This window comes from Streptomyces aureocirculatus (assembly GCF_000720475.1).
GTDB lineage: Bacteria > Actinomycetota > Actinomycetes > Streptomycetales > Streptomycetaceae > Streptomyces > Streptomyces aureocirculatus.
In genome coordinates this window covers 1-57,671 of record NZ_JOAP01000024.1, presented here as the reverse complement: position 1 = coordinate 57,671, position 57,671 = coordinate 1, and the positions used below count along the sequence as shown (strand labels likewise).

At 73.2% G+C, this 57,671-nt stretch carries 43 protein-coding genes (1 of these 43 running past the window's edge); 22 read left to right on the top strand and 21 right to left on the bottom strand.

All coding sequences use genetic code 11. The features are described 5' to 3' along the window. Window positions 1-5,014, top strand: partial view of a non-ribosomal peptide synthetase gene (locus IG78_RS0122740; protein WP_051852859.1) — the 3' portion only. Its footprint begins 1,619 nt before the window's first position; only the last 5,014 of its 6,633 coding nucleotides appear in the window; its start codon lies beyond the left edge, outside the window; its stop codon occupies window positions 5,012-5,014. A gap of 54 nt (window positions 5,015-5,068) precedes the next feature. Here the strand turns inward: IG78_RS0122740 and IG78_RS0122735 are convergent, their stop codons facing one another. Further along, window positions 5,069-5,662, bottom strand: coding sequence for a TetR/AcrR family transcriptional regulator (locus IG78_RS0122735; RefSeq protein WP_030566096.1), 594 nt, complete (start codon window positions 5,660-5,662; stop codon window positions 5,069-5,071). 270 nt (window positions 5,663-5,932) lie between these two features. On the opposite strand from IG78_RS0122735, the gene IG78_RS0122730 reads away from it, so the two are divergent. From IG78_RS0122730 to IG78_RS0122715, 4 genes are read left to right on the top strand one after another with little or no spacing between them, the layout of a single operon-like run. After that, window positions 5,933-6,517, top strand: coding sequence for a (2Fe-2S)-binding protein (locus tag IG78_RS0122730; protein WP_030566094.1), 585 nt, complete (start codon window positions 5,933-5,935; stop codon window positions 6,515-6,517). Beyond that, entirely contained in the window at window positions 6,514-7,542 is a 1,029-nt protein-coding gene (locus IG78_RS0122725; RefSeq protein WP_030566092.1) for an FAD binding domain-containing protein, read from the top strand. The genes IG78_RS0122730 and IG78_RS0122725 overlap by 4 nt, the downstream gene beginning before the upstream one ends. Continuing rightward, on the top strand, window positions 7,539-9,689 hold the full coding sequence (locus IG78_RS0122720) for a xanthine dehydrogenase family protein molybdopterin-binding subunit (protein WP_030566090.1): 2,151 nt from the start codon (window positions 7,539-7,541) through the stop codon (window positions 9,687-9,689). Before IG78_RS0122725 ends, IG78_RS0122720 begins: the two co-directional genes overlap by 4 nt. Beyond that, window positions 9,682-10,806 (top strand): XdhC family protein, encoded by a 1,125-nt coding sequence (locus tag IG78_RS0122715; protein WP_030566088.1) that lies wholly within the window; start codon window positions 9,682-9,684, stop codon window positions 10,804-10,806. Before IG78_RS0122720 ends, IG78_RS0122715 begins: the two co-directional genes overlap by 8 nt. 48 nt (window positions 10,807-10,854) lie before the next feature. Here IG78_RS0122715 and IG78_RS0122710 read toward each other — a convergent pair whose 3' ends face one another. Further along, entirely contained in the window at window positions 10,855-13,392 is a 2,538-nt protein-coding gene (locus IG78_RS0122710; RefSeq protein WP_030566086.1) for a polysaccharide lyase family 8 super-sandwich domain-containing protein, read from the bottom strand. A gap of 196 nt (window positions 13,393-13,588) precedes the next feature. On the opposite strand from IG78_RS0122710, the gene IG78_RS0122705 reads away from it, so the two are divergent. Together IG78_RS0122705 and IG78_RS52200 are read left to right on the top strand one after the other, a co-directional pair. Then, window positions 13,589-16,669 carry an NACHT domain-containing protein gene (locus IG78_RS0122705; RefSeq protein WP_051852858.1) on the top strand — a complete coding sequence of 1,027 codons (3,081 nt, stop codon included), beginning with the start codon at window positions 13,589-13,591 and terminating at the stop codon, window positions 16,667-16,669. 158 nt (window positions 16,670-16,827) lie between these two features. Next, window positions 16,828-19,857, top strand: a complete 3,030-nt coding sequence (locus IG78_RS52200) for a tetratricopeptide repeat protein (RefSeq protein ID WP_263972713.1) — start codon at window positions 16,828-16,830, stop codon at window positions 19,855-19,857. A 9-nt stretch (window positions 19,858-19,866) separates the two neighbouring features. On the opposite strand, the gene IG78_RS0122690 is transcribed toward IG78_RS52200, so the two are convergent. Beyond that, window positions 19,867-20,937: a chitinase gene (locus tag IG78_RS0122690; RefSeq protein ID WP_030566080.1), complete on the bottom strand. Its 1,071-nt coding sequence runs from the start codon at window positions 20,935-20,937 to the stop codon at window positions 19,867-19,869. Window positions 20,938-21,010: 73 nt separating this feature from the next. Continuing rightward, window positions 21,011-21,898 carry an MBL fold metallo-hydrolase gene (locus tag IG78_RS0122685; RefSeq protein ID WP_030566078.1) on the bottom strand — a complete coding sequence of 296 codons (888 nt, stop codon included), beginning with the start codon at window positions 21,896-21,898 and terminating at the stop codon, window positions 21,011-21,013. A gap of 236 nt (window positions 21,899-22,134) precedes the next feature. Here IG78_RS0122685 and IG78_RS0122680 point away from each other — a divergent pair, with 236 nt between their 5' ends. The 6 genes from IG78_RS0122680 to IG78_RS44215 all read left to right on the top strand — a co-directional run bounded on the left by IG78_RS0122680 (window position 22,135) and on the right by IG78_RS44215 (window position 26,283). Beyond that, a complete protein-coding gene (locus tag IG78_RS0122680) occupies window positions 22,135-22,353 on the top strand; it encodes a hypothetical protein (protein WP_030566076.1) in 219 nt (72 codons plus the stop codon). Continuing rightward, a complete protein-coding gene (locus IG78_RS0122675) occupies window positions 22,340-23,719 on the top strand; it encodes an amidase (RefSeq protein WP_030566074.1) in 1,380 nt (459 codons plus the stop codon). Before IG78_RS0122680 ends, IG78_RS0122675 begins: the two co-directional genes overlap by 14 nt. A 54-nt stretch (window positions 23,720-23,773) precedes the next feature. Then, a complete protein-coding gene (locus tag IG78_RS0122670) occupies window positions 23,774-24,346 on the top strand; it encodes a TetR/AcrR family transcriptional regulator (RefSeq protein ID WP_063760784.1) in 573 nt (190 codons plus the stop codon). A 479-nt stretch (window positions 24,347-24,825) separates the two neighbouring features. Next, on the top strand, window positions 24,826-25,017 hold the full coding sequence (locus IG78_RS0122665) for a hypothetical protein (protein WP_030566070.1): 192 nt from the start codon (window positions 24,826-24,828) through the stop codon (window positions 25,015-25,017). A 2-nt stretch (window positions 25,018-25,019) separates the two neighbouring features. Beyond that, the gene (locus IG78_RS44220) at window positions 25,020-25,658 is read left to right on the top strand and encodes a sigma-70 family RNA polymerase sigma factor (RefSeq protein WP_051852856.1); all 639 of its coding nucleotides are present in this window, start codon (window positions 25,020-25,022) and stop codon (window positions 25,656-25,658) included. Between the two features lie 4 nt (window positions 25,659-25,662). Next, window positions 25,663-26,283, top strand: coding sequence for a hypothetical protein (locus IG78_RS44215; protein WP_051852855.1), 621 nt, complete (start codon window positions 25,663-25,665; stop codon window positions 26,281-26,283). A gap of 39 nt (window positions 26,284-26,322) precedes the next feature. On the opposite strand, the gene IG78_RS0122650 is transcribed toward IG78_RS44215, so the two are convergent. Further along, entirely contained in the window at window positions 26,323-29,277 is a 2,955-nt protein-coding gene (locus IG78_RS0122650; protein ID WP_078964879.1) for an ABC transporter substrate-binding protein, read from the bottom strand. A gap of 265 nt (window positions 29,278-29,542) precedes the next feature. On the opposite strand from IG78_RS0122650, the gene IG78_RS0122645 reads away from it, so the two are divergent. Together IG78_RS0122645 and IG78_RS42535 are read left to right on the top strand one after the other, a co-directional pair. Further along, on the top strand, window positions 29,543-32,281 hold the full coding sequence (locus IG78_RS0122645; RefSeq protein ID WP_030566063.1) for a glycosyl hydrolase family 65 domain-containing protein: 2,739 nt from the start codon (window positions 29,543-29,545) through the stop codon (window positions 32,279-32,281). Between the two features lie 143 nt (window positions 32,282-32,424). Next, window positions 32,425-32,643, top strand: coding sequence for a hypothetical protein (locus IG78_RS42535; RefSeq protein ID WP_031128510.1), 219 nt, complete (start codon window positions 32,425-32,427; stop codon window positions 32,641-32,643). 31 nt (window positions 32,644-32,674) lie between these two features. Here IG78_RS42535 and IG78_RS0122635 read toward each other — a convergent pair whose 3' ends face one another. The 3 genes from IG78_RS0122635 to IG78_RS0122625 form a co-directional block, all read right to left on the bottom strand. Beyond that, on the bottom strand, window positions 32,675-33,085 hold the full coding sequence (locus IG78_RS0122635) for a hypothetical protein (protein WP_030566061.1): 411 nt from the start codon (window positions 33,083-33,085) through the stop codon (window positions 32,675-32,677). A 100-nt stretch (window positions 33,086-33,185) separates the two neighbouring features. Beyond that, entirely contained in the window at window positions 33,186-33,434 is a 249-nt protein-coding gene (locus IG78_RS0122630) for a hypothetical protein (protein ID WP_030566059.1), read from the bottom strand. Window positions 33,435-33,626: 192 nt separating this feature from the next. Beyond that, complete coding sequence (locus tag IG78_RS0122625; RefSeq protein WP_030566056.1) at window positions 33,627-34,313, bottom strand: HAD family hydrolase; 687 nt, start codon at window positions 34,311-34,313, stop codon at window positions 33,627-33,629. Window positions 34,314-34,415: 102 nt separating this feature from the next. On the opposite strand from IG78_RS0122625, the gene IG78_RS0122620 reads away from it, so the two are divergent. Further along, window positions 34,416-34,865, top strand: a complete 450-nt coding sequence (locus IG78_RS0122620) for a GerW family sporulation protein (RefSeq protein WP_078964883.1) — start codon at window positions 34,416-34,418, stop codon at window positions 34,863-34,865. Window positions 34,866-34,895: 30 nt separating this feature from the next. Here the strand turns inward: IG78_RS0122620 and IG78_RS0122615 are convergent, their stop codons facing one another. Beyond that, window positions 34,896-35,378: an Lrp/AsnC family transcriptional regulator gene (locus IG78_RS0122615; RefSeq protein ID WP_030566052.1), complete on the bottom strand. Its 483-nt coding sequence runs from the start codon at window positions 35,376-35,378 to the stop codon at window positions 34,896-34,898. Window positions 35,379-35,607: 229 nt separating this feature from the next. On the opposite strand from IG78_RS0122615, the gene IG78_RS0122610 reads away from it, so the two are divergent. The 3 genes from IG78_RS0122610 (at window position 35,608) to IG78_RS0122600 (ending at window position 39,277) form a co-directional block, all read left to right on the top strand. Continuing rightward, complete coding sequence (locus IG78_RS0122610) at window positions 35,608-36,303, top strand: L,D-transpeptidase (protein ID WP_030566050.1); 696 nt, start codon at window positions 35,608-35,610, stop codon at window positions 36,301-36,303. A 295-nt stretch (window positions 36,304-36,598) separates the two neighbouring features. Then, complete coding sequence (locus tag IG78_RS0122605; protein WP_030566048.1) at window positions 36,599-38,110, top strand: FUSC family protein; 1,512 nt, start codon at window positions 36,599-36,601, stop codon at window positions 38,108-38,110. 129 nt (window positions 38,111-38,239) lie between these two features. Next, window positions 38,240-39,277 (top strand): lactonase family protein, encoded by a 1,038-nt coding sequence (locus IG78_RS0122600; protein WP_030566046.1) that lies wholly within the window; start codon window positions 38,240-38,242, stop codon window positions 39,275-39,277. 163 nt (window positions 39,278-39,440) lie between these two features. On the opposite strand, the gene IG78_RS0122595 is transcribed toward IG78_RS0122600, so the two are convergent. From IG78_RS0122595 to IG78_RS0122555, 9 genes are all read right to left on the bottom strand, one after another. Continuing rightward, window positions 39,441-40,385, bottom strand: coding sequence for a sirohydrochlorin chelatase (locus IG78_RS0122595; protein WP_078964885.1), 945 nt, complete (start codon window positions 40,383-40,385; stop codon window positions 39,441-39,443). Between the two features lie 244 nt (window positions 40,386-40,629). Then, window positions 40,630-41,607 (bottom strand): N-acetylglucosamine kinase, encoded by a 978-nt coding sequence (locus IG78_RS0122590; RefSeq protein ID WP_030566042.1) that lies wholly within the window; start codon window positions 41,605-41,607, stop codon window positions 40,630-40,632. Continuing rightward, on the bottom strand, window positions 41,604-42,281 hold the full coding sequence (locus IG78_RS0122585) for a uracil-DNA glycosylase (RefSeq protein ID WP_030566040.1): 678 nt from the start codon (window positions 42,279-42,281) through the stop codon (window positions 41,604-41,606). The genes IG78_RS0122590 and IG78_RS0122585 overlap by 4 nt, the downstream gene beginning before the upstream one ends. Window positions 42,282-42,380: 99 nt before the next feature. Then, entirely contained in the window at window positions 42,381-43,466 is a 1,086-nt protein-coding gene (locus IG78_RS0122580; RefSeq protein WP_030566038.1) for a WD40/YVTN/BNR-like repeat-containing protein, read from the bottom strand. 103 nt (window positions 43,467-43,569) lie between these two features. After that, window positions 43,570-44,508, bottom strand: coding sequence for a homocysteine S-methyltransferase (gene mmuM, locus IG78_RS0122575; RefSeq protein WP_030566036.1), 939 nt, complete (start codon window positions 44,506-44,508; stop codon window positions 43,570-43,572). Continuing rightward, a complete protein-coding gene (locus IG78_RS0122570) occupies window positions 44,505-46,700 on the bottom strand; it encodes an ABC transporter ATP-binding protein (RefSeq protein ID WP_430739048.1) in 2,196 nt (731 codons plus the stop codon). The genes mmuM and IG78_RS0122570 overlap by 4 nt, the downstream gene beginning before the upstream one ends. Beyond that, entirely contained in the window at window positions 46,697-47,611 is a 915-nt protein-coding gene (locus IG78_RS0122565; protein ID WP_030566032.1) for an ABC transporter permease, read from the bottom strand. The genes IG78_RS0122570 and IG78_RS0122565 overlap by 4 nt, the downstream gene beginning before the upstream one ends. Next, on the bottom strand, window positions 47,608-48,558 hold the full coding sequence (locus tag IG78_RS0122560) for an ABC transporter permease (protein WP_030566031.1): 951 nt from the start codon (window positions 48,556-48,558) through the stop codon (window positions 47,608-47,610). Before IG78_RS0122560 ends, IG78_RS0122565 begins: the two co-directional genes overlap by 4 nt. Further along, entirely contained in the window at window positions 48,555-50,435 is a 1,881-nt protein-coding gene (locus tag IG78_RS0122555; RefSeq protein WP_051852854.1) for a peptide ABC transporter substrate-binding protein, read from the bottom strand. Before IG78_RS0122555 ends, IG78_RS0122560 begins: the two co-directional genes overlap by 4 nt. A 226-nt stretch (window positions 50,436-50,661) precedes the next feature. Between IG78_RS0122555 and IG78_RS0122550 the strand changes: the two genes are divergently transcribed. The 3 genes from IG78_RS0122550 (at window position 50,662) to IG78_RS0122540 (ending at window position 54,564) form a co-directional block, all read left to right on the top strand. Beyond that, window positions 50,662-51,888 carry an ROK family transcriptional regulator gene (locus tag IG78_RS0122550; protein WP_030566027.1) on the top strand — a complete coding sequence of 409 codons (1,227 nt, stop codon included), beginning with the start codon at window positions 50,662-50,664 and terminating at the stop codon, window positions 51,886-51,888. Window positions 51,889-51,983: 95 nt separating this feature from the next. After that, the gene (locus IG78_RS42530) at window positions 51,984-53,666 is read left to right on the top strand and encodes a M81 family metallopeptidase (RefSeq protein WP_037685222.1); all 1,683 of its coding nucleotides are present in this window, start codon (window positions 51,984-51,986) and stop codon (window positions 53,664-53,666) included. 79 nt (window positions 53,667-53,745) lie between these two features. Next, window positions 53,746-54,564: a transporter substrate-binding domain-containing protein gene (locus IG78_RS0122540; protein WP_030566023.1), complete on the top strand. Its 819-nt coding sequence runs from the start codon at window positions 53,746-53,748 to the stop codon at window positions 54,562-54,564. Window positions 54,565-54,599: 35 nt separating this feature from the next. Here the strand turns inward: IG78_RS0122540 and IG78_RS0122535 are convergent, their stop codons facing one another. The 3 genes from IG78_RS0122535 to IG78_RS48255 form a co-directional block, all read right to left on the bottom strand. Further along, a complete protein-coding gene (locus tag IG78_RS0122535; protein WP_030566022.1) occupies window positions 54,600-55,631 on the bottom strand; it encodes a hemolysin family protein in 1,032 nt (343 codons plus the stop codon). Next, a complete protein-coding gene (locus IG78_RS0122530) occupies window positions 55,628-57,112 on the bottom strand; it encodes a hemolysin family protein (RefSeq protein WP_078964890.1) in 1,485 nt (494 codons plus the stop codon). Before IG78_RS0122530 ends, IG78_RS0122535 begins: the two co-directional genes overlap by 4 nt. A gap of 479 nt (window positions 57,113-57,591) precedes the next feature. Then, window positions 57,592-57,671, bottom strand: an 80-nt coding sequence (locus IG78_RS48255) for a TerD family protein (protein ID WP_249926131.1), incomplete at its 5' end; no start/stop codon positions are given.

Sequence of the window (57,671 nt, the reverse complement as noted above, 5' to 3'; positions counted from 1 at the left end):
CGGGGCGAGCGGGGGCGCCGCTGAAGCGGGTGCGGGTGCGGGTGTGGGTGCCACTGGGGCGGGTGCGGGCGCCGCCGGGCCGGCCGGGGACGCCGGAGGGGCTGTGGTCGGCGCCGTGCCGGACACCGGCGCGGTGACCTCGCGGCCCGTGTTCGGGGAGAACTTCGCGAGCTGGTACGACAGTTACGGTGACCGCAGGCCCATAGCGCCGGACCACATGCGGGAGTGGCGCGATGTCACCGTGCGCCGGGTCCGGGACCTGCGCCCCCGCCGCGTCCTGGAGATCGGCGTCGGCGCCGGCCTGCTGCTCGCCCACCTCGCCCCGGACTGCGAGGAGTACGTCGGCACCGACATCTCCGGCCGCGCGGTGGCGGAGCTGCGCCGCGAGGTCGCCGCCAGGACCGGTCTCAGCGACCGGGTGCACCTGCGGCGCCAGGCAGCGCACGACACCACTGGGCTGCCCGAAGGCCACTTCGACGCCGTGGTCATCAACTCCGTGGTCCAGTACTTCCCCAGCGCCGACTACCTCCTCGACGTCCTCAGGCGGGCCCTGGAGCGCACCGCGCCCGGCGGCGCCGTCCTCGTCGGCGACGTACGCGACCTGCGTACCCTGCGTACGTTCGGCACCGCCGTCCAACTGCGCAGGGCGGCCCCGGACGCCGAGCGCGGCACCGTACGGCACGCCGTCGAGCGAGCCCTCGTACGCGAGGAGGAACTGCTGCTCGCGCCCGACTTCTTCCACGCCTTCGCGGCCCGCGAGGACACGGTCGGCGCGGTGGACATCCAGGTGCGGCGCGGTACCCGGCACAACGAGATGACGCGGTACCGCTACGACGCCGTCCTGCACAAGACCCCCGTCACAAAGGACGCGGCGCCCGGGAAGCGGCTGCGGTTCGGCGACGACGTGCCCGACACCGACGCCCTCGCCGGGTACCTGGAGCGCCACGCCCCCGCCCGCCTTCGGGTGCTCGGCATCCCCAACCGCCGCACCGCCCAGGAGACCGCCGCCGCCCGCGCCTTCGACAACGGGGCCGCCGTCGCCGACGCACACCGCCTCCTGGCACCGGAACCCCACGGCGTCGAACCCGAGGACCTGCACCGCCTCGGGGAGCACATCGGCTACCGCGTCGCGGTGGCCCCGGCGGCGACGGCCCTGGACGCGGTGGACGCCCTCTTCGTACGGAGCACCGGAGGCCATGGCGGTTCCGAGGGCGCCGTCCTGGAGGCGTACGAGCCCGACGGCACCCCCGGCGACCCGCTGACGTACGCGACAAGCCCGATGACCGCCCGCCGCGGCGGGCAGCTCACGGCCGCGCTGCGCGAGCACCTGCGCGAGCGACTGCCCGACTACATGATGCCGTCGGCCGTCGTGCTCCTGGAGCGGCTGCCGCTGACCGTGAACGGCAAACTGGACCGGGCCGCGCTGCCCGCGCCGGTCGTCGAGGCGCAGTCGGCACGCGCCGCGCGCACCGAGCGCGAAGAGGTGCTGCGCGCCCTGTTCGCGGAGGTCCTCGGCGTCGAGGGCATCGGCATCGACGACGACTTCTTCGCGCTCGGCGGGCACTCGCTCCTCGCCACCCGCCTGGCAGCGCGCGTCCGCAACCGCCTCGGCGCGGAACTCACCATCCGCGTCCTCTTCGAGCACCCCACCGTCGCCGCGCTCGCCGCGCACCTCGAAACACGGGAGACAGCGGACGCGCCCGACGCCCCCCGCGCCCGTCCCGCACTGCGTCCCGGTGCGCGCCCCGACCCGCTGCCGCTGTCCTTCGCCCAGCGCCGACTGTGGTTCCTGCACCACATCGAGGGCATGAGCCGCGCCTACAACGTGCCCTGGACGCTACGCATCACCGGCGACCTCGACGTCCCCGCCCTGCGCGCCGCCGTCGCCGACCTCGTCGCCCGCCACGAGTCCCTGCGCACCGTCTTCCCCGAGCACGACGGCGAACCCCGGCAGCACATCCTGCCGCCGGAACGGGCCAGGCCGCCACTGGAGGTCACCCCCACGACCGAGGCCCAACTGCCCGCAGCGCTCGCCGCCGCCGCGGGCCGGCTCTTCGACCTGGCCTGCGACATCCCCGTACGCACGCGTCTGTTCCGGATCGACGCCACCGAGCACGTGCTGCTCCTGCTCGTCCACCACATCGCCTGCGACGGCTGGTCGTTCGCGCCCCTCGCCGAGGACCTCATGGCGGCGTACGAGGCACGCACGCCCGGGGCACCGGGGGCCACCGCGGCGCCCGCACCCACCCCCGCCACCGCCGTCCAGTACGCCGACTACGGCCTGTGGCAGCGCGAGCTCCTCGGCGACCCCGACGACCCGGCGAGCCCGCTCGCCCACCAGCTCGCCTACTGGCGGCGCCAGCTCGCGGACCTGCCCGACCAGATGGACCTGCCCCTCGCCCGCCCCCGCCCCGCCACCCCCGGCTACGGCGGCGGGACGCTCGCCGTCGCCTGGGGCGCTGAGCTGCACCAACGCCTCTCCGCGCTCGCCAAGGAAACCGGCACCAGCCTGTTCATGGTGCTCCAGGCGGGGCTCGCCGCGCTGCTCACCCGGCTCGGCGCCGGTACCGACATCCCCGTCGGATCCCCGATCGCGGGCCGCACCGACCAGGGCCTCGACCGGTGTGTCGGCTTCTTCGTCAACACCCTCGTCATCCGCAACGACACCTCGGGGAACCCCGCGTTCCGGGAGCTGCTCGACCGGGTCCGCGAGGTGTCCCTGAGCGCCTACGAACACCAGGACGTGCCCTTCGAGTACCTCGTCGACGACCTCAACCCGCCCCGGGTGATCGGCAGGCACCCGCTCTTCCAGGTGTCCCTCGTCGTGCAGAACGCGCCGGCGCCGCGCCTCGACACCGAGGGCCTGAAGGTCACCACCGATCTCCTGCACCCGGGTTCGGCCCGCTTCGACCTGCTCCTGAACATCGAGGAGCGCTTCACCGACGACGGCAGGCCCGCGGGCCTGACGGGGTTCTTCGAGTACAGCACCGACCTGTTCGACCCCGAGAGCGTGGACACCGTCGCGACCCGCCTCGCCCGGCTCCTGAGCGCCGCGGCCGACGACCCGGGTCTTCCGATCGGGCGGCTCGACGTCCTGAGCGCCAAGGAGCGGCGGCTGCTGTTCGAGGAGTGGAACGGCACCGAGCGGCCCGTGCCACCCCTCACGGTGCCCGACCTCTTCGAACGGCAGGTGGCGAACACCCCGGACGCCCCGGCCGTCGTCTGCGGTGACGTGCGGCTCACCTACGCGGAGGTGAACGCCCGGGCCGACCGGCTCGCCCGCCGTCTCATCGCCGCGGGCACCGGGCCCGAGCAGGTCGTGGCCCTGGCCCTGCCCCGCTCCGCGGACCTGATCGTCGCCCTCGTCGCCGTCCTGAAGAGCGGCGCCGCCTATCTGCCGGTGGACCCGCGCCACCCCGCCGACCGCATCGCCTTCATGCTCCGTGACGCCGCGCCCGGTTGCGTCGTGACGGCCCACGACGTCGGCTGCGCGCTGCCCGATGACGTGCCGCGCCTGTACGTGGACGAGGAGCCGGAAGCCACCGCCCACCACCCGGCGGGCCTGACCGAGCTCGACGAGCCCGGGGAGAGCCCGCGCGACCGCGACCACACCGCGCCCCTGACCCCGGCCAACGGCGCCTACGTCCTCTACACCTCCGGGTCCACCGGCAGGCCCAAGGGTGTCCTCGTCCCGCACAGCAACGTCGTGGACCTGGTCCTGTGGGGCCGCGAGACCCTGGGCCGCCCGCACCTCTCCCACGCCCTGGCCGCCACCCCGCTCACCTTCGACGTCTCCGTCTTCGAGGTCTTCGGGCCGCTCCTTTCCGGCGGTGTCGTCGAGGTCGTCCCCGATGTCCTCGCCCTCGGTGAACTCGCGGCCGGGCAGTGGCGGGGCAGCCTCATCTGTGCCGTGCCCTCCGCCCTCGCGGAGCTGGTGAGCCACCACGACGTCACCCTGGGGGCGTCGGTCGTCGCGCTGGGCGGCGAGGCCCTGTCCGCGCACACGCTGGCGGAGATCCGGACCGCGGTGCCCGGCGCCCGCATCGTCAACGTGTACGGACCGACGGAGGCCACCGTCTACACCACGGCATGGTTCTCCGACAACCTCGACGACCTCGACGAGCAGGGCGAACACTCCGCCGTGGACGAGGCCCCGCCCATCGGCCGCCCCGTCCGCAACACCCGCACCTACGTCCTCGACACTTACCTCCAGCCCGTTCCGGTGGGCGTGCCGGGCGAGTTGTACGTCGCCGGTGCCGGACTCGCCCGTGGCTATGTGCGCAGGCCCGGGCTCACGGCCGAGCGGTTCGTCCCCGACCCCTTCGGGGCTCCCGGCGAGCGGATGTACCGCACCGGTGACGTGACCCGCCTGCGCCCGGACGGCAATCTGGAGTATCTGGGGCGCGCCGACGACCAGGTGAAGATCCGGGGCTTCCGGATCGAGCCGGGCGAGGTGGAGTCGGCCCTCGCCGCCCACCCCGGTCTCGCGCAGGCCGCGGTCGTCGTGCGCGAGGACCGGCCGGGGGACCGCAGGCTCGTCGCGTACTGCGTACCCGTCGCGGGCGCCGGACCCGCCGCGGGCTCCGCCCCCGCTGTGGGAGCTGTACCCGCCCCGGGCGAGGCCGAGTTGCGGGCCCACCTGGCGCGCGCTCTGCCCGCGTACATGGTGCCCGCGGCCTTCGTCCCCCTCGCGCGGCTGCCGCTGAGCCCCAACGGCAAGCTCGACCGGCGTGCCCTGCCCGTACCGGACGACGCGGGCGGGCGGCAGGCGGGGCGCGAGCCGCGTACCCCGACCGAGGCCGCCCTGTGCGAGCTGTTCGCGGACGCCCTCGGCGTACCGCGCGTCGGAGTCGACGACGGTTTCTTCGACCTCGGCGGGCACTCCCTGCTCGCCGTGAAGCTGGTGTCCCGCGTCCGCGCCGCGCTTGGCGTGCCCCTCGGCATCCGGGCGGTCTTCGAGGCCCCCACCGTCGCCGCGCTGGCCCTGCGGCTCAGCGAGCAGGGAAGCGAGTGACTCCACGCCGGGCGGCTCCGACACGGGCGCGAACCCGGCGGCGGTCGCGCCCTGTCACTCGGCCTGTGCGCGTGTGCCCGGCGCGCCGGCCCGCATCCCGTCCATGACCAGGTCGAGGAGGCGGTCGGCGCGCTGCTGCCACTCCTGCTGCGGGTCGATCTGCCACAGCCCGGCGATCGCCAGCATGAAGTCGTCGGGGGTGAGCCCCGGGCGGATGGTGCCCGCCTGCTCGTTGGCCTCCAGAAGCAGGGTGACGGCGGTCGTGAGCGGGCCCTGCGCCACGCTCTTCAGCGTGCCGTGGCAGGTGGTCGCCGCGCGCATCGCGTCGGCGAGGCCGACCTTGGTCATGGCGTACCTGGCGAGGCGGTCCATCCACTCCCGCAGGGCCCGCTCGGGCCGGTAGGCCTGAAGGAGCCGGGGCGCGGCCTCGGCGACCTGCCGCACCTCGTGCCGGTAGACCTCCAGGACCAGGGCCTCACGGCTCGGGAAGTGGCGGTAGAACGTGCCCTGGCCGACACCGGCCTTCTTGGCGATCGTGCTCAGTGGGGCGTCGCCGGAGCGGGTCAGCTCCTCCAGGGCCACGGCGAGGATGCGCTCGCGGTTGCGCTGCGCGTCCGAGCGCAGGGGGGTCTCTCTCTTCTCCCGCACTCGTCGCCTCCGATGATCGGCGGGGGACCGGCCGACGTGGGCCGGGGTTGCTAAGCGGACACCTGTCCACTAGGTTCTCGAACAATAAGCGGACAGATGTCCGTTTGAGTCCACTCCACCATAGCGGGAGATGTGGCCGAATGCATTCGGTCGACGCCGCCCGCGACCTGCTGCGCTTCACCCGCACCCCCTGTTCTCCTTCCGCGTCACCCGCACCACGGTGCCCCGCACACCCCGGCGCCCGCCGTACACCGCGAAAGAAGGCCGATCATGGTTCCACCGACGTCCAGCGCCACCGAGACGTCCAGCGGCATCACCCTGAACGTCAACGGCGAGAAGCACACGCTGCCCGTCGACCACCGCACCACCCTGCTCGACGCCCTGCGTGAGCGCCTCGATCTGACGGGCACGAAGAAGGGCTGCGACCAGGGCCAGTGCGGCGCCTGCACGGTCCTCGTCGACGGCCGCCGCACACTGTCCTGTCTGAAGTTCGCGGTCACCGCCGAGGGCCGGGAGATCACCACCATCGAGGGCGTCGCCGACGGCGGCCAACTGCACCCGGTGCAGCAGGCCTTCCTCGACCTCGACGGCTACCAGTGCGGCTACTGCACGCCCGGGCAGATATGTTCGGCCATCGCGGTGATCGAGGAACACGCGGCGGGCTGGCCGAGCGCCGCGACCGCCGACGTACGGCCCGACGCGGAACCGGCACCGCTCGACGCGGACGAGATCCGCGAGCGCATGAGCGGCAACCTGTGCCGCTGCGGCGCTTATGTGGCCATCGTGGAGGCGGTCGCACGCGCCGCCGACGAGGTACGTGACGGTCGCGCCCAGACCGAGGAGGCCGTGGCATGAGGGAGTTCGGATACCAGCGGGCGCACGACGTCGCCGGGGCCGTCGCCCTGCTCGACGCCGCCCCCGATGCGCGCTTCCTGGGCGGCGGCACCAACCTCGTCGACCTGATGAAGACCGGCGTCGAGCGCCCCGCGCTGCTCGTGGACGTCACCGAACTGCCCCTGGACGGCATCGGGGTGACGGCCGACGGCGCCCTGCACATCGGCGCGACGGTCACCAACAGCGACCTCGCCGCGCACCCCGAGGTCCGGCGCCGCTACCCCGCCCTGGCCCAGGCCGTCCTCGCGGGCGCCTCCGGCCAACTGCGCAACATGGCCACCGTCGGCGGGAACCTGCTCCAGCGCACCCGCTGCGGCTACTTCGCCGACACGGCCAGACCCTGCAACAAGCGCACGCCAGGCAGCGGCTGCTCCGCCCTCGACGGCATCCACCGCAACCACGCGATCCTCGGCGCGTCCGCGCACTGCGTGGCCACGCACCCCTCCGACATGGCGGTGGCGCTCGCCGCCTTCGACGCCGTCGTCTCCTACGAAACGGCGTCAGGAACCGGCGAGTTGGCGTGGGCGGACTTCTACCTCCCCGTCGGTGACACCCCGCACCGCGAGACCGCGCTGCCGCCCGGCGCACTGATCACCGGCATCACCCTGCCGCCCGCCCCCGTCGCCGCCCACTCCCGCTACCGCAAGATCCGCGAGCGCGCCTCGTACGCCTTCGCCATCGGGTCGGCCGCCGCGGCGCTCGACGTCAGGGACGGCGTCGTGCACGAGGTGCGCCTCGCGTTCGGCGCGGTCGCGTCGCGGCCCTGGCGCGCCCGGGAGGCCGAACGCGCGCTGACCGGCGGCCCCGCCACGGCCGCCGCCTTCGCCGCGGCGGCGGACGCCGAACTGGCCGCGGCCGAGCCCCTGCCCGACAACGGGTACAAGGTGCCGCTGCTGCGCAATGTGACCGTGGTTCTGCTGACCGAGCTCGCCACAGGCACCGGGCCCGTCGAGCGGACCGAGCCGACCGAAGGGGCGAAGCGATGACGACAGCGACCGGAACGACCAGGGCCACGGGCGCCGTCGGCACCGCACGCACCCGCATCGAGGGCCTGGACAAGGTCACCGGCGCGGCCCGCTACGCCGGTGAGGTGCCGTTCGCCGGACTCGCGCACGGCTGGGTCGTGGTGTCCACCGTCGCCCGCGGCCGCGTCCGCTCCATCGACGACGCACCCGTACGGGAGATGCCCGGCGTGCTCGCCGTGCTGCACCACGGCAACGCGCCCCGCCTCCAGGAGGGCTTCGTCGGCACCTTGGGGCCCGACCCGGTCGCGGAGATATTCCAGCGGGACCGGGTGCCGCACGTCGGCTGGCCGGTGGCCCTCGTCGTCGCCGAGACCTCCGAACAGGCGAGGGAGGCCGCAGAGACGCTGGTGGTCGAGTACGACACCGAGCCGCACGACGTCGCCTTCGACCCGCGGCACCCCGACCGCTACACACCGGAGGCCACCGTCCAGGGCCCCGCCGTCACGGAGAAGGGCGACCTGGAGGCCGAGCTGGCCGCCTCCACCGTGGTCGTGGACGAGCTGTACACCACCCCGGAGCAGCACCACAACGCCATGGAGCCGCACGCGGCGATGGCGCGCTGGGACGGCGGCCGCCTCGAAGTGGTCGACACCAGCCAGGGCACCATGATGACGGCCACGGACCTCGCCGCGCTCTTCCAGCTCGACCCGGAGTCCGTGCACGTGCGCTCCGAGCACATCGGCGGCGGCTTCGGCTCCAAGGGCTGGCTGCGCGCGCACAACGTGCTCGCCGTGATGGCGGCCACCGTCGTCGGGCGCCCGGTACGGGTGGTCCTCACCCGCCGCCAGGTGTTCTCGCTCACCGGCTACCGCAGCCCCACGGCGCAGCGCGTCCGGCTCGGCGCCGACGCCGAGGGGCGGCTGCGCGCCCTCGACCACGACGGGGTGTCGCTCACCTCGACCCTCACCGAGTTCGTCGAGGCGACCGGCGGCTACGGCCGCGCCATGTACGAGGCGGAGGCCCTGCGCACCGCCAACCACGTGGTGCGGCTCGACGTGCCCACGCCCACGTTCATGCGGGCGCCGGGGGAGGCGCCCGGCTCGTTCGCCCTGGAGTCCGCGCTCGACGAGCTCGCCGAGAAGTGCGGCCTCGACCCCATCGAGCTGCGGGCCCGCAACGAACCCGCCGTCGGGCCCGTCACGGGACTGCCCTTCGCGGACCGCGAACTGCTCACCTGCTTCCGCGAGGGCGCCCGCCGCTTCAACTGGGAAGGCCGTGACCCGCGCCCCGGCGTCCGCCGCGACGGCCGCTGGCTGCTCGGCACGGGCACGGCAGCGGCCACTTTCCCCGCGGGCGTGGCCCCCTCGACCGCGGCCGTCACCGCCGAGGCCGACGGCACCTTCACGGTCCGGATCAACGCCGCCGACGTCGGCACCGGGGCCCGCACCGCGCTGGCCCAGGTGGCCGCCGACGCCCTCGGAGCGGACCTTGACCGGATCCGTGTGCGCATCGGCGACAGCGACCTCGGCCAGGCCTGGCTGTCCGGCGGCTCGATGGGCACGCGTTCGTGGTCCTGGGCGGTCATGGCCGCCGCGGCCGAGCTGCGCGAACGCCTCGCCCTGTCCGCGGAGCTGCCGCCGGAGGGGATCACCGTCCGCTCCGACACCACGGAGGCAGTCGGCGCGCTCGCCGAACGCGAACGGCACTCCTACGGCGCCCAGTTCGCCGAGGTCGCCGTCGACGTCAACACCGGTGAGGTGCGGGTGCGCCGGATGCTCGGCATCTTCGCCGCGGGCCGGATCGTCAACCCGCTCACCGCGCGCAGCCAGTTCGTCGGTGGCATGACCTGGGGACTGTCCATGGCCCTGCACGAGGAGGCGATCAGGGACCGGGTCTCGGGCGGCCTCGCCAACGGCGACCTCGCGGGCTACCACTTCGCCGCCAACGCCGACGTGCCCGTCATCGAGGCCGACTGGGTGCACGACCCGGACCCGGACGACCCCGTCGGCATCAAGGGCATCGGCGAGATCGGCATCGTGGGCGCCGCGGCGGCGATCGCCAACGCCGTCCGGCACGCCACGGGCGTACGCCACCGCGCCCTGCCGATCCGGCCGGACCGGGTGCTCGCGGCGGCGGGCGCGGTACCGGAAGGAACCACCCGTGCTTGACATCGCCGACGAGCTGCGCCGGTGGGCCGACGAGGGCCGTGAGTTCGCCGTCGCCACCGTCGTGGCGGTCGGCGGCAGCGCCCCGCGCCCGCCCGGCGCGGCCCTCGCCGTCGACCGCGCGGGCACGGTCATCGGCTCGGTCTCCGGCGGGTGCGTGGAGGGCGCGGTGTACGAGCTGTGCGCCCAGGCCCTCCAGGACGGCGAGAGCGTCGTCGAGCGCTTCGGATACAGCGACGACGACGCCTTCGCCGTGGGCCTCACCTGCGGCGGAGTCATCGACATCCTGGTCACCCCGGTGGGCGTCGGCACGCCGGACCGCCCGGTGCACGTGGCCGCGCTCGCCGCGGCCGCCGCGGGGGAGACCGCGGCCCTCGTACGGGTGGCCCGCGGCCCGGACGACCTGCTCGGCAGGACACTGCTCGTGCGGCCCGACGGTGCGTACGAGGGCGGGCTCGGCGGCGCGCCCGTCCTCGACCGCACCGCGGCGGCCGAGGCGCGGGCGCTGCTCGACGCGGGCCGCACCGGCACCGTCGAGGTGTCGGAGGACGGCGCGCACTGCCCCGGCGGCCTCACCCTGCTCGTCGAGTCGAGCGTGCCGCCGCCCCGCATGATCGTGTTCGGCGCCGTCGACTTCGCGGCGGCGCTCGTACGCGCGGGCAAGTTCCTCGGCTACCACGTGACGCTGTGCGACGCCCGGGCGGTGTTCGCGACCCCGCAGCGCTTCCCCGAAGCCGACGAGGTCGTCGTGGACTGGCCCCACCGCTACCTGGAGCGCACCGGGACCGACGCCAGGACCGTCCTGTGCGTACTCACCCACGACGCCAAGTTCGACGTGCCGGTCCTGGTGCGGGCGTTGCGGATGCCGGTCGCCTTCGTCGGCGCGATGGGCTCGCGCCGCACCCACGAGGACCGCGACCGCAGGCTCCGCGACGCGGGCCTCACCGACGCCGAGCTGGCCCAACTGCACTCGCCCATCGGTCTCGACCTGGGGGCCCGCACCCCCGAGGAGACGGCCCTGTCCATCGCCGCGGAGATCGTCGCCACCCGCCGCGGCGGCACGGGGGCGCCGCTGCGGGGCGCGCACACGCCCATCCACCACGACACCGTGGCCGCGTGAGGCCGGGGGCGGGCGTGCCGTGCCGCACGGGGGCGGCCGTGCCGTGCCTCACCGCCCCCCGCGCAGCGTGACCGTGAAGCTCCGCCCGTACGCGTGGTGGGTGTCCACGTCGATCCACGTGCCCCCGCCCTCCCCGCGTACCCGCACCCCCGGATCCGCCGCCACCACCCGCAGCCGCCGCCCCCGCACCAGGACGCCCACCCGGCCCCGCCCCATGGTCGGGTCGGACACGGCGACCCGCAGGGTCCCGGAGCGCCGTGCCTCGTGGACCAGGACGCACGCCGCACCGGTGACCCGCAGGGCCCCCACGTCGTGCGGCCCGTCGGCGAAGGTGTTGACGCCGGTGAGGCCGAGGCCCCGATGGGACACGGCCTGGGCGCGCGTCGAGTTGGCGAGCACCTTGAGCGGCCCGCCCGCATAGCCGCGAAGGCGTGCCGCGGTCGCGTGCGGCACCAGCGCGTACGCCAGCCTGCCGAACCCGGCCCCGGCCGCCCGGTCGACGCCCACACCGAAGACCTGGCGGGTCACGGCGGTGTCCGGGTTGGCGGTGCGCACCACGCGGCGGCTGCGCGTGACCCGGTCCAGGGCGACCCGTACCGAGGGCGTGTCGAGGAAGAGATAGCCCACGGCCTCCCCCCGGGTGCGGTTGGCGTACCGCAGCCAGCGTAGCTCCGCGCCGCCCGTGCCGGACCAGGCGCCGCCGTCGCGGCGCACACCGGTCAGGAGGACCTCGTCGTCCGGCGCCGCGATCCGCGTGTCCACCGTCGTCGTCACCGCGCGCCCCGCCGCGTCGCCGACCCCCGCCGCGAGGACGACGATCTCGTCGTCGAGCAGGAACCACGACTTGGTGGCCGCCGCGCCCCGGTGCACCACGAAGTCGTCGGGCAGCAACTCCCGGTCGGCGTAGGCGGCGTCGTCGGACTGCACCATCGCGGCCGTGCCGTACGCCCCGAGCACCACGCCGCCGGAGTGCGCGTGGGTGCCGCGCGGGAAGTACACGTAGCGGTTCTGGGACTCCGAAGACGACGTGAAGCGCAGCGGGTGGCCGGGGTTGTCGTAGTACGGCTTGCCGTACAGCTCCGGGACGGTGCGGCGCCGCTCCACCGGTGCCGTCACCCCGGCGAGGGCGTACGGCGACACCGTGGTGAAGTAGTCCACGCCGTGGGCGCCCGTCTGGTCCTGCCCGGCCAGATACAGATAGTGCGCGCCCTCGCCCTGGAACCACGGCATGAGGTTCTCGCCGTTCATGTACTCGTACTTGCTGATCCGCGCCGAGTTGCGGGCGAGCGCGAACGCGTGGCCTGGCCTGCGGTGCACGGTCCGGTCCATGGCGTTGAAGGCGACGCTGCGCGCGGCGGGGTTGAGGTCGGCCGCCGGCACGGAGGCGTCGGCGAGGATGTCGGCGTAGCGGGCGACGCTGACGGGTGAGACGAAGCGGGCCGGGTCGAGCGGGGCGCGCGAGGACTCCCGCAGATGCTTGACGTACCCCTTCAGGGCGGTGGCCGCGGCCCCGTCGGCGAGCGAGGACAGGTCGACGACGGCCTCCGCCACGGCCGCGGTGTCCGTGTAGCCGGAGTCGGTCCGCGACACCGCGCGCCCCTTGACGATCTCCATCATCCAGCCCTCGAAGATCAGCGGCGCGAAACCGTCGCGCACCCACCCGTGGACGACGGGCACCAGCTCGGCGCCGTGCGCGAACCCGGTGCCGTCCAGGATCTTCAGGGTCTGTACGACCCGCGTCAGGAGCCCCTTGCCGTAGGAGCCGGTGTACGCGACGGACGCGTGCTGGATGAAGGAGCCGTCGGCGTAATGGCCGTCCGTGACACCGTGGTTGAGGTGGTAGGGGTCGATGGTGACGAAGACCGTCAACTGGTCCGTGAGGGCCTTGCGGACACGGGCCTCCTCGTCGATGAGCGCGCCCTGGAGGACGCGGTTCGTCGTGATGTCCGCGAGGTTCGCACCCGTGTGGAACCGCGAGTCCAAGTTCACGTCACCGTCGGTGCCGTTGCGCAGATAGGCGTCCATGGAGGTCACATAGGTGCGCACGAGCCCCGGGCGCTGGGCGCGCACCTCGTCGTACAGGAGCACAAGCGTCTTGCTGACGTGCTGGGAGATGCCGATCTCCCAGTGGAACCAGTTGCCGTAGTAGCCCTTGGACTGGTCGCCGTAGTACCGCTCGTGGAGCCGGGCCAGGCCGTCGACGACGCGGCGGGCGGTGACGGTGTCGCCGTGCAGGCCGCCGGCGGGGGTCCGGGTGGCGAGGGCGATCTCGTACAGGCGGCGGTAGGCGGTGTTCAGGTTCGCGTCGTCGCTGCCGAGCGGCAGACCGGCGAACAGCTCGCCGTCACCCGCCGCGTCCATGGCCGCGAGATGCGTCCGCGCGAGCCGCTCCACGGCGGCGATCTTCGCGGCGGTCTCCGGGCGGGCGTTGGACTCCGGTGTCCCGGCGAACACCGCCACGGTGTTGGCCCGCAGCCGCGCGAGGCCCCCCGCGGCCTGTGCCGCGCTCACCGGACCGGCCGGGACCACGGACAACAGGCCCGTCGCCGCAAGCGCGGTGAGCAGACGTCTGCGGGTGATGTCCATCAGGTTCCTCCGCCCATGAGGTGGCGTTCCGGCGGCGGAGTCAAGCAGATGCCCGCACCCGCAACAAGAGGGCTCGCGCGGGCGCTTCGCCCTGCCGGGGCGGACCCCACGGATGCGCCGCGAAGCGGTCTCTTCGCTGCTCCATCCGTGGCAGGCTGGCAGCGGAGTCCGTGCAACGCATGCCATCGGGGGGACTGTGGGCCGGCGCAAGCTGCTGTCGTTCGGGGACGCCCTTGTGCTGCTCGGCGGGGATCCGCCCGCGATGGCGGCACTCGACCGCGCGCTCGGCGGGGCGCTCAACCTGGCGACCGGCGGTCTCAGCAGCGGTGTGCTCGGGATGTTCGACGCGCGGGGCCGCATCCTCGGCCTCGGGCGCGACGCGGCGCGCGGCCTCGGCGAGCGGCTGCGCCACACCGAGGGCCGGGTGGAGCGCACCCGGGTCCTGGAGGCGGCCCACACCGTGATCGTCGTGCTCGCCTTCTTCGACTCCCTGGAGCGGGCCGAGCTGCCCTTCTCCCTGGACGAGGTGGTACCCACCCGCGGGGAGCAGCTCGTCGTGGCGGGCGGGCGGCTCCCCGCGGACGCGGGCCTCACGGACACCCTGGCGCAGGTGGACGCGCCGCACCCCGCGCCCCACCTTCCGTACGAGGACCACCTCGACCGGCTCCGCGGCTGGTACCAGCACCTGGCGACGCGGACACACGGCCTTCTCCAGGACCTCGACGTGTGGGCGCGCCTCGACAGGGCGGCACGCGACGAGACGGCGGCCACCATGAGGACGACGGTGCCGCGCCTCGCCGTCGCGGAGTACGAGGAGCTGCACGCCCGGCTCGTCCTCGAAGCGCCGGAGTTCCGTTACTGGTCGGGCCGGTTGGAGCACCAGGCGACGCGCGCCGAGCTGCGCAGGGCCCTCGCCGGCCTGGAGACGCTCCTGGCCGCGAGCGCGGCCGGGCACCGGCCACCGGTGGACGTCGCGGGCGCCCTCTCCCGCGCGCACCGCTCCGCCCTCGACCACCGGATCCTCGACGCCCAGGAGACCCCGGAGGGAATCCAGGTGCCCGCCCTGGCCGAGGGCTATCTCGACCCCGACTTCCGGGTGCGGGCGGTGGACGGGCAGGGCAGCCCGGCGGACGAGGAATGGTGGGCGCGCACACCGCTGCGGCAGGACCTCACCGAGTATCTGACGGGCGCGTTGACCTCGGAGGGTCTGACCGCCGCCCCGCTGCTCGTGCTCGGCCAGCCGGGCGCCGGCAAGTCCGTCCTGATCCGCATCCTCGCGGCCCGGCTGCCGTCGGCGGGCTTCCTGCCGGTGCGGGTGGCGCTGCGCGTCGTCCGCGCGGACGACGAGATCCAGGACCAGATCGAGCAGGCGATCCGCGAGGCCACCGGGGAGCGGGCCACCTGGACCGACCTGGTGCGCGCGGCGGGGGCGGCGGTGCCCGTCGTCCTCCTCGACGGCTTCGACGAGCTGCTCCAGACCACCGGAGTGCACCAGAACGACTTCCTGGTACGGGTCGCCCGCTTCCAGGAGCGAGAAGCGGAGCAAGGGCGTCCGGTCCTGGCCGTGGTCACAAGCCGTACCGCGGTCGCCGACCGGGCGCGCTACCCGCAGGGCACCGTCGCGCTGCGCCTCGAACCGTTCAGGAAGGAGCAGGTCCAGCTCTGGATCGAGCGCTGGAACCTCACCAACGCCCTGAACTTCCGGGCCCTGGGGTTGCCACCGCTCACCTGGGACGCCGTCGCACCGCACCGCGCCCTCGCGGGCCAGCCCCTGCTCCTCACCATGCTCGCGCTCTACCAGGCCGCGGGGAACGACCTGCACGGCGAGGACCGGCACCCCCTGGACGAGGCCGATCTCTATGAGGCGCTGCTCGGCTCCTTCGCCCGGCGCGAGGTGTGCAAGGACACCCGGGTCGCCGCACACGAAGTGGAGCAGCGGGTCGAGGAGGAGCTCGAACGGCTCTCCCTCGTGGCCTTCGCCATGCTGAACCGGCGGCGCCAATGGGTGTCGACGGCGGAGCTCGACGAGGACCTGGCGGCGCTTCTCGGCCGGACCTCGGCCCGCGCCTCCGGGCTCCGCTCGCCCCTCGGGCAGGCCGAAGTCGCCCTCGGGCGCTTCTTCTTCGTGCAGCGCGCCCAGTCGATCAGGGACGGCCGGACGCTGTCCACCTACGAATTCCTGCACGCGACCTTCGGGGAGTATCTGGCGGTCCGCCTCGCGGTACGGCTCCTGTCCGGGCTCCTCACCCATCGCCCCGCCCTGTCGATGGGCGGCGAGCCCCTCAACGACGACTTGATGTTCGCCCTGCTCTCCTTCGCACCGCTCTCCTCCCGGCAGATGCTCCGCTTCGCCCGCGCCCGCGTCGAACGGCTGCCGCGGGCCGAGCGCGATGCGCTGGCGCGGCTCGTCGTACGGGCCATGGGGGAGCGGGAGCTGCGCGCCGGGCAGCCGTATCCGGCGTATCTCCCGCGACGCCTCCGAGCGGCTTCCCGGCACGGGATCTACGGGGCCAACCTGGTGGTGCTCGTCCTGCTCCTGACCGGCGGCACGACGGCCGGCGCGCTGTTTCCCTCGGCGGCCGACGCGGGCAGCGCCTGGCACCGGCACGCGCTGCTGTGGCGGTCGTCCCTCAGCGAGGTGCAGTGGACCGACCTCGCCCTCTCACTGAGCGTGCGGCGCACCAAGCTGGGGGAGGAGCGGGACCTCGAAGTCGCCGTCCGGCAGGGCGATCTCGGGCCCCCGGAGCCGGTGGACGCGCACTGGCTCTTCCGGGCTCCCCGGGAAGAGGGACACACCGTCTGGCACCGCACGTACTGGAACGAGCTCTGGCACAAGATGGACGTGTCCGCAGGGACGAACGACGGAGTGGCGCTCCAGGCGCTGCGGCCGCTGTTCGAGGCACTGGGCCCACTGGTGACCACGTTCACCGGAGAGGGCGCTCGGGTCGGCACCTCGACCGCCCACGACCTGCTGCGGTTGTGGCTCCAGGGCGGATCCGAACTGATCGCCACGGAGATCCAGGACCTGTACGGAAGGATCGGCGCGGCCTTCCGGGTCCTCACCCCGTCGGCAGGGGTCGTCCGGCGACTCGTACCCGTTCTGACCGCCCTCCTCGACCGGGATCTGCCCCGGCTCACCACGGCGCAGTCCCTGGTCCTCCTCGAATGGCTGACGGAAGACGCCCCCACGGTACTCGTCGACCAGCTCATCGATCACCTGAAGACCCATCACTCTTGTCTCTACAACGAGATCGTCCACAGCGTCGACGATTCCTGAGCGCGGTGGCCCCACCGTGGGACAGTGGAACTTCGCGGCACGTCGGGGCGTGCGACGCGGGACCGAGTGGGGCGCGGGGACCGGTGGAATCCGGGACCGATCGGGGCGCGGGAGCGAGGAATGCGGGACCGGGTGGGACGACAGGGGCCGACGTGACGATGCACCGCCAGTGGATCGAGGGCGGGACGGTCCACGGGTCCGTGATCCAGGCACAGGAGATCCGCGCCGTCCACCTCGGCGCGGAACGCCCGCTCTACGCCGTGGACGCCTTCCCGCTGACCCGGCCCGCGCTGCCGCCCGCCTGGGTACGGCAGCAGCCCGCCCGGCTGCTCGACGCCCGCTACGCCCTGGTCGACTTCACCGGCCGCCACGACGAACTGGCCCGGCTCGCGGCCTGGCGCGACGGCCCCGACCAGGTCTCGGCGCTTCTGGTGCACGGACCCGGCGGCCAGGGCAAGTCACGGACGGCCGCCCAGTTCGCGCGGAGCAGCCACGCACGGGGCTGGCGCGTGCTCCAGGCGCGGCACGCGACAGCGGGGCTCCTGTCGCCCGCCCTGCCACTCTCCGGGCGGACCGAGGGCGACGCGCCGGTCCTGATGGTGGTGGACTACGCCGAACGCTGGCCCACCGCGGACCTCATCGAACTGCTTCTCGACGCCGTGCGCCAGGGCGGCCGCGTCCGGGTACTGCTCGTCGCCCGGCCCCGCGGCACCTGGTGGCAGCACCTCGTCCACCGCCTCGGCGACTTCGACATCCCGGTGGCCGACCTGGGGCTGCCCGGCCTGTCCGACGACGCCGACGTGGCGCCGCAGACGCTGTTCCGCACGGCACGCGACTGCTTCGCCCGCGCCCTCGGCGTACCCGACGTCGATGCCGTCGGACCGCCGGACGGCCTGGCGAGCGACCCCGAGTACCACCAGGTACTCGCCGTCCACATGGCCGCGCTCGCCGCCGTCGACGCCCACCGGCGCCACCGGGAGGCGCCCGACGGCGCGGCGGCGGTCTCCGCCTATCTGCTGGCCCGTGAGCGCGCCCACTGGGAGTCGCTGCACGGCAATGCGCGCGTCCGCATCACCCCGGACGCCTTCGGGCAGACCGTCTACACCGCCGCGATGACGAGCGCGCTCAGCCACCGCGAGGCCCTCGGCGTCCTCACCCGCATCGCCGTCGGCTCCGGCGAGCACGCCGACCAGATCCTCAAGGACCACGCCCTGTCGTACCCGGCCACCGACGGCAACGCCGGTGGCACCGTGCTCGAACCCCTCTACCCCGACCGGCTCGCCGAGGACTTCCTCGCGCTGAGCGTCACCGGCCACGGCACAGACGGCTTCCCGCCCGACCCCTGGGCCCTGGACGCCCCGCGCCGGCTCCTGGACGGCGAACCGCTGCCCTGCCTGCGCCGGGTGCTCGCCACGCTCGTCGCCACGGCGGCACGCTGGCCCCATGTGCGCGCCGCGCAGTTGGAGCCGCTGCTCAGGGAGCGGCCGGAACTCGGCGTCGCGGCGGGCGGTGCGACGCTCGCCGCCCTCAGCGACATCGAGGGCCTGGACCCGGACGTCCTGGAGGCGATCGAGACCCATCTGCCCGAAGGCGCGCACACCGACCTCAACTCCGGTGCCGCAGCCCTCGCCCAGCGCCTCGCCGACCGGCGCCTCACCCGTACCCACGACCCGGAGGAGCAGGCGCGGACCCTGAACGCGCTCGCCCAGCGCCAGTCCCACGCGGGCCTGCACGACCAGGCCCTGAAGTCGGGGCAGCGGGCGATGGCCATCCGGCGCGGCATGCACGCCGCGCGCACCGACGCGCCGGAGCCGTCGTTCGCCGCCGTGCTCGGCGACGTGGGCGTCTACCTGGCCAAGGACGGCCAGTTCGCGGACGCGCTCGCGGCGAGCGGTCAGGCCGTGCGGCTGCTGCGCCGCCTGGTCGACGAACAGCCAGGACGGCACGGCGACGAGCTGGCCCTCGCCCTGTCCAACCACGCCGCCGACCTGGCGACGGCGGGCCGCTGGGAGGAGGCCCTGCACTCCGTCCACGAGGCCGTGCAGATCCGGCGGCGTCTCGTCGGCACGGCGGAGGAGCGGCGGGCGGTGCACCCGCCGACCGCGAGGCACGCTGCCGTGCCCGCGGCGCATCCTCCCGCTTCCGCGCCCCAGCCTCCCGTGCCAGCGGCGCATCCTCCCGCTCCCGCGCCCCCCGCGCCGGGCGACGCCCAACAGGCGCAACAGGCGCCCCTCGCCGCCGCTCTGGCGAACCTGGCGATCTGTCTGGCGCAGGCAGGGCGCAGGGAGGAGGCCTGTGCCGCCGCCCTGGAGGCCGTGCAGATCCGGCGCGGCCTGGCCCGTGCCAACCCCCACACCCACGAACCCGCGCTCGCGACCGCGCTCGTCAACCTGAGCCGCCGGCTGACCCGGGTGGCGCGGCACGCCGAGGCGCACCGGGCGGCCGCCGAGGCGGTGGCGGTGCTGCGCGGCCTTGCCGAGGGGGGATCCGTCACGTTCGACGAGGACCTCGCCGCCGCCCTCATGAATCTCGGGGCCTGTCTCGCGCCGCTCGGTGCCACCACGGAGGTGTGCAGGGTCCTGCAGGAGGCCGTGACCGTCCGGCGCCGCCTCGCGGCCAGGCTGCCGCGGCAGTTCGAGCCCGCGCTGGCCGCGGCGTTGCAGAGCCTGGCCCTGGAGTCCTTCCGTACGGGGAGCCGCGGCCGCGCGGGGGCGGCGTGGGACGAGGCCGTGGAGCTGCGGCGCCGTTTCGCGGCGGCGGGCGGGGACGGCGAACGCTCGGACCTCGCCGGGCTCCTTCGCACGATCGCCTGGATGCACCTCGTCGAGCGCTGGGAGCTGCCGCGCGCCCTGGCGGCGATCGAGGAGGCCGTCGGCCTGCTGTGGTGGCTCGCGCCGACATCCGACGAGCACGCGGACCAACTGGCCCAGGGCGTCGACACCCACGCCCTGCTGCTCACCGCCGTGGGCCGCACGGACGAGGCCGTCGAGGCCCGCCGCCGTCTCAAGAGCTTCCGTTCCGGCGATCCGACGCCGGGCGGCCCGACGCCGGGCGATCCGACGCCGGGCGGCCCGACGCCGGGCGGCCCGACGCCGGGCGGCCCGACGCCGGGCGGCCCGACGCCGGGCGGCCCGACGTCCGGTGGCGCAGGGGTGGCGTTCATCGGGGTGTACCCGCCACCCCGATGAGGGACGGCGTCACCGTCCCTGCAACGCCTTGACGTTGTCGCCGAACGTCCAGTTCCGCGCACCGTCCCAGTTGATGGACCAGGTCATCAGGCCCTTCAGGGCGCCGTTGTAGTGCCGCCAGGCCTGGCTCACGAGGCCCGGCGACATGTGGCCGCCGCCCGCCCCCGGCTGCGCGGGCAGTCCCGGTACCTGCTTGTCGTAGGGGACCTTGATGGTCGTGCCCTGGATGACCAGGCCCTTGTTCAGGCAGTCCGTCTGGGCGGTGAAGCCCTGGACGGTGCCCGCGGAGTAGGAGTCGCCGGAGCAGCCGTACATGCTCCCGTTGTAGTACTGCATGTTCAGCCACCACAGGCGGCCGTTGTCGGCGTACTTCTTGACGATGGGCAGATACGCCCCCCAGATGGAGCCGTACACCACGCTGCCGCCGGTGACGTACGCCGTCTCCGGGGCCATCGTCAGACCGAAGTTGGGCGGCATCTTGGCGAGGACGCCGTCGATGATGCGGATGAGGTTGGACTGGGACGGCGACAACTGGTTGATGTTGCCGTTGCCGACGAGGCCGGTCTCGATGTCGATGTCGATGCCGTCGAAGTTGTACTTCTTGAGGATCGGCACGATCGTCTCGACGAAGCGGTCCGCGACCGAGGCGGAGTTCAGGTCGATGCCGGCGGCGGCGCCGCCGATGGACATCAGGATCGTGGCACCGGCGGCCTTGGCCTCGCACATCTGGGCGGGCGTGGAGACCTTCACCGTCGAGTCCATGCCGTCCTCCCACAGGACGGTGCCGTCGGAGCGGATCACCGGGAAGGCGGCGTTGATGACGTTGTAGCCGTGCTGCTTGATGCGGGGGTCGTTGATGGGGGTCCAGCCGAACGGCGGGTGCACGCCGTTGGCGGCGCCGTCCCAGTTCTCCCAGTAGCCCTGGAGCACCTTGCCCGCGGGCTTCGACTTCACCTCGCAGGTGTCCGCCCGCGGACCGGCGGGCGCACCCGCCGTGTCCGGCAGCGCGGCGGCGGGCAACTGTGCCGCGAAGGCCAGCGCGAGGGCCGCTCCCAACAGACGTACCGTCCGACCGATCATCGCGTACTCCCTCGGAGGCCTTGCCACGGATGGGAAGTGATGCGCCAGACGGTAAGTAGGTATAGACCTTTCGTCAATAGGTCTGGGCCAATGCGGAGGTGAAGCGGTAGCCGTCGCCCTGTGCGGTGACCCGGCCCGCGGTCGGCGCGGCGAAGTGGCTGCCCAGGAGCAGGGTTTCGGTGCCCGCCACCGATGCGAGCAGGGCGCGCCGGGTCTTCTCCGCGAGGGCGGGGTCGATGTCCACGCAGGAGCCGATGCCGGGCCGTGCCAACTGGACGGGGTGGTGGACCGCGTCGCCGGTGATCAGGGCGGTGCGGTCGTCACCGCGCAGCTCGACGGCCACCTGGCCGGGGGTGTGGCCGGGCGCGGGCAGCAGGCGCAGGCCCGGGGTGACCTCGACCGGGCCCGATGAGGTGTCCACCAGGTCGAGGAGGCCCGCCTCCCTGACCGGGTGGACGGAGTCGCGGAACATCTGGCGCCGGGGCTCCTCCATGTCGGCGGCGGCCCAGTGGTCCCACTCCGTACGGGTGGTGAGGTACCGGGCGTTCGGGAACGTCGGCACCCAGCCGCCGCCCTCCGCGCGGGTGTTCCAGCCGACGTGGTCGGCGTGCAGATGGGTCAGGACGACCAGGTCGACCGACTCCGGCGGGAATCCCGCGTCGGTGAGGCGGGTGAGGTAATCGGTGTCCAGGTCGTGCCAGGCCGGGTTGGCGCGCTCCCTGCCGTTGCCGATGCCGGTGTCGACGAGGATGCGGCGCCCGCCGGTCTCGACCGCGAAGCTGTGGCTGTTCAGGCGCAGGGTGCCCGCGGGGTCGGCGAAGTCGGGGCGCAGCCAGGGGGTGTCGGCGACGACCTCAGGGGTGGCGGCGGGCAGCAGCCAGGGTCCGGTTCCGGGCGGCAGGGGCACTTCGTCGACGCGGTGTGCGGTGATGCCGCCGAGGGTCCAGGTGGCAGGGGGCATGACGGGCCTTTCGCGGAGCTGGGCGCGGAGCGCGACAGGGGAGGGGTGAGGGGGCGGAGGGGGAGGCCGATTAAAAGCTATTGCTTTGCATTAAGTGACCATAGGGGCTACTGTCACCTAACGCAAACAGTTAGCGTTTATGGCACCCGCCGGAAAGCCGGAAGACCTGCCCATGCCCCGCGTGGCCACCCGTGCAAGGCGTGGCCACCACGCCCCGCGCAACTAAGGACCCGCCCATGCCTCCCGAAGATCTCGCCCCCGGCGAAGCCGCCCAGTGGGCGCGCCGCGCAGGACTCCCGCTGGAGCCCGGCCGCACGGACCTCGTGACCGCCACCGCGAACCACATCCACGCCGTCGTCGCCACCCTGCGCGAGCTGGACTTCGGCGACGTCCCGCCCTCGTTCGACGTCCCGTTCGCCCCCGAGGCCCCGGAGGCACGCCATGCGGCCCTTTGAGCTGACCCTCGCCGACGCGGCAGCGGCGATCCGCGCGAAGGACCTGTCTCCCGTCGAGCTCACCGACTCCGTACTGGCGCGCGCCGAAGCGGTCGAGGGGCGGCTGCACGCCTACGTCGACGTCCTGGCCGAGCGGGCGCGTGCCGATGCCGCGCAGGCCGCACAGGAGATCGCGGCGGGCCGCCCGCGCGGGCCGCTGCACGGCATCCCGATGGGCCTGAAGGACCTCATCGACGTCAAGGGGCTGCCCACGACCGCGAGTTCGGCCGTCCGCGCCGACCACGTGGCCGATGGGGACAGCGCCGTCACCGTCCGTCTCGCCGACGCGGGCGCGGTGCTCCTCGGCAAGACCCACACCCATGAGTTCGCGTACGGTCTGACGACCCCGCAGTCGCGCAACGCCTGGGACGCGGAACGGGTCGCGGGCGGATCAAGCGGCGGCTCCGCTGTCGCCGTCGCGGCCGGTGCGGCCACCTTCGCGCTCGGCACCGACACCGGCGGCTCGATACGGGTCCCCGCCTCCCTGAACGGCGTCGTCGGGCTCAAGCCGACCTACGGCCTGATCCCCAGGGACGGGGTGACCTCGCTGTCCTGGTCCCTCGACCACGTCGGCCCCCTCACCCGCACGGTCCGGGACGCGGACCTCGTCCTCGCCGCGCTGACCGGCCGCGACGCGCAGGATTCCGCGGGCGACCTGACCGGCCTGCGCGTCGGCGTCCCGCGCACCTACTACTTCGACCGGGTCGCCCCCGACGTCGAGGCCGCCGTACGGGAGGCGATCGAGCGGCTCCGTGACCTCGGCGCGGAACTCGTCGACGTGGAGATCCCCATGACCCGCTACGTCAAGGCGGTGCAGTGGGGCCTGATGGTCCCCGAGGCCACCGCGTACCACGAGCGCACGCTCCGTACGACACCCGAGCTGTACGCACCCGACGTCCGCGTGCTCCTGGAGGCGGGCGAACTCCTCCTCGCCGGCGACTACTTGCGCGCACAGCGTGCCCGCACCCTGATGCGGCGCGCCTGGGCCCTGATGATGGAGCAGGTCGACATCGTCGCCGCGCCCGCCGTGCCGCTCACGGCCGCACCGGTGGACCAGCAGTCCGTGCAGTGGGCCGACGGCTCGGTGGAGAGCGTGTCCGACAGCTATGTACGCCTTTCCGCGCCCGCGAACATCACCGGCGCGCCCGCCCTGACCGTGCCCGTCGGGCAGGACCGGGCGGGGCTGCCCATCGGCATGCAGCTCATCGGGCGCCCCCTGGAGGAGCGGACCGTGCTGCGGGCGGGCCGCGCGTACGAGGCGACGCGGACGGACGCGGGCCGGCTCGCCCCCGGTCCCGCCGCCGAAGCCGGCAGCCAGAGCCGGTAACCGTCCGCCGGAAGCCGTCCGCCGGCCGTCGGAAAGCAGCGTTAAGGTGATCGAATGAGCCCGAAGCCCATGGCCCGACCCGGTGGGCGCAGCGCCCGTGTGCAGGCGTCCGTGCACGCCGCCGTGCGGGAGCTCGAGGCCGAGCGGGGCCGCGAGGCGCTGACGGTTCCGCTGGTCGCCGCGCGGGCAGGCGTCACTCCCTCGACCATCTACCGGCGCTGGGGGGACCTCCAGGAGCTCCTGTCCGACGTCGCCGTGGAGCGGCTGCGGCCCGACACGGACCCCGCCGACCTCGGCGGGCTCCGCGCCGACCTGACGGCCTGGGCCGAGCAGTTCCTCGACGAGATGTCGTCCACGGCGGGGCGCGCCTACACCCGTGACGCGCTCCTCGGCGACCCGGACGGCGGCAACGCGGGGCAGTGCTCCGACTATGCCGCCGCCCAGGTCGACCTCGTACTCGACCGTGCCCGCGCCCGCGGCGAGAGCGGGTTCCCGGGGCGCGAGGAGGTCATGGACCATGTCGTCGCGCCGGTGATGTACCGGATCCTGTTCCGCCCGGACGGTCTGTCGACGGCGTACGCGCGGCAGTTGGTCGACGCGCTCCTCGCCCGGTCGACCGGGCGCTGAAGGGGAGCCCCGTCAGGGGCGCGGGGAACTGCGCGGCCAGCCACGAACAAGCCGCAGACGCGTCTGCTCGCTGTGCGGCAGTCGCGTCTGCGGCTTGTCCTGCGCTGAGCGCGCAGTTCCCCGCGCCCCTGGCGGGGCGCGCACCGGCTGCCCGCGCGCGGGCCCCCCGCCGCTGTGAGGTGCGTCACGTGTTCGATGTTCACGTTGGGGTGAAGTCGACCTTTCGTCGACGTGTCGGGCGGGCGTTACGGCTGCTCACGTACGGTGTCTAAGCGGTAACTTAGGGGATTGGTCTACGCCTCTGTGTGGTGATGCGGTCACCTTGAGTCAGAAACCGATCGGGATCGGCCTGCACGTTTGACCCCTCCGATCCGAAATCCTGCCGTCGAGGGCCCAGAGAGGTGCCCTTGAGCGTCATCCGCCCTCTGGGCAGGGCGACTTGACGCTGTGCAAGCAGGAGAGGACAGGTCCTCGGAACCGTGAACGATCTCTTGATGTTCCTTGCGGTCGCCACCGCACTGCGCGTTTTCTTCCCCGACATCGCCTCGGGCGCGCGTCGGCTGCTGCGCGCAGGCGCCCGCGTCGGCGTCGCCGAACTGCTCAGGCCCCCCGAGGGGGGACCCACGGCCACCGCCCAGGCCCCGGCCGTGACCCGGGACAAGGAGGGCTAGTGATGAAAGGCCCGGAGAACAGCGACGCACCGCACACCCTTTCGACCTCCGTTGAGGACCTGAACGCCTTGCACGGCATCCACTACGAGATGCCGACGTCCCTGGACGCCTTCTTCCGCATGTACGCCCGGCCGCAACTGCGGTACGCAGCCACCCTGCTGGGCGACGAGAAGGCGGCCAGGACCGTCGTGCACCGTCTCTACACCCACCTCGCCCTGAACTGGTCCGCGATCCTGCTCCAGGAGGGCGGCCCGGAAGCGTACGCATGGCGGGCGCTGAAGCTGCGCGTGGAGAGCCACCTGCGCATGAATCCCGGCCCCACCGCCGACGGACGCAGCACCGCCCCGGCGAACGCGCGCACGACCGCGGTCCACGAGGCGGTGCGGGCCACGCTCAACGCCATGCGCGAGCAACTGCGGGCCCTGGAGTCCCCGCTCGGCCTCTACACCGCCATCGCCGCCCTGCCGGAGCGCCAGTTCGACGTCATCATCCTGCAGTACGTCCTCGGCTACCCCGCACAGCGGGTCGCCAGCATCATGGGCATCCACGCCAGCACCGTGCGGGCCCACCGCCGCCAGGCGCGCAAGCGCATCGCCACGAAACTCGGCCTGGACCTGGGTGACGACGAGGAGAAGGAGTAAGACCGTGCCGCGCACCATCGACGAGATCCTCCGCCGGGCGGCCGTCTCGGACAGCTTCGCCGACGAGGACCTGGACGACCTGAAACAGGAGGTCGTCCGCGATGTCACCGCCGTGCTGATGTTCGGCATCGGCCCCACCCCCGAGGGACAGCTCCCCACCGCCCTGGCCCGCGCCGACGCGGACCTGTGGGCCCTGTCCACCGCGTTCCTCCACAGCGACGACGCCGCCGAGCACCTGGCCAGGATCGCGGTCGTGCCCGACGACGCCGACGGCGCGCTGCGCTTCGGCTGTCTGCTCAACCTCGCCCGGCACCCGGACGGCGCCCTGTGGTGGTGGCAGTTCGCCGCGGGCGCGGGCAACGCCACCGCCGCCTACTGCCTGCATCTGCTCCATCTGCGCCGCGGCGAGCTGCGCGACGCCGACCACTGGGCCCATCAGGCCCTCGACCTCGACGCCGACGTCCAGTTGGCGCCGACGCCGTACGTCCAGGACCTGGCAGGCCACACCGAGGAGCTGTGCAAGGCGGTCGACCGGCTGAAGGTGGACGAGGTCGACGGCGCCCAGTACCACCACCCCGACCAGCGACTCGCCGCCCGCATCGAGGAACTGGCCGACGCCTGCTGAGATCTTGTCGGCCGTACCTCGTCGGCCGTACCTGGTCGGCTATCGTCCGCTCACGTACGCGTTGAGCGGTGAGACGCCGTCCAGGTCGATCTGGAGCCCGCGCAGCGCTCTGGAGTACAGCAGCGTCCTCGTCGGTACGTACACGGGCACGGCCGCCGCCTGTTCCATCACGCGGCGGTCGACCGTGGACCACAGGTGTCCTGCGGCGCTCAGGGACCGGGCGGCACCTGCGGCGTCCATGGCGGTGTCCACGTCGGGGTCGTCGAGCCGGGAGAAGTTCGACGTGGTGGGGTAGGTGAACTCGCCGTCGAAGTAGTCGGGCAGGAACGAGGAGGCGACGGGCAGGCCGCCGCCCACGGGGGCGCGGAACAGGTCGTACTTGCCCGCGCCCGCGTTGCCGTAGAACTTCGAGATGTCGGCCTGCTCGGTCTCGACCCGGAACCCGGCCCGCTGAAGGGCGGCGCGGACCACCTCGGCCCGCTCGGCGTCCACATCCGTCGCGCAGCCGATGGTGAGCCGGAAGCCCACCTCGCCCGCTTCCGTCAGAAGCGCCCGCGCTTTGGCCGGGTCGCCGTGTGCACCGGGCCGGTACAGGTCGAAGGAGCGTGCGCCGCGGACGCCGGGCGGCAGCAGGTTGTGGCGCACGGTGCCGGTCTCACGGCCGCCTGCCGCGAGGACGTCGGCGGCTGGCAGCGCGGTGGCGATGGCCCTGCGCACCTTGAGGTCCCGCACCCTGCGGGTGTTGATCAGGTACGACTGCACGAACGCCGAGGGCGCCGACAGGCGGCCCGTGCCGGCCGGGACACCGTCGAGTTCCTTCTTGCCGAGGGTGCCGGTGAACGACATGACGGCGTCGGAGCGGCCCGCGGCCGCCGTGCGGGACGCGATGTCCCGCACGGAGACGCCGGACTCGATGCGGTACGCGTCCGGGTAGGCGGTGCGCAGCGGGTCGGTGTCCGCCTTCCACTCGGGGTTGCGGCCGAGGACGACCTCCTTGCCGGGCCGGTGGGTGCGGACCTGGTAGGGGCCGGTGGACGGCAGCAGCGGTCCCGGGGAACCTTCGGCGGAGGCGGCCTTCGCCCGTTCGGGCACGGGCGCGCCGCTGGGGCCCGCGAGGGCGACGTTGAAGTCGGGGCGGGCGCGGTGGAGACGGAAGACGACCGTGCGGTCGTCGGGCGTCTCGATGGTGTCGGGGGCGAGGGTGCTCGGCTTGCCCCCGAGGCCGGCGGCGCCCTTGGGTCCCATGATCCAACTGTGTACGGTCCTGTCGCCGAGGGCGAAGTCGGCGCCGAGCGTGCGCTCGATCGCGTGGGCGAAGTCCTGCGCGCGGACCGGGGACCCGTCGTTGTACGTCAGCCCTTCCTTGAGCGTGAACGTCCAGGTCCGGCCGCCGGCGGCGGGGCGTCCCGCGTCGGTGGCCAGATCCCCCACGAGCTTGACCCTGCCGTCGGGCAGCGTCTTGAGGCCCGTCAGGCTGCGGTGCACCAGACGGGCGAAGATCCGGTCGGCGCCCGACCACATCTTGCCCGGGTCGATGCCGGAGAGCTCCGTGGGTTCGAGGACGGTGACCTCCCCGCCCCCGCGGGCACCGCCTACGGCGGGCGCGGGCCCCCGCGAATCGCTCGCCGTGCCCGTCTCCAGCGTCTCCGTCTTGGCCCGCGCGGCCACCGTGCCGGTCTGCCCGACGGGCCGGGGGCCGCCCGAACCGCCCTCGCTCCCCCCGTTGCCGGAGCCGTTCCCGTCCCCGGTGCCGAACGGGTCGGTGAAGGTGAGCGCGGCGACGAGCGCGGCGGCGGTGACGGCCGCACCGCCCGGCACCCACCAGGTGCGCCACAACGGCCGACGCGGGCGCCGCGCGGGCTCCGGGGACGGTGGGGCCGCCGGTCTCGGCGGGGCGAGTGGATAGGAGGTGGGGTGCCGGGGCGGGGTTCGGGTTCCGTCGACGGGGCCACTGACGGGAGTGGCGTGCGGCGTGCCCGGGGGCGTCGGCGCGGCGGGGGCCGCTGGGGTGGACGCGGACGCTGCGGGCGTCCGTGCAGCGGGGGCGCCCGGCATGGGCGCCGAAGGGCCGGGAGCCGCCGCGGCGGGTGTGCGTGCGGCAGAGGCCCGCGCGTGCGGCTCCCCGGGCGCCGGGTCCGTGTCGAGGGCCTCCAGGGCCCCCAGGGCCTCCAAGGCCTGCCGTGCCTGCTCGGCGTCCGGCCGCCCTGCGGGCGGCTTCGCCAGCATCCGGCCCACGAGGTCGTCCCACGCGGGCGCGAGCTCGGGCCGCCGTACGGAGGGCTTGTCCGGTGTCTCGTACACGTGGCAGTGCATGAGCGCGGCGGCCGACGGCGCGTCGAACGGCGGGCTGCCGGTGAGCATCTCGTGGACCATGCAGCCCAGCGCGTACACATCGGTGCGCCCGTCGCCGGGAGCGCGCGTGAACCGCTCGGGGGCCATGTAGTGCAGCGTGCCGATGGGGGAGTCGGCGGTGCGGGTGAGATAGCCGCCGGCTCCGGTCGCCGCGTCGAGGAACTTGGCGATGCCGAAGTCGAGTACCTTCGCGGTCCCCTCGTCGGTGACCATCACGTTGGCCGGCTTGATGTCCCGGTGCACGATGCCCGCCCGGTGGGCCACGGCGAGCGCGCGGCACACCTGTGCCGCGATGCGCGCCACGCGCCGGGGCGGCAGCCCGCGTCCGCCCGCGAGCAGCTCGGTCACCGTACGGCCCGAGAGCAGTGGCATCACGAGATACGGGATGTCCCCGTCCGTGCCGTGGTCGAAGACCGGCACGATGTACGAGCTGTCGAGCGCCGCCGCGGCACGCCCCTCGCGGGCGAACAGCGCCAGCATGCGGGCACGCTCGGACGCGGACGTGTCCGGCGGCAGGCCGAGCAGCTTCACGGCCACCTCACGGTCGAGGCGTGCGTCCCTGGCCCGCCAGACCGCCCCCATGCCCCCCGTGCCGATCCGCTCCGTGAGCGTGTACCGACCGTCAAGGACTGTGCCCCGCATCCCCACCCCACCGACCCCCACCGAGCACGCCCCCCTCGGGCTGCCAGGTCAATTTACCTGTGCGGCACGCGACTTGGAGGGGTCTTGTGACGTAGTCGCGGCGACCGGGACCCGTCCGGCACCGCGAAGAACACATCCGACAGGTCCGAGTGGCGCAATATGCACCCTTTGGATTCGAGACTTGGAAGTCATGCGCGAATCATTGACGTGCCTCGTTCATAAAATTTATGGTCCGTGGACCCTCACCTCACCACGACGGAGAACAATGACGTACTCCCCGTACTCTCTCTGCTCTTTGGGTTCGCGGCCGCGCGCCGCCCGGCTCTCCGCGGCGCTGCTCGCCGGGGTGCTCATCGCCGTGGTCCCCCCGATAGCCACGGCGGGGGCCGACGCCGCCCCCGCCTCCCGCACCCCCACAGACTGCCGGCAGGGCGGCGGCTGGACGCTGGACAGCACCCGCGTCGAGCCCGAGGACAGCCACCACGCCTACGTCGGCAACGGCTACCTGGGGCAGCGCGTGCCGCCCAACGGCACCGGCTACGCCGCGAGCGACGCCAAGACGGGATGGCCGCTGTTCACCCCGCGCTACGACGGTTCCTTCGTCTCCGGCCTGTACGCGCACAACAAGCAGACCGCCGAGAACCGGCAGGCCGTCGCCGCACTGCCCACCTGGACGCCGCTCACCGTCACCACCGGCGGCGCGGGTGCCGAGACCTTCAACTCTTCGACGTCACCGGGCCGTATCTCCGCCTACCGCCAGAGCCTCATGATGCACTGCGGCATCGTCCGCACCAGCCTCACCTGGACCGCGTCCGACGGCCGCCGCACCGACCTCGTCCACGAGGTGCTCGCCGACCGCACCGACCCGCACGTGGGTGCCGTTCGCATGACGATGCGGCCGCACTGGAACGGCGACGCGACCGTCACCGACCTCATCGACGGGCGCGGCGCGCGGCGCGTGGCACAGACCGGCGGCGGTGACCGGCACGGCCATGACGGACCGGCCATGGACGTCGCGTTCCGCACCGAGGGCACCGAGGTCGCCGGCGCCGTCGCCTCCACCCTGCGCGCCGGACACGGCGTGTCCGGCGCCCGCGAGCGCAGAGCGGGCAAGGCCACGAAGCTCACCAACCGGCAGTCGCTCACGATGCCCGTCCGCAGCGGGCGGTCGTACGAGCTCACCAAGTACGTCGGCGTCGACACCGGCCTGACCTCACGGGCCCCGCGCAAGGACGCCACCAGCGCCTCACAGCGCGCGGCCGCACGCGGCTGGAACGCCATCCTCCGGTCCCACACCGCCGCCTGGGCCCAACTGTGGCGCAGCGACATCGAGGTCCCCGGCCGTCACGAGCTCCAGACCTGGGTGCGCTCCGCGCAGTACGGACTGCTCGCAAGCACCCGCGAGGGCGCCGCGAACAGCATCGCGCCCGCGGGCCTCACCAGCGACAACTACGCGGGCCTTGTCTTCTGGGACGCCGAGACATGGATGTACCCCGGGCTCCTCGCGACCCGGCCCGCCCTCGCCAAGTCCGTGGTCGACTACCGCTACCGCACCCGCGCGGCGGCCCGTGAGAACGCCCGTGGCTTCGGCTACAAGGGACTCTTCTACCCCTGGAACAGCGGCAGTTCGGGTGATCTCGCCAAGGAGTGCCACAGCGTGGACCCGCCGCACTGCCGCACCCAGATCCACCTCCAGTCCGACATCTCCCTGGCCACCTGGCAGTACTACCTGGCCACCAAGGACACCACGTGGCTGCGTGAGCGCGGCTGGCCGGTGATGAAGGGCATCGCCGAGTTCTGGGCGGGCCGCGTCAGCCGCAACACCGACGGCAGTTACTCGATCAAGGACACCGCGGGACCCGACGAGTACAGCAACGGCGTCGACGACGCCGTGTTCACCAACGCGGGCGCCGTCACGTCCCTGCGCAACGCCACCCGCGTCGCGCGCCTCCTGGGACGGCAGGCACCGGCCGAGTGGAACGCCATCGCCGACAAGATCCGCATCCCCTACGACGCCGGACGCAAGGTCTTCGAGCAGTACGACGGCTACAAGGGCAGCAAGATAAAGCAGGCCGACACGGTCCTCCTCATGTACCCGCTGGAGTGGCCCATGCCCGAGGGGGCCGGGGCCGCGACGCTGGACTACTACGCGGCGCGCACCGACCCGGACGGCCCGGCCATGACGGACTCCGTGCACGCGGTCGGCGCCGCGGGAATCGGCGAGCCCGGCTGCTTCACGTACACCTATATCGAGCGTTCCATCCGGCCGTTCGTACGAGGTCCCTTCGCGCAGTTCTCGGAGGCACGCGGCGACAAGGCGGGCGCGGAGGACCCGCTGTCGGGCTCCCCGGCGCACGACTTCCTCACCGGCAAGGGCGGCTTCCTTCAGACCTTCACCAACGGCCTCACCGGGATGCGGATGCGAACGGACCGGCTGCGCCTGGACCCGATGCTGCCCCCGCAGCTCGCCGACGGCGTCACCTTGCGCGGCATGGCCTGGCAGGGCCGCAGGTACGACGTGGAGATCGGCGCCGAGCACACCACGGTGCGCCTCGCCTCCGGTGCGCCGATGACCCTCGAAACGCCCCAGGGCGAGCAGACCGTCAGCGAGGGCTCCCCGGTCGTCCTCAAGACCCGCCGCCCCGACCTGACCCCGACGGACAACACGGCCCGCTGCAAGCCCGCCAAGGCGTCCTCGGAGGAGCCCGGCATGTACGCGGGCGCCGCGGTCGACGGCAACTCGGCCACCTCCTGGGTCCCGAACGCGGCCACCGGCACCCTGACCGCCGACCTCGGCAAGCCGGTGCGGGTCGGCGAGGTCACCCCGGCGTGGACCGAGGTGAAGCCGGCTGCGCACGAGACCGAGGTGTCCCTCGACGGACGCCACTGGCACACCGTGAAGGGCACGGAGGCGCCGCGGCTCGCGCGGTACGTGCGGGTGACGGTGCATGGTGAAGCCGGGGCCAAGAAGCACCCGGGCATCGCGGAACTCACGGTGAAGTAGCCGCCCGAGGACGAGGTTCGCCGACCTCGTCCGAGGGACACCCCGCATAACCGGAGGGCACCACGGGCAGCCATCCCGCCACCCGGAAAACCCCCGGAGACACCTCGGGGGTTTTCAACTCCGCCAGTGGACAAGGTGGTTCCATGCCCCGCACGCGTTCCCTGCGCCGCTCCGTCGCCCTCGTGGTCGCATCGCTCGCCGCCATGACCGCACTCACAGCACCGGCCGCCGCCGTGCCCGTCGGGGCGGCATCCCCCACGGCGGCGAGCCCGCTGCCACCGCTGCCCGAGTCGCTGATCACCGAAGGCGTCACCATCGAAGGCCCGCTCATCAACAACGTGGTACTGCCCCTCGGCGCCTGACCCGCTCCGGCCGGGTCAGGCGTCAGCGGCGTCAGCGGTTCGACAGGCAGAGGTGGACGTCCTTCTCCTGATCCCCGAAGGCCGAGCCCTCGTCGCTCACGGAGAACGCGGAGGCCAGGAACGTCCGCATCCGGTCCACCCCCACATAGCCGCCCTGCACATCGGCGGAGACCGGCCGGGACAGGGTGCCCGCCGTGCCGGGTGGGGCGGCCTCGCCCGCCGCGGCGATGTCGAAGGTCTCGGTCCACACCGTGGCCTTGCCACCGCCGCCCGCGGCCGCACCGGACGCGCCGTCCGTGTCGCTCGCCCCGGTGGGGGCGTCCGCCGGAGCGGCCTGGGGAAAGGCCGCGCGCAAGAGGTCGAAGACCGCCGCCGCGTCCTCGGCGGAGCAGTCGCTGAGCTCCACCGTGACCGGTGCCGAGGACAGTTCCTTGTCGCTCACTGCTCATCATTCCTTTCGTGGTGCGTGTGCTCGGGTCGGTCCCGGTGAGCTGGCGGCGGACAGGCCGGCGGCGGATCAGGGCGCGCGTCCACGTCCGCGCCTAGTCCGCGGGCTCGTCCGGTACGGGGCCGTCGGGCCCCGGGCCGGGTGCGGGCGGGGTGCCGCGCCTGCCGGTGCCCGCCTCGTCCGTGTCGGGCACGTCGTCGTCGGCGTCCGGCGCGTTACCGGTCGTCTCGGAGTCGTCGTCCGGGTCCCAGGGGTCCTCCCCGTCCTTCGCCTGCTGGTCGGGCAGGTCCCGCGGCACGGGCGGTCCCTCCGCACCGACGGACGGGGGGTTCTGCTCGCTCACGATGGTGCCTCCGTTCTTCGCGTGGCCTTCGACGGCGCGCTGGGCGCTTTCGCGGAGGCGGTTGCCTCCGGCCGCGGGGCGCAGGTACCCACGCCGTTCGCGGTGACACCTCCGTCCTGATCACCGTGTACCGGCTCCGGCGATCCGGCCAGTCGACGACCACCAGGCCGGGCTGCCCGTGGGCGGGTCCGGCTACGCCCCCGCCGTCAGCCAGTCAAGGGCCGCCTGTGCCGTGAACTCCTCCTGGCCGTCCCGGAACAGCAGGTCCGCCGACGCGAAGGCCGGGTCGTCCGCCTGCGCGGCGACGTAGGGGATCGCGATGCACCGCATGCCCGCGGCCCTCGCGGCGAGCGCACCCGGCGCGGCGTCCTCAAGGACCACGCAGTCGGCGGGCTCGGCACCGAGAAGCGCGGCCGCCGCGAGGAACACGTCGGGCGCGGGCTTGCCGTGCTCGACCTCGTCCGCCGAGACGATCGTGGTGAGGTGGGCGTCGAGGCCGGTGACCGCGAGGATCGCCTCGATGGCCGTGCGCGAGGACCCGGACGCCACCGCCATCGGCACCCCCGCCCCGCCCAGCGCCTCCACGAACTTCCCCATCTGCGGGAAGACGCGGGTGGACGCGCCCGCGAGGGCCAGATAGCGCCGGTTCTTCTCCGCGAGCAGATCGGCGAGCGGCGCACTGAGGCCGTACCGCTCCTTCCACAGGGCGAGGGTCTCCTGGGTGGAGATGCCGACGTACGTCTCGTGGTCCGCCCAGGTGAACTCGGAGATGCCGTGCTCCGCGAGGAGCTGCCGACCCGCTTCGAAATAGTTCGGCTCGCTGTCCACGAGCGTTCCGTCGAGATCGAAGATGACCGAGGTGTGGTTCAGGGTGCGCATGTGCCCAGCATGCCTGGTGGCGCCTCCATGCCCGGTGGCGCCTCCATGCCGCCTCCATGCCCGGTGGTGCCTGCATACCTGGCGGTGCCTATCGTGTGCGTCATGAGATCGCGTCGTGTGAAGGACCGTGGCCGCACCGGGCAGTTGGCGCAGAGCCCGGACGCCCCGCAGGCCGGGGCGTCCGCAGCGCAGGCCGCCGCCGTCGCCCTGATGGAGCGCCTGGCGAACGAACTGAAGGGCCCGTCATCAGCGGTCGTCTACGGCGAGCCCGTCACCGAAGGGGGCGTGACCGTCGTACCGGTCGCCGAGGTGGGCTTCGGCTTCGGCGGCAGCGCGGGACCCGCGACGGGAACGGGCGAGGACGGCGCGGGCATCGTGGGCGGCGGCGTCAAGGCCCGGCCCCGCGGCTTCATAGAGATCAAGAACGGGACCGCCACCTACCGACCGCTGCGGAACCCCTGGCTGGACGCTGCCCTGCCCCTCGCCGCCCTCGCGGCAGGCGCCGCGCTCCCCGGCCTCGTACGCCGCGTCGCCCGTCGCCGCCCCGGCTGAGCGGCGCCTTCCCCGCCCCGGGGCCCCTGCTCACTTCTGTGCGGCCGCCGCCCGCCCCATCGACTCGACCAGCGGCAGCAACCGGTGCGGAACCCGCTCGCGCAGCGCCATCTCCGTCCGTGTGCGCACCACGCCAGGCAACTGGATCAGGCGCTGGATGACGTCCTCCAAGTGGCCGTTGTCCCGGGCGACCACCCGGGTCAGGAGGTCGCCGCCGCCGGTCATGGAGAACGCCTCGATGATCTCCGGTACGGCCGCGAGCGCGTCGCCCACCTCGTCGAGGTGCCCCTGGGTGACCTCGATGTGTACGAAGGCGAGCACGGGGTGGCCGAGTGCGGCGGGGGAGAGCTTCGGTCCTGTGCCCGTGACTACCCCCTCGCGCTCAAGGCGGTCGAGGCGGGCCTGGAGGGTGCCGCGGGCGATGCCCAGGATGCGCGCGTACTCCCGCACGCTGGTGCGCGGCTGCTCGAGGAGGAGCCGCAGGATGCGGGTGTCGAGTTCGTCGACGGCCATGGTGCGGTTCTCCCGGGTGCGCGAGTCGATCACTGGTGACCGTACCAACGGCCCGGTGCCCCCGCTCGACCGCTGTTACGTACCTGTTTCACTTCGCACTGCAACGAGTCGGCCCTTTCCGCGGTCTAACAGGCGAACACCGACACACGTCGGCGAACACCGACATAAGACGCACGACATCACGACATCACGACATCACGACATCACGACATACGAGGAGTGGACCGCAGTGGGGGACATACGCAGACGAGGAGTCGTCGCTCTGGGGATCACCGCGCTGGTGGCCCCGCTCACGGTGGCCCTGGGGAGCACCACCGCGCAGGCCGCGTCGTGTTCGGCGCAGGCGGGCCCGTACCAGAAGAAGGTCGAGAAGTTCCTGGGCCGCCCGGTGGACGGCCGGCAGTCGACCGCCGACTGCAAGGCCATCAAGGCCTTCCAGACGAAGCACTCCATCAGCCCGAACGCGGGCTACGCGGGCGCCGTGACCTGGGGCGTCATGGATCTCATGAACAAGCAGAAGGCGGCGGGCAACAACCCGAACAAGGCGGGCAAGTGCCCGGTGAACAAGGGCCGCATCGCCTGCGTCGACCTGACGCGTCAGCTCAGTTGGATCCAGGACGGCAAGACCCTGAAGTACGGCCCGGTGCCGGTGCGCACCGGCCGCAACGGACACGAGACCCGCACCGGCCTGAAGAAGGTCTACTGGCGGGACATCGACCACGTCTCCAGCCTGTACCACGTGGCGATGCCCTACAGCCAGTTCTTCGACGGCGGTCAGGCCTTCCACTCCGTCGGCATCAGCGTCTGGGCCCCGCCGGGCTCGCACGGCTGTGTGAACATGACCAAGAAGGACGCCGTCAAGTACTGGAACATGCTCCGCAAGGGCGACGACGTCTTCACCTACGGCCGTAAGCCCGGGACCTGAGCCCCGGTGCCGGCCTGAGCCCGGGAGCCGGTGCGACGACGTGGCCGTTGGCCCGACGACGTACCGGCTCCGAGGCTCCAGACTGGGCCAATGGCCCTGCCGTACGAGTCCCGGTTGAGCCACCGGGCCCCTGAATGGTGTGATGGTTCCGTCGATGGCGCTGCGGGATTCCGCGGCGCCTTATTCATGTCCGCATTCATGTCCGCATTCATGTCCGCATGCGTCAGGTCCGGACTCTGCCTGTCCGGAGTCGGGCAGGCCGTGACCGCCGGGACCGCAGAGGGGTGGCAAAACTGTGCTGAAGTCGATGTTCGTGGCTCCGGATCCGGGGCGGCTGCGGTTGCGCAGCGCCACCCGAGCCGTCCTCGGCATCTCGCTGGCGGTCGCGGTCTGCGCCCTGATCGGCCACTCGCTGGTCGCGGCGATCATCGCCGGGCTCGCCGCGCTGCTCGCGCTGTTCACCGTCCTCGACACGACGGTCCGCGGGCAGGCGGTCACCACCGCGCTGCTGCCCGTCGTGGGCTTCCCCGTCCTCGCGCTCGCCGCGCTCCTGCACGACTACCCGGTGGCGCGCGACCTGGCGTTCCTCGCGGTGATGGGGGCCGGCGTGTACGCGCGCCGGTGGGGGCCCCGGGGCCACTCCCTCGGCGTGTTCGCCTTCATGACCTTCTTCGCCGCGCAGTTCCTGCACACGGAGCTCGCGCAACTGCCCGACCTCTACGGAGCGATCGGGGTGGCGCTGCTCGCGTCGTCGACGGTCCGCTTCGGCCTGTGGTGCTACGAGCGGCGCCTGCCGGCCCCGGCGGTGCCGGTGCTCGCCGCGCGCCGTGGGCTCGCGCGGGCCACCACGCGACAGGCCGTCCAGGCGACCCTCGGCGGGGCCGTCGCCCTCGTCGTCGGCCACCAGCTCTCCGGAGACCGCTGGTACTGGGCCATCGGCGCCACTTGGTGGATCTTCGTGAACACCGTGTCACGCGGCGAGACCCTGGTCCGCGGCTTCCGCCGGGTCCTCGGCACGCTGATCGGCATCGCGGTGGGCGCCGTCGTGGTCCTGCCGCTGCACGGCGCCCTCGTGCCCACCGCCGTCCTCGTCGCCGTCTGCGTCTTCGGGATCTTCTACACCGCCGCCGTCTCGTACACGTGGATGATGCTGTCGGTGACCGTGATGGCGGGCGGCCTCTACGGCCTGCTCGGCGTCCTGGACCCGGGGCTGCTCGCGCTGCGGCTCCTGGAGACCGGGGCCGGTGCGCTCGGCGCGGTGATCGCCGTGCTGCTCGTGCTGCCCGTCACCACCCACGACACGACCACCGCCTGGATCGAGCGGGCCGTCCGCACCGTGCACGCCTGCACCCGGGAGGCCGCGGCCCGCCTCTCCGGCTCGGCCACGGCCGACCCGGCCCCGCACATCGCCGAGCTGGAGCTGACGCTCGCCCGGGTGCGGCTCTCGCTCGCGCCGCTCGTGCACCCGCTCAGCCCGCTGCGCGCGCGGCGGGCCCGGGCACACCAGGTCATCGCGCTGCTCGACGAGTGCGCGGCGCAGGCGCGGAGCCTGACCGCCATCGCCGCCGACCCCGAGGCCTCCTACGACGACCGCCTCGCCGCCGCCTGCGCGCGGGTCGAGGCCGCCGTCGAAGCGCTGATCGCCTCCGAGGAGGCGCTGGCCGGTCCTGCCGCCCCCGCCGCCGTAAAGCACGCCGGTGTCACCGAACCCGCCCTCGCGCATCTGCACCGCCTGGAGCACGCGCTGCTCGAACTCGCTGCGCCCGTACGGAGTTCGCCGCGCAGACGGCGGCTCGTCGGCGCCTGACGCCCCGGCCCCCTCGGCCCCGGGTACGGGGTGCCCCCTCCGCCCCCAGTGGTCCAGACCAGGCTGCTAGCGTCACCTCCGTGGTGCCGCCGGGGCGCGGCGCCCGAGGCGAACCGAGAGGGGAACGCAGTGGTCGGGCAGGAGCGGCGGGCGTACATCGGGTCCTTCACACGGGCGGGAGGGCCGGGCATCGTCACCGCGGCGTTCGACGCCGCGTCCGGCGCGCTGACCGCCCTGGGGTCGTCGGACGCCGTCGCCGACCCCTCGTACCTGGCGCTGTCGGCGGACGGCGGCACCCTCTACGCGGTGAGCGAGAGCACCGAGGGAACGGTCTCCGCGTTCCGCACGGCGGGGGACGCCGTACGGCTGCTCGGCGCCCCGGTGTCCGTGCGGGCTGCCGCCCCCACCCACCTCACTGTGCACGACGGGCACGTCCACACCGCGAACTACGGCTGCGGCAGCGTCACCAGCGTGCCCGTCGACAGCGACGGAAGCCTGGCCTCCGCCCCGGCGGGCGTGCTGCGACACCAGGGTTCGGGACCCGACCAGGGGCGCCAGGAAGGCCCCCACGCCCACCAGGTGCTGCCCGACCCCGGCGGCCGCTGGGTCCTCAGCGTCGACCTCGGCACCGACTCCGTGCGGGTCTGCTCGCCGGGCGACGACGGGCTCACCGTGCGGCACGAGGTCGCGCTGCGGCCCGGCACCGGGCCGCGGCACCTCGCCTTCCACCCCGGCGGCCGTTTCGCGTACGTCCTGAACGAACTCACGCCCACCCTCACCGTGTGCTCCTGGGACCCCGCCGACGGCACGCTCCGGCCGCTCGCCGAGACGCCCGTCCTCTCCGGCGAGCCCGACGGCGACGCCTACCCCTCGGAGGTCGTCGTCGCGCCCGACGGCCGCTTCCTGTGGACGGCGACCCGGGGCGTGGACGTCATCTCCGTGTTCGCCCTCGACGAGGAGGGCGCCGCCGCCCGTCTGACGGCTTCCGTGGACTGCGGCGGCGCCTGGCCCCGTGACCTGGCCATAGATCCCTCAGGGCGCTTTCTGTACGCCGCCAACGAGCGGTCCGGGGACGTCACCTGGTTCGCCCTGGACGCGGACAGCGGGCTGCCCCGGAGCGCGGGGGCGATCGGCGTTCCGGCGGCGAGCTGCGTGGTCTTCGCCTGAGCGGCGGGGCCCGCTCTTCCGCGGGTGACGCGTCGAGGCGGCTTTCCGCGGGTGACGTGCGAAGGCGACCGCGTCCGGGACATGTGGTGGGGCCGCCCCGATCTCGGGGCGGCCCCACCACATGTCCCGCGTTCCGTATGTCCAGCGTTCCGTCTGCTGTGCGTCAGCGCACCGATGCCCCGGACGGCTGCGGCGGCGTGATGCCGAGCGCCGTCGTGTACTTGGACAGGGCCAGTTTGCCGATCGCGGGGTAGGCGCCGAGCGGTTCGGCGACGGCGCAGCCCGCCTCCTTCGCGGCCGCTTCCAGCAGGCTCGCGTCGATCTCGGGGCCGATCAGGTACGGCGCGAGGGCGAGCTGGGCCGATCCCGAGCCGCGGAGCTGCTCGGCGATCGCGGCGACCGAGCCGTCCTCGTCGAGGGCGGCGGCCATCACCGGCACCGCGAGCCGGGCGGCGAGCAGCATGCCGGTGATCCCCGCGGCCTGCACGGCCTCGTCGCCGCCGACCGTGGCGAGGACGATGCCGTCCGCCGCGGTCGCGACCGTGAAGAGCCGCGCCCGGTCGGCGCGGGCCAGGCCCGCCTCGGACAGGCGCACGTGCAGCGCCTCGGCGAGCAGCGGGTGCGGGCCGAGGACATCGGTCAGCTCGGCCGCGGCACGGCTGTCCATCACGGCCTGCCGGATGCGGCGCATCAGCGCGTTGTCGGGGCCCGCGAGCAGGGGCACCACCACGGCGACGGGGCCCTCGGGGCGGCGGGCGTCCTCGACGCCGGCGGCCAGCGCCTGCTCGTAGCGTGCGGTGCGCTCGGCGGCGGTGTGCGCGAGCACGGCCTGCAGCGTGGGGAACTCCGCCGACGGGCCGGCGTCGGCGTCCGTCCCGTCGACGTAGCCGATCCTGACATCGAGGCCGGGCAGCTCGGAGCGCGAGATGGAGGCGACCTCCTCGGCGAGGCCGCGCGTGCTGGTGCTGGGGACGCCCGGCACGGCGAGGACGAGCGCGGGCGCGCCCTCGGGAGCCGCGACGGGCTCCGGGCGGCGGTGCCGGCCCGGCTGACGGGGTCGCGGCATTCGTACGGGCAGGCCCGATGCGGGCCCAGTGGAGGAGCTCATGGCGCCGCATGCTACTGGCTTGAGGGCCTCCGCCGTTCGGGGAGGGTGCAGGTCAGCGGTATAAGTCCGCTTTGTCGGGTGGGTGGGGAGAGGGCTGCGAGGCGCGTGTCGATTTGTGTGTTTGGTGTGCTCGCATGTGACGCGTGAAGCGAGCGGAATCGGTGCTTCGGTGCGCGGTACTCCGGGTGCCCCCGGGGTCGTACGCCGGAGTGCGCGGCCTGCCCGTCCCCAGTGGGTGTTCCGGTCACTCCGGCACGTACAGCAGGTGCGGGTCGCGGGGCAGTTCGAGGGTGTCCGTCGCGAGGGCGGCGGCGATGTGGACGGCGCCGTCGAGCGGGTCGCCCGCGGCCGGAACGCGGTGGGCGTGGGGGAGACGCTCCGTCAGATGGGCCTCCAGGGGCTCCATGAGCGGGGCGCCGAGCTGTAGGAGGCCGCCGGTCAGGGAGACGTCGCAGGACCCGTCGGGCGGGCAGGCCGCGACCGCCGCGTCCGCGATGTGCCCGGCGGCCTCCCGCAGCACGCGGACGGCCATGGGATCGCCGTCCACCGCGCAGCGCCCCACCTCGGGCGCGAACGCGGCGAGCACGGCGGCCCTGTCCGCCCGCGGGTACAGTTGGCCGGGAAGGCCCGACAGCGGGCCGCCGAACAGCTCCTCGGCGCGGGCGCGCAGCGCGGCCGAACCGCCGGGGCGCCCGTCGAAGTCCCGCATCGCCGCCTCCAGACCGGCCCGGCCGATCCAGGCACCGCTGCCGCAGTCGCCGAGCAGATGGCCCCAGCCGTCGACCCGCCGCCACCCGCTCAGATCGGTGCCCAGGGCGATCAAACCGGTGCCCGCGGCGACGACGACGCCGGGCCGCCCGCCGAGGGCGCCCGCATAGCCGGTCACGGCGTCGGCGGCGAGCGCCACCCGCCGCACCCCGAACAGCTCGGCGAGCGCACCGGGCAGTTGGGCGCGCAGGTCGTCGCCGAGTGTCGCCGTCCCGGCGGCGCCGACGGCCGCCGCGGCGATCCGCCCGCCGCCCGCGGCCGCCAGCAACCGCCGCACCATGGGCGTCAGTTGCTCCAGCATGTGGGCGGCGTCGATGCCGCGGGGACCGGTTCGCACCGGCTCCCGCGACCGCACGGGACCGCCCGCGGGCGGCACGTCGGGCAACCCGCCGAGGACGGCACGCAGCCCCGAACCACCGGAGTCCACGCCGAGGACGAGCACCCGCTCCGTCACGGCAGCCGCCAGTCCACCGGCTGCGCGCCCTGCCGCGCCAGGAGGTCGTTGACGCGGCTGAACGGCCGCGACCCGAAGAAGCCGCGGTCCGCCGACATCGGCGAGGGGTGCGCGGACTCCACCGACGGCAGCTCACCGAGCAGCGGTCGCAGATCGCGGGCGTCACGGCCCCACAGGATCGACACCATCGGCCGGCCGCGCGCGGCGAGCGCCCGGATCGCCTGCTCGGTGACCTGCTCCCAGCCCTTGCCGCGGTGCGCGGCGGGCTTCCGCGGGGCCGTCGTGAGCGCCCTGTTGAGCAGCAGCACGCCCTGCCGGGTCCACGGCGTGAGGTCGCCGTTGGACGGCTGGGGCAGACCGAGGTCGCTGTTCAGCTCACGATAGATGTTGATCAGGCTGCCGGGCAGCGGTCTGACGTCGGGCGCCACCGAGAAGGACAGACCGACCGCGTGCCCGGGCGTGGGGTACGGATCCTGGCCGACGATCAGTACGCGCACCTCGTCGAACGGCTGCTGGAAAGCGCGCAGCACGTTCGCTCCGGACGGTAGATAGGTGCGGCCCGCGGCGATCTCCGCGCGCAGGAAGTCACCCATGGAGGCGATCTGTTCGGCCACCGGCTCCAGGGCCTTGGCCCAGCCGGCTTCGACGATTTCATGCAAGGGTCGTGGTGCCACGGAGCGTCACTCTACTGCCGTACCCATCGCGCCGATCAACCAATGCCGAAGCTCGTCACCGCCCGCACCGCCCGCACCGCCCGGAAGCGGCGGCACCAGTCACTCCAGGACAGCGGCCCGCACGCACAGGACGTCCGGCAGGTGCGAGGTCAGTTGCTCCCAGGTGTCGCCGTCGTCCGCCGACGCGTACACCTCGCCGTTGCGGTTGCCGAAGTAGAGGCCCGCCGGGTCCGCGCCGTCCGTGCACATGGCGTCCCGGAGCACCACGCCGAAGTGGTCGCCCTGCGGCAGGCCTTCGCTGAGCGGCTGCCAGCTCTTTCCGGCGTCGGCCGTGCGGTAGACACGACACCGCCGGTCGGCGGGGACACGGTCCGCGTCGGCGTTGACGGGGAACACATACGCCGTGTCGCTCCGGTGCGGGTGGGCGACCACCGCGAAGCCGAAGTCCGACGGCAGGCCCTCGCCGATGTCCGTCCAGTGGGCGCCGGAGTCGTCACTGCGATACACCCCCCAGTGGTTCTGCAGATACAGGCGGTCCGGGTCCACGGCGTCCCTGGCGACCTTGTGCACGCACTGGCCGAACTCCGGGTCCGGATCCGGCAGGAACACCGCCGAGACCCCGGAGTTGGACGGCCGCCAGCTCGCCCCGCCGTCCTCGGTGCGGAACACGCCCGCCGCGGACACGGCGACCGTGACGGAGGCCGGGTCGCGGGTGTCCGTGAGGATGGTGTGCAACCCCTCGCCGCCGCCTCCTGGCTGCCACTGCGAGCGGGTCGGATGCTCCCACAGCGGGCGGACGAGCGTGAAGCTCTCGCCGCGGTCCTCGGAGCGGTACAACGCGGCGGGCTCCGTGCCCGCGTACACCACGTCGGGCTCCGCGGCGGCCGGGTGCAACTGCCAGACGCGCTCCAGGGACGCGCCGGTGTCCTTCGGGAACTTCACCGCGGGCTTCCGCGGCTCCGTCCAGGAGCGCCCCAGGTCGTCGGAGTGGAACACCGACGGCCCCCAGTGCGCGCTGTCGCCGCCCACGAGGAGGCGCGGTGCCGGGCCACGGGTGTCGATCGCGACCGAGTAGACCGCCTGCGCGTTGAAGTACGGCCCGTCGTCGAACCGCCATGTGCCGTGCGTGCGGCGGGCGACGAACAGGCCTTTTCGAGTGCCTACGGTGAGCAGGACGTCAGTCATGACTGGCACCTTCCGGACGACGTTGTCTCAGGTACGGCTCAGTGTGCACCCAGCCACTGACAACGACGCCCGGGAACCGTGTCTGCCCAGGTCAGGGCGCGGGTCAGCCGTGGATCTCGCGCGCCACCTGCGCGATTGCCGCCGGACCCACCCGGCAGCAGCCGCCGACGATCCGTGCGCCCGCGGCGCGCCAGCCGTCCGCCCGCTGCGGGGCGAAGCGGTCGGGGCCCTGCCAGGAGCGGGTGGTGGCGTCCCAGGTCTCACCGGAGTTGGGGTAGACCACGACGGGCCTGCCCGTGACGCGGGCGGCCAGGGGGACGGCGGTGTCCGCGTCGCGCGGGTCGCAGCAGTTGACGCCCACCGCGACGACCTCGTCGGATTCGGCGGCGAGCGCGAACGCCTCCGTGAGTGGCTGCCCGGCCCGGGTGCGGGCGCCCACCACGGTGTACGAAAGCCAGACGGGCACGCCGAGGCCGCGCACCGCGCGCAGCAGGGCACGGGCCTCGTCGGTGTCGGGCACGGTCTCCAGGGCGAGCACGTCGGGTGCCGCGTCGGACAGGACTTCGAGGCGGGGGCGGTGGAAGCGCTCCAGGTCGGCCACCGACAGGCCGTAGCGGCCGCGGTACTCGGAGCCGTCGGCGAGCATCGCGCCGTACGGGCCCGCCGACGCCGCGACCCACAGGGGACGGTCCGTGTGCGTCGCCGCCGCGGCCTCGCGCGCCAGTGTGACGCTGAGCCGCAGCAGCTCGGCCGTGCTGACCACGTCGACGCCGTACCGCGCGAAGCCCTCGAACGTGGCCTGGTAGCTGGCCGTGGTGACGACGTCGGCGCCCGCCTCGTAGTACGCCAGGTGCGCCGCCCGCACCGCGTCGGGCCGTTCGGCGAGCAGCCGCGCCGACCACAGGGCGTCGGACAGGTCGTGGCCCGCGGCCTCCAGTTGGTTGGACAGACCGCCGTCGAGGACCAGGGTTTCGCGGGCAAGGGCGGCGGCGATGCCGTCGCCACCGCCGGTCCCCGCGCGCGGGGTCGCCACGTCGTTCATACGACCGACGTTAGCCGAGACGCGGTGAGCGGGAAGTGACATGCGACCTGGTGGCCCTCGCCGCTCGGTGTCGTCACCGGCGGCTCCGTCGTCGCGCACACCTCCTGAGCGAGCGGGCAGCGGGTGCGGAAGCGACAGCCCGAAGGGGGCCTCGACGCGGACGGGGTCTCACCGCTCAGCGGCGCCCGGTCCGCGGCGGACGCCGCCGCCGGGTCGGGCACGTTCACCGTGTCGAGCAGGCCACGGGTGTAGGGGTGCAGCGGGCTGGCGTACACCCGCTCGGCGGGGCCGGACTCCACGAGTTTGCCCAGGTACATGACGCCGACGGTGTCCGCGAGGTGCCGGATCACCGCGAGGTCGTGCGAGATGAACAGATACGTCAGGCCGTGCTCGCGCTGGAGCTCCCGCATGAGATTGAGGATCTGTGCCTGCACCGACACGTCGAGCGCCGACACCGGCTCGTCCGCCACCACCAGGTCCGGCGAGAGCGTCAACGCCCGTGCGAGGCCGAGGCGCTGGCGCTGGCCGCCGGAGAACTCGTGCGGGTAGCGGTGTACGGCGCCGCGCGGCAGGCCCACGGCGTCCAGGAGTTCGGCGGTGCGCCGCTCCCGGTCGGCGCGGCTGCCCACGCCCTGGATGACCAGCGGCTCGCGCAGGATCTCTCCGACCCGCATGCGCGGGTCCATCGCGGCCGTCGAGTCCTGGAACATCAACTGGATGCGGCGCCGGTGGGCGCGGCGCTCCGCGCGGGTGAGACCGGCCAGGTCGCGTCCGTCGAAGCGGACCGTGCCCGCCGTCGGCTCCTCCAGGCCCGCCACGATCCGGCCGAGGGTCGTCTTGCCGCAGCCGGACTCGCCGACCATGCCGTACGTCTCGCCCCTGCGGACGGTGAGCGAGACCCCGCCGACGGCGCTCACCGTGCCGCGGCGGCGCCCGAACGGGCCGCCGGGCAGCGGGAACTCCTTGGTCAGCGCGTCCAGGCGGAGCAGGACGCCGCCGGGCTCGGTGGCCGCGGCGGGCGGCGGCGTGACGACCTCTTCGGCGGGCGCGTCACCGTACGGCACCGGGTGGAAGCACGCGAACCGGTGCGCCGCGCCCGCCTCCGCGCCGAGGCCCGCGTCCGCCCCCGCGCCGAGCTCCGCGTCCGCGGCCAGGTCGGGCTCCCGCTCCCGGCAGGCGTCCGTGGCGAACGCGCAGCGCGGTGCGAACCGGCACCCCGTGGGTCGCGTCGTGAGGCTTGGCGGGAGCCCCAAAATGGTGTGCAGCTCGGTGCCCCGCTCCGCCGCCCGCTCGGGGAGAGCGGCGAACAGGGCCTCCGTGTAGCGGTGCCGGGGGCGGGCGAACAACGCGCGTACGGGCGCCTGTTCGGCGACGCGGCCCGCGTACATCACCGCGACCCGGTCGACGCGGTTGGCGATGACCCCCAGGTCGTGGGTGACGAGGATCATCGCCATGCCGAGGGTTGCGCGCAGGGAGTCGATGAGTTCCAGGATCTGGTGCTGCGTGGTGACGTCGAGCGCGGTCGTCGGCTCGTCGGCGATGAGCAGCTTCGGCTCGCACACCAGGGCCATCGCGATCGCCACGCGCTGGCGCATGCCGCCCGACAACTGGTGCGGATAGGCCTTCATGCGCTCGGCGGGCTGGGGCATGCCGACGAGCCGCAGCATGTCGTGGGCCCGCGCCCACGCCTCCTTCCTGCCCAGGTCCGCACGGTGCAGGAGCAGTGGCTCCGCCACCTGCGCGCCGATGGGCATCGTGGGGTTGAGCGAGGTCAGCGGGTCCTGGAACACCATGCCCACGGTGTTGCCGCGGACGTTCTGAAGGGTCGGCGCGGACGCGGTGGCCAGGTCCTCGCCGTCGAAGAGGATCCGGCCGCCGGTGACACGACCGCCGGGCGGCAGCAGGCCGAGGACGCTCAGCGCGGTCATGGTCTTGCCGCAGCCGGACTCGCCGACGATGCCGAGGGCCTCGCCGGGTGCGAGGTCGAGGGAGACACCGTCGAGCGCGTGCACGGTGCGGTCGCGCGAGGCGATGTCGACATGCAGCCCCTCGATGCTGAGCAGCGGCCCGGGGGCGCCGGGCCGGGCGTCGGTGACCTGTGGTTCCGTCATGTCGAGCTGTGGTTCCGTCATGTCGGGGTGGTCCTTTGCTTCCGCGGCCGTGCCCTTGCCGTCGCCTGCGTCGCCCGTCACTTGCGCAGCCGCACTTCGAAGGCGTCCCGCAGCCCGTCGCCGATGAAGTTGAACGCGGCGACGACGAGGACGATCGCGATGCCCGGCGGGAAGATCAGCCACCAGTAGCCGTTCTGGGTGTAGGTGATGCCTGCCGACAGCATGGACCCCCAGTCGGCCGAGGGCGGCGGGATGCTGAGTCCGAGGAACGCCAGGTAGCTGACGTAGAGGATGGCGTCGGCGATCTGGAAGGTGCAGTTCACGATGACCGTGCCGATGGCGTTCGGCACGATGTGCTTGAAGACGGCACGGGCGCCACCGCCGCCCATCATCCGCATCGCCTGCACGTACTCGCGGTTGCGCAGCGACAGCGCCTCGCCGCGCACGAGCCGCGCCGGGGACAGCCAGGCGACGGCGGCGATGACGAGGATGAGGACGCCCTTGCTGGGTGTGATGATCGCGGCGACCACGACGAGCAGGAACATCGCGGGGATCGCGAGGGCCGCGTCGGTGATCCGCATCAACGCGGCGTCCACCCAGCCGCCGAAGTAGCCGGAGACGGCGCCGTACACCGTCCCGAAGAGCGTGGCGAGGAGCCCCGCGGCCAAGCCGATCTCCAGCGACGTCTGTCCCGCGACCATCAGGCGGCCCACCATGTCGTAGCCGAGGTCGGTGGTGCCGAGCAGATGGCCCTCGGTGCCGGGGGAGAGGTTGGCGCGGGAGAGGTCGGTGTGGGTCTGCTCGGTGTCGTACAGGAGCGGGCCGACATAGCTGAACAGGAGGAGCAGCGCGAGCAGGACGACACCGGTGAGGGCGAGCTTGTTGCCGGTGAAGACGTCCAGGGTGCGGCGGGCAAGGGAGGGTGTGGCCCGGGCCGCCTCCTCGTGGCCCGGTGCGGTGACGGGGGTGCTCGTGGGGGCCGCGGAGGTCATGCCACGCTCCGTATCCGGGGGTCGAGGACGGCGTACAGGACGTCCGTGAGGAGCGAGCCGATGACGGTGGCGATGCCGACGACCAGCGTCACGCCGAGGAGCACGGGGAAGTCCGAGCCCTGGGCCGCGTTCCAGAAAAGCAGTCCCATGCCGGGGTAGTTGAACATCGACTCGACGACGAGGGCGCCGCTGAACAGCGTCGGCAGATAGAGGCCGAGGAGCGTCGCGAGCGGGATCAGGGCGTTGCGCAGGACGTGCCGGACCATGATGCGGCGGTTCGACTGTCCCTTGGCCATGGCGGTGCGGACGTAGTCCTCGGTGAGGTTGTCAAGGACCGCCGAGCGCATATAGCGGCTGAACATCGCCACGATGCCGAACGCCATCGTCACCACCGGCAGGACCAGGCCGGAGAACTCGCTCAGGAGTTCGCCGACGGACTCGCCCTGCGGTGCCTCGGCCGGGAGGACCGGCAGCACCTGCGCGAACAGGATGATCATGACGAGGCCGAGGAAGAACACCGGCGTCGCGTACAGCAGGAACGCGAGCCCCGTGAGCGCGTAGTCCGACGCCTTGCCGCGCCGCACGGCCTGGAGCAGGCCCAGGGGGATCGCGATGACGACGGCGAGCACGGTGGACAGGACCGTCAGGAGCAGGGTTTTCGGCAGCCGCTGCTTGAGGAGCTCGAAGACGGGCGAGTTGAGTTTGTACGAGTCCCCGAGATCGCCGGTGAACAGCCGCTTCAGGTACATGAAGTACTGCGTCGGCAGGGAACGGTCGTACCCCTGCTGGTGGTTGAAGTCGGTGATCTGCTGCGGTGTGCCCTTCGGGCCGAGGATCGCCCGCGCCGGGCCGCCCGGCAGCATGTGCAGCAGCACGAAGACGATGATCGACACGAGGAAGAGGACGACGAGCGCCTGCAGGAAGCGCTTGACCAGAAAGCCGGTCACTGGTCGGCCTCCTTCTTGTCGGCGTTCTTCTTGTCGTTCTTGTCGCTCTTGTCGGCGTGCTTGACGAAGTACCAGTCCTGCGGGGAGAACGTGACCGTCGGGTTCTGCTCGATGCCCCGCAGGTCGTTGCGGATCACGGAGACCTGGTACGCGGGGTTGGGCATCCACATCACCGGCAACTGTTCCGCCAGGTACTCGCCGTACTCGTGCACGGCCTTCATGTCGGGGGAGTACTGCACCGCCCGGATGACGCGGTCGGCCTTCTTGTCGCTGTAGTTGCCGAAGTTGGCGGACGCCCCGGTGGAGAACAACTGCTCGCCGCTGGGGTTGAGCGGGTAGTACCAACTGCCCGCCGTGCCGAAGAAGGACATGTCCCAGTCGCAGCCGGGGTCCTTCGCCGTGCACGGCACGGAATTGCCGAGCACCGAGTTGAGCGGCTGCTGGCGCACGGTGAGGTCGATGCCCGCCTTGGAGAGCGACGACTTGAGTTCCTGCATCATGTTCGTCGTCTCCGTGGAGCCCGACTGCGAGAGCAGCGTCAGCTCCAGGGGGTCGTTCCCCTCGATGCCCTCGCCGCACCGGTCCGCGCCCGCGCCGGGGCGTACGCAGCGCGCGGTGCCGTCCCTCGTCTCCCAGCCGCGTGCCGTGAGCAGGGACTTCGCCTTCGCCACCGAGAACGGATAGCGGTCGCGCTCCATCGCCTTCGACAGGTACTGGCTCTTCGGCGTGACCGGTACGGGGCCGAGCGTCGGGGTCGCGCTGCCCTGCCAGATGACGTCGCTCATCGCCTTCTGGTCGACGAGGTGCTGCATCGCCTGCCGGATGTAGAGCTGACGCATGAGCGGGCCCGCGTGCGTGGAGTTGAAGTTGTAGACGATGTACGTGGCCGCCCAGCCCTCCCACGGGTCGACGCGGTAGCCCTTGTCCTCGAACCTGCCCTTCTGCGCCATCACCGACGGCGGGATGTAGCCGTAGTCGACACCGCCCGAGCGCAGCACGTTGTACTCGGAGTCGGCGGTGGTGAAGGGCTTGAAGACGACCTTGTCCAGGTGCGGGCGCTCGGACTGCGGCCCGGTGAACTTCTCGTTCGGCACGATGGTGACCTGGCCGCTGTCCCGCCAGCCCGCCAGCTTCCAGGGGCCGTTGACGGTCTTCCACAGCGGGTCGGAACCGTAGGAACCGAGGCTCTTGCCGTGCCGGGTGAGGCGGGCGAAGACCTCCTTCGCGCCCTTCTCGATGCGGTCGAAGTCGCCGACGGGACCGCCGTCGATGCGTGCGCCCCACGCGTGCTGCGGCAGCGCGCGCATCCGCGTGAGCTGGTTGGCGGTGAACCAGTCCGGGTTGTACGCCCGGTCGAGACGCAGCCGCACGGTGTGGTCGTCCACCGTCTCGAACGCCTTGATGTTGTCCGGCATGGTGCCGACCGAGTAGGCACCCCACTGCGCCTTGTTGGCCTTGACGAGGTTGAACCAGAACTCCAGGTCACGGGCCGTGACCGGCTTGCCGTCGGACCACTTGACGCCCTTGCGCAGCGGCAGCGTGACGGTCTTGTTCCCGTCGGAGTAGCGCGGCTGAAGGCCCAGGGTGCTCGGGCCGTGCGTGGTCAGCTCGCCGTTCTTCCGGTCGAGCACGGCGTCGTACACCGGCATGAACAGCAGGAACTGAATACCGGCGTTGTACGAGGCGCCGTAGCCGGGCGGGCCGATCGGGAAGATCCAGTTGGGCGTCGCGTTGGGCGGCAGGGCCATGGTCGCGGTGCCGCCCTCGACCGGAACGCCGCCGGTCGGACCCATGTCGACGCGGCCGCCCTCACGGGTGCAGCCCGTGAGGGCCGCGAGCACGAGGACGGCGGCCGCCGCCGCCTTGAGTGAGCGCATGGTGGTGGGCCTCCAGGAACTGCCGGGACCGGATCCGTACACGTGAGCGGTAGGGAGGCCCGAACGCTAGGCCTGTGAGGAAAAGCAAGTCAAGGGCTTCGTTCGGCAGAAGCCGCGGAAGCTCAGGAGTTGGGCCGCCTTTTACGAAAGGGGTGGTCAACTTCCTTCGAGGCGACCTAGTCTTCGGCTCGCACTCGAAACAACTCATCGAACCTACGGGGGCGGTATGGCGGGCACTGCACACGGCGAGCCCGGGTCGGCGCAGCACATCGTGCACCTGGTGTCCTCGGGCGCGGCCTCCTCGCGGGCCGACCTGGTGCGGGAGCTGGGGCTCGCGCCGTCCACCGTGTCGCTGCGCGTCCAGGACCTGGTCGCCGCGGGGGTGCTGTCCGAGTCCGGTGAGGGCGTGTCGCGCGGCGGGCGCCGCCCCCGGCTGCTCCGGGTGCGCCCGCAGGGCGGGCTCGCGCTCGCCGCCGACCTCGGCAGCCACCACGCCCGGCTCGGCGCGGTCGACCTCGACGGCACCGTCCGTGACACCGCGGACCTGCCGCACGACATCACCGCGGGCCCGGAGTCCGCCGTCGACTGGCTGTGCGAGCGCGTCACCGAACTCGCCGGGCGCGAGCGCGCCGCGGGCCGCCAGGTGCGCGCCCTCGGCGTCGCCTTCCCCGGCCCGGTGCGTCCCGGCGACGGCCGCGTCCTGAGCCCGTCCCGGATGCCCGGCTGGCACCGCTATCCGCTGCGCGAGGTTCTCGAAGAGCGCGTGGGCCTGCCCGTGACCGTCGGGAACGACGCGACGATGATGGCCGTCGGCGAGCACTCCGTCGCCCGTCCCGACCTCGACCACATGGTCGTCGTGAAGGCGGGACGAGGCATCGGCAGCGGCGTCATCGCGGCGGGCCGCCCGCACGACGGCGCCAACGGCGCGGCCGGCGACATCAGCCACGTACGCGTCGAGGAGGCCGGTGACCGGCCGTGCAGTTGCGGGAACATCGGCTGCCTGGAGACCGTCGCGAGCGGCGCCGCCCTCATCCGTGAACTCGCCCACCACGGCGTCGACGTGACCACCACCGGCGAGCTGCTCCGCCTGGTCGCGGACGGCGACCCGCGGGCCACCACCCTGGTGCGCACCGCGGGACGGCACATCGGCGCCGTGCTGTCCGTCGTCGTGAACTTCTTCAACCCCCAGGCCGTGGCGCTCGGCGGAGTGCTCGCCACCGCGGAACCGCTGGTCGCGGCCGTCCGCGGCGTCCTGTACGAGCGCTGCCTGCCCGTGGCCACGGCGGACCTGGAGATCACCACCACGGTGACGGGACCGGACGCGGGCCTGCTCGGCGTGGGCCTCACCGCCCTGCGCCGCCACCTCGCGACCGGCCCCCCGCCCCGGGACCCCGCCACCGCCCACCCGGCACCGTCCGACCCCTCCGCCCAGGAAGAGAGCGCACCCGCATGACCGTGACCCCGGCCGTGACCCCGGCCGTGACCCCGGCCGTGACCCCGGCCGTGACGGCAGCCACGTCGGCCGCCCCCGCCGTCACGCACCGCCGCCTGCGCATCGGCATCGGCGGCATCGGTATCGAGTCCTCCACGTTCTGCCCGCACCGCTCCGTCGCCGACGACTTCCGCCGGACCCGGGGCCAGGAACTCCTCGACCGCTACACGTGGACGGCGCCCGACTCTGACCTGGCCGACCTCGTCGAGTGGGTACCGCTGCTGCACGCGACGGCGCTGCCCGGCGGCCCGGTGGAGGCCGAGTCGTATCTGACCCTGAAGGACGAGCTGGTCACCCGCATCCGGCGGGCGGGTCCGCTCGACGGCCTCGTGTACGACATCCACGGCGCCATGAGCGTCGTCGGCCTCACCGACGCGGAGGCGGACCTGACCGAAGCGGTGCGCGCGGCCCTGGACTTCGTCGGCACACCGGATGGCGGCGGTGAGGGCGCCCTCATCGGCGCGGCGGACGGCGTCCCGGGCGGCGCACCGAACCGGGCCCCCGGCGGGGCACCGGGCAGCGTCCCCGGCGCCACATCGAACAGCGTCCCCGGCGGGACCGGGCACCGCCCCATGATCTCCGCGGCCATGGACCTGCACGGCAATGTCTCCTACCGCTTCGCGGCCCCGGTCGACCTGCTCACCGCGCACCGGCTCGCCCCGCACGAGGACGCCTGGGAGACCCGTGAGCGCGCCGCCCGCAACCTGGTGCGCTGTCTGCGCGAGGGCACGCGGCCGCACCGCGCCTGGGTGCAGGTCCCGGTCCTGCTGCCGGGCGAGAAGACCAGCACCCGCCTGGAACCCGCCAAGTCCCTGTACGCCTCGCTCGCCGGGATCGAACGGCTGCCCGGCATCCTCGACGCGGCGATGTGGGTCGGCTACGCCTGGGCGGACGAGCCGCGCTGCCAGGCCGCCATCGTCGTCACCGGCGACGACGCCGAACTGGCCGCCGCCGAGGCGGGGAAGCTGGCCCGCCGCTACTGGCAGGCCCGGCGCGACTTCGCCTTCGTGGGCCCGACCGGTGACGCGCAGGAGTGCGTCGCCAGGGCTGTCGCCTCATCGAAGCGGCCGTTCCTCATCAGTGACTCCGGCGACAACCCGACGGCGGGCGGAGCGGGCGACCTCGCGTACATGCTCGGCAAGCTCCTGGAGAACGACGCGATCCGCTCCGGCGATGTCACCGCCGTCCACCCCGGCATCACCGACCCGGTGGCGGTCGCCCACTGCTTCGCCGCGGGCGTCGGCGCGGAGGTGACGCTGTCCGTCGGCGGCAAGGTCGACACGAACCACGGCGGGCCCCGCGAACTCACCGGAACCGTCGTGGCGTTGCAGCGCGCCGCCGACCAGAAGGACCGGGCCGAGGGCGGCGCCTACGACCGGGGCGTGGACATGGCGGCGGTCCGCGTGGGCGGTCTCACCGTGATCCTCGTCGAGCGCCGCAAGCCCTTCCACACGCTCGCCGACTTCATGGGCCAGGGCGAGGACGGCCTCGGCATCGACCCGCGGACGTTCGACCTGGTCGTGGTCAAGATCGGCTACCTGGAGCCGGAGCTGTACGACATGGCGGCCGACTGGCTGCTCGCCCTCACTCCGGGCGGCGTCGACCAGGACCTGAAACGGCTCGGCCACCACCGGGTGGAGCGGCCGATGTTCCCCTTCGACGAGGACGCGTACGAAGATGGCGAGGGCCCCCGCCTGACGGCGGTCCACCTGCCGCCGCTCACCCCGTACCGCGCCTGACGCCAGAGACCTGAGGCCAGGAGCCTCACGCCAAGAACCTCACACCAGAGCCCTGACGCCCGAGAGAGGAATCGTCCGTATGAAGGGTGCCGCCACCCTGTCCGCCCTGGTCTGCCTGCTCGCCGTCACGGCCGCCGCGCCCGCCGCACCCGACGCAGCCCGGCACCCGAAGCCCGCAGACAAGGGCGGCAGCCTCCTGGACTCCGTCCCCCGCAAGGGCGTCCTGCGCGTGTGCACGACCGGCGACTACCGCCCCTTCACGCACCGGGAAGCCGACGGCACCTACAGCGGCATCGACGTCAAGATGGCCAAGGACCTCGCCAAGTCCCTGGACGCCCGGCCGAAGTTCGTCGCCACCACCTGGAAGGAGCTCGCCGACGACGTGGCGGACGGGCGCTGCGACACAGCCGTCGGCGGTGTCTCCATCACCCTGCCGCGCGCCCGCAAGGTCGCCTTCAGCGAACCGACGCGTAAGGACGGCAAGACGCCCATAGTGCGCTGCGCGGACAAGGAGAGGTTCGGTGACGGCTGGCTCGCCGACATCGACAAGCCCGGCACCAAGGTGATTGTCAACCCGGGCGGCACCAACGAGCAGTTCGCCCGCACCCACATCAAGCGGGCCACCCTCACGCTGCACCCCGACAACACCACCATCTTCAAGGAGATAGTCGACGGCCGGGCCGACGTGATGATGACCGACGCCAGTGAAACCCGCTACCAGTCCACAATCCACCCCGAACTGTGCGCACTGCACCCCGACAAGCCGTTCACCTTCGCCGAGAAGGCGTACGCCCTGCCGCGCGGTGACGCGCAGTTCAAGGAGTACGTCGACCAGTTCGTGCATCTGGCCACGCATGACGGGACGTACGCGGCGTACGAGGACGAGTGGATGAAGTGAGTCCGGCGCCGGGCCAGGTGCCGGAACGGGTCGGGTCAGGGCCGACCGGGGGAGGCCGCGGGCTTCAGGTAGCGGGCGAGCAGGTCGTCCAGGGTGACCATGCCCGTGAGGCGGCCCGAGTCGTCGCAGACCAGGGCGAGCGAGGCGCGGCGGTGGCGCAGTTGTTCCACCGCGTGGGCGAGCGGGGTGTCCGCCGGGAGTTCGGGCAGCGGGCGGGCCAGCTCGCGGGCGCTGGTGCCCCGGCCCCGCGCCCGGGCCACCAGGGCGTCCCTGGCGTGCACCGACCCGAGCACGGTGCCCCCGTCGCGGACGAGCAGCCGGGTGCGGTCGTGCTCCGCCGCCGTGCGCAGGACGTCGTCGGGGCGGGCGTCGGCCTCGACGGCGACGGCGTCCGCGGCGGGGGTCTGCAAGTCGCCGACCGGGGTGAGCGGCTCGGTGAGGGAGCGGATGATCAGCTCGGAGTCGTCCTGGCTGATCAGGCCGAGCCGCCGGGACTCGGCGACGAGATGCGTGAGCTGCTCGCGGTTGTGCACCGAGGTCAGCTCGTCGCGCGGCTCGACCCGGCACAGGCGCACCAGGCTGTTGCTCATCCGGTCGAGCACCCGGATGAGCGGCCGCACGGCGGTCACCGTCGCACGGAAGGCGGGGGTCAGCAGCATCGCGGACCGCTCGGGGTGGGCAATGGCCCATGACTTGGGCGCCATCTCGCCGAGCACCATGTGCAGGAACACCACGACGATCATCGCGACGGCGAAGGAGACGCCGTAACTCAGGCCGCTCGGCAGGCCAAGGCGGTGCAGCAGCGGGTCGAGTTCGTGGGAGATGGCGGGCTTGGACACGGAGCCGAGGCCCAGGGTGCAGACGGTGATGCCGAGCTGGGCGCCCGCCAGCATCAGGGAGAGCTCGCGCATGCCCGCGAGGACCGCCTTGGCGCCGCGCCTGCCCTCGGCCACCGCCTTCTCCACGCGGTGGCGGCGGGCGGCGACGAGCGCGAACTCGGCGGCGACGAAGAAGCCGCTGCCGATCAGCAGCACGACGGTGACGAACACCGCCAGGGGGAAGCTCATGAGCGAGCCTCCCCTCGGTCGGTGCGTGCGTCCGGCCCATCGGCCCGCGCGTGCGGCCCGTCGGTGCGTGCGTGCGGCCCGTCGGCTTGTGCGTGCGGCCCGTCGGTGCGTGCGTGCGGCCCATCGACCCGCGCGTCCGGCCCGTCGGTGCGTGCGTCCGGGTGCTGATCCGCCTCGGGCAGCCGCTCCAGGCGTACGCGCGCGGGGACGTGCCGGTCCAGAGCGCGTACGTCCACGACCGCGTCGAAGCCGTCGGGCAGGCGCAGCGTGAGGCGGTCGCCGACGGCGGGGAAGCGGCCGAGCCGGTCCACGATCAGACCCGCCACGGTGTCGTAGTCGTCCTCCTCCGGCAACTGGACGCCGGTGGCGTCGGCCACCTCGTCGAGGCGCCGGCCCGCGTCCACCAGCCAGCCGCCGCCGTCGCGCACGGCGACGTGCACCACTTCGTCGCTCTCGTCGGCGATGTCGCCGACGAGCTCCTCGGCGATGTCCTCGTACGTGACGATGCCCGCGACGCCGCCGTGCTCGTCGAGGACGACGGCGAACTCGTCGTCGCGCGCCCGCATCTGCCGCACGGCGTGCGGAAGTTCGAGCGTGTCGGGGAGCAGCAGGGGCTGCCGGGCGAGGGCGGCGGCGGTGGCGCCGGGGAGGTGGTGCCCCGCGGTCCGCATCAGCTCGCGCACGCCGAGGACACCGGTGACGTCGTCGGGGTGGTCGCCGAGCACCGGGTAGTTGGAGTGGCCGTGCCGGGCGATGAGCTCGACGGCTTCGGCGGTGCTCGCGTCCTTGCGCACGAAGACGGCGTCGACGCGCGGCACCATCACCTCGTCCAGGGTGCGATCGGAGAACGCCAGGGCGTGGTCGAGGAGGTCGGCGGTGTCCTTGGGCAGCTCACCGCGCTCGTGGGACTCGCCGATGAGGTGGCCGAGCTCCGCCAGGGACGCGCCGTGGTGCAGCTCCTCCACGGGCTCGATGCCCACCCGGCGAAGGAGACGGTTCGCGGCCCCGTCGAAGATCCGCACCACCGGTCCCACGACCTTCAGGTAGGCGAGCGTGGAGGCGGCGAGGGACTTGGCGAGGCGTTCGGGCACGGCGATGGCGAGGTTCTTCGGCGCCAGCTCGCCGAGGACCATCTGGATCACGGTGGCGAGCACGAAGGCCAGCGCGACGGAGACGCCGGTGACGGCGCCCTCGGGCAGCCCCATGCCGGTCAGGGCCGGTTTGAGCAGCGTGGACACGGACGGCTCGGCAAGGAAGCCGACGACGAGCCCGGTGACCGTGATGCCGAGCTGCGCCCCCGACAGCATGAAGGAGAGCCGCTCGAGGACTTGCAGGGCACGGGCGGCGCGCCGGTCGCCCGCGTCGGCCGCACGGGCGAGCGCGAGCCGGTCCACGGAGACGTAGGCGAACTCCTGGGCGACGAAATAGCCGGTGCCCGCGGTCAGGACGAGAACGGCGAGCAGGCCGAGCACGGCACTCATCGAACACCACCCCGCCGGGTGCCGGGGCCGCCTGCCTCAGTTGGTCGCCGGGCGCCGGCAGGGAAAGGGCGGGGCGGTCGGGGACAGTGCCCCGGGGGGTCCGGGTCCGTCGAGCTGGCGGACAAAGGGTGGCTCCTCGTGCATCGTCTGTGCCGATGCAACGATTCTGATCCCGCCCGAGTTCCCCCCCGCCTGCGCCTCGGTCGGCGTCCGGCCTTCCAGCCAGGGCGGAGGCCCCCGCGTACGCGGCTTCGAGCGAGTCCCCGGTGTGCCGGTGCCCCGGCCGGTCGAGGGTCACGAACAAGGTCGTACCGCCGTCGGACACGCGCCAGGGGTACGCACCGAAGCCCCAGGGGCAGATGGGTGGCCTCGGCGACCCCGGGCAGCCGGCGAGCGGCGACGCGGACATGGGACGACCGGCTCAGCCGACGGGTGGCTGGGCCGGTCCGGGTGCCCGGTGGTGCGGTGCGGGGCGGGTGTCAGACGTTGACGCCGAAGTCCGACGCGATGCCGCGCAGGCCGCTCGCGTAGCCCTGGCCGACGGCGCGGAACTTCCATT

What these genes read in the sequence shown, in the direction of transcription:
- IG78_RS0122645 (WP_030566063.1), top strand. Translation starts at nt 29,543, where the DNA reads ATGACGTACTCCCCGTACTCTCTCTGCTCTTTGGGTTCGCGGCCGCGC.
- IG78_RS0122535 (WP_030566022.1), bottom strand. Translation starts at nt 55,631, where the DNA reads ATGAGCTTCCCCCTGGCGGTGTTCGTCACCGTCGTGCTGCTGATCGGC.
- IG78_RS44220 (WP_051852856.1), top strand. Translation starts at nt 25,020, where the DNA reads ATGAAAGGCCCGGAGAACAGCGACGCACCGCACACCCTTTCGACCTCC.
- IG78_RS0122620 (WP_078964883.1), top strand. Translation starts at nt 34,416, where the DNA reads ATGAGATCGCGTCGTGTGAAGGACCGTGGCCGCACCGGGCAGTTGGCG.
- IG78_RS0122615 (WP_030566052.1), bottom strand. Translation starts at nt 35,378, where the DNA reads ATGGCCGTCGACGAACTCGACACCCGCATCCTGCGGCTCCTCCTCGAG.
- IG78_RS0122670 (WP_063760784.1), top strand. Translation starts at nt 23,774, where the DNA reads ATGAGCCCGAAGCCCATGGCCCGACCCGGTGGGCGCAGCGCCCGTGTG.
- IG78_RS0122650 (WP_078964879.1), bottom strand. Translation starts at nt 29,277, where the DNA reads ATGCGGGGCACAGTCCTTGACGGTCGGTACACGCTCACGGAGCGGATC.
- IG78_RS0122730 (WP_030566094.1), top strand. Translation starts at nt 5,933, where the DNA reads ATGGTTCCACCGACGTCCAGCGCCACCGAGACGTCCAGCGGCATCACC.
- IG78_RS0122530 (WP_078964890.1), bottom strand. Translation starts at nt 57,112, where the DNA reads ATGAGTGCCGTGCTCGGCCTGCTCGCCGTTCTCGTCCTGACCGCGGGC.
- IG78_RS0122550 (WP_030566027.1), top strand. Translation starts at nt 50,662, where the DNA reads ATGGCGGGCACTGCACACGGCGAGCCCGGGTCGGCGCAGCACATCGTG.
- IG78_RS0122555 (WP_051852854.1), bottom strand. Translation starts at nt 50,435, where the DNA reads ATGCGCTCACTCAAGGCGGCGGCGGCCGCCGTCCTCGTGCTCGCGGCC.
- IG78_RS0122580 (WP_030566038.1), bottom strand. Translation starts at nt 43,466, where the DNA reads ATGACTGACGTCCTGCTCACCGTAGGCACTCGAAAAGGCCTGTTCGTC.
- IG78_RS42535 (WP_031128510.1), top strand. Translation starts at nt 32,425, where the DNA reads ATGCCCCGCACGCGTTCCCTGCGCCGCTCCGTCGCCCTCGTGGTCGCA.
- IG78_RS0122565 (WP_030566032.1), bottom strand. Translation starts at nt 47,611, where the DNA reads ATGACCTCCGCGGCCCCCACGAGCACCCCCGTCACCGCACCGGGCCAC.
- IG78_RS0122720 (WP_030566090.1), top strand. Translation starts at nt 7,539, where the DNA reads ATGACGACAGCGACCGGAACGACCAGGGCCACGGGCGCCGTCGGCACC.
- IG78_RS0122725 (WP_030566092.1), top strand. Translation starts at nt 6,514, where the DNA reads ATGAGGGAGTTCGGATACCAGCGGGCGCACGACGTCGCCGGGGCCGTC.
- IG78_RS0122710 (WP_030566086.1), bottom strand. Translation starts at nt 13,392, where the DNA reads ATGGACATCACCCGCAGACGTCTGCTCACCGCGCTTGCGGCGACGGGC.
- IG78_RS0122540 (WP_030566023.1), top strand. Translation starts at nt 53,746, where the DNA reads ATGAAGGGTGCCGCCACCCTGTCCGCCCTGGTCTGCCTGCTCGCCGTC.
- IG78_RS0122595 (WP_078964885.1), bottom strand. Translation starts at nt 40,385, where the DNA reads ATGAGCTCCTCCACTGGGCCCGCATCGGGCCTGCCCGTACGAATGCCG.
- IG78_RS0122625 (WP_030566056.1), bottom strand. Translation starts at nt 34,313, where the DNA reads ATGCGCACCCTGAACCACACCTCGGTCATCTTCGATCTCGACGGAACG.
- mmuM (WP_030566036.1), bottom strand. Translation starts at nt 44,508, where the DNA reads ATGAACGACGTGGCGACCCCGCGCGCGGGGACCGGCGGTGGCGACGGC.
- IG78_RS0122690 (WP_030566080.1), bottom strand. Translation starts at nt 20,937, where the DNA reads ATGATCGGTCGGACGGTACGTCTGTTGGGAGCGGCCCTCGCGCTGGCC.
- IG78_RS0122685 (WP_030566078.1), bottom strand. Translation starts at nt 21,898, where the DNA reads ATGCCCCCTGCCACCTGGACCCTCGGCGGCATCACCGCACACCGCGTC.
- IG78_RS0122680 (WP_030566076.1), top strand. Translation starts at nt 22,135, where the DNA reads ATGCCTCCCGAAGATCTCGCCCCCGGCGAAGCCGCCCAGTGGGCGCGC.
- IG78_RS52200 (WP_263972713.1), top strand. Translation starts at nt 16,828, where the DNA reads ATGCACCGCCAGTGGATCGAGGGCGGGACGGTCCACGGGTCCGTGATC.
- IG78_RS0122675 (WP_030566074.1), top strand. Translation starts at nt 22,340, where the DNA reads ATGCGGCCCTTTGAGCTGACCCTCGCCGACGCGGCAGCGGCGATCCGC.